Below are 57,671 nucleotides of genomic sequence, written 5' to 3'. Positions count from 1 at the left end.
TACCGGAGACGCGCCCTGTCCGAGCACACGGACACGACCCCCCGCGCCCGCCCGTCCTGGTGGCGCCGATTGGCGGCCTGGTGCCTGCCCCTGCTGGGCGGGATGGCCGCGCTTTGTCCGACGGCGCACGCGCTGGACCCGTCCAAGTCGTTCCACCACTACGTCCGCAACCACTGGAGCCTGGAACAGGGCCTGCCCCAGCTCAGCGTGCTGGCGATCGCCCAGGACAAGCCGGGCTACCTGTGGTTCGGCACGCAGGCCGGCCTGAGCCGCTTCGACGGCGTGCGCTTCACCAATTTCGACCTGGACACCACGCCCGAACTGCCCAGCACCTGGATCCAGGCCCTGCATACCGACCGCGCCGGTCGCCTGTGGATCGGTACGCCCCAGGGCCTGGCGGTGCGCGAGGGCCACCGGGTGCGCACGGTACCGGTGGCACCGGGCGAAGGCGACGTGGTCGAAGTGCTGGCCCTGACCGCGGATACCGCGGGCCGGCTGCTGGTGGCGACGCGCCGCGGCGTGATGACGGTCGCCAACGATCGGCTGGAGATGCTGCACGCCCTCCCGGAGGGCGGCGCCCTGGCGCTGCACGTGGATCGGGACGGCACGCTCTGGGTGGGCGGCCGGGGGCGCGTGCACGCCTTCGATGCCAGCGGCGAACGCGTGCTGATGTTGCCTGCGGGCGCCACGACGGCCCATGTGGTGGCGCTGGCGCATCACCACGGACGGGTGTGGGCGGGCACCGAGGCGGGACTGTTCGTGCTGTCGGGGCGCCAGTGGCAGCGCCATGGCGAGGTGGCGCCGGCCAGCGGGGGAATTCTCGCGCTGCGCCAGGATCGCGATGGCGTCCTCTGGGCCAGCACGCGCGATGCGGTCTACCGCCTCCGCGCGGGGCGTCTGCTCGAGCGGATCCGCGGCGAGGGTCCGCTGGCCGAGATCCGCGCATTCTACGAAGACCGCGAATCCAACCTGTGGCTGGGCAGCAACAACGAAGGCGTCAGCCGCGCCTGGAACGGCTGGACGCGGCGCTACAGCCGCGCGGAGGGACTGCTGCAGCCACTGCTCTGGTCCACCGCGCAGGGCCCCGACGGCCGCGTGTGGGTGGGCAGCGACGACGGCGTCAGCGTGCTGGAGAACGGCCGCTTCCGCCTGGTCGTGCCCGGTCCCGCGTTGCCGCATCCGGCCGCCTACAGCCTGCTGCCGGAGAACGGGCAAACGTGGATCGGCACGCGCGATGGGGCCGCGCTCTATCGCGGTGGCCGCGTGCAGCACCCACGCATGCTGGCGGCGTTGAACGCCGCGCAGGTGAACGGCATGGTGCGCGACCGCGGCGGCCGGCTGTGGTTCGCCACCAGCACGGGGCTGTACCGCTGGGACGGTGGCGAGCGGCTACGCCGCTATGGCACCGAGGCCGGCCTGCGCGACGTGCGCGTGCGCGTACTGATGGAGACCCGCGACGGCCGCCTGCTGGTGGGCACGCAGAGCGGCCTTTACGAATTCGTCGACGAACGCCTGGTCGCCATCCCGCTGGCCGGCACCGGACTGGACGCGCCCCACATCGTGGCCCTGCACGAACTGGCCGGCGGCCAATGGCTGGTGGGTGCGCTGTCCGAGGAACTGATGCTGGTGTTCGATGGGGAGCGCTGGACACGGTTGGACAAGACGCGCGGCATCCCGGCCAACGCCCCGTTCTTCTTCGCCGAGGACGGCAACGACTTCCTCTGGGTCGGCGGGCTGCGGGGCATCTACCGGGTCAGGATCACCGACCTCCTGGCCGCCACCGGGGACCCTGCCGCACGCGTACCGGCACGCACGCTGCTGAACGAGCGCGGCGACCGCCATGGCGGGCAGAAGGGCGACTGCTGCAACGGCGCCGGCAACAGCCGCGGCTTCATGGCCGACCACGCACTGTGGCTGCCGACGCGCGACGGCCTGGTGGTGATGGCGACGGACCAGCCCCTGACCAACGACTACGTGCCCGAATCGGTGATCGAACGGGTGCAGGTACGTGGGCACTGGCGGGCCGCCGACCCGGTCGCGGCCTGGTCGCTGCCGCGTGACGCGCGCGACCTGCGTTTCGAATTCACCACGCTCAGCTTCCAGGCCTCGGACCATATCGACATCCGTTACCGCCTGAAGGGCTACGACGAGGACTGGAAGCTGCTCGACGACCCGCACCAGCGCAGCGCCACCTACACCAACCTGCCGGCCGGGCATTACGTGTTCGAAGTGCTCGGCACCAACAACAGCGGCGTCTCCGGCCGCACCGCGGCGACGCAGGCATTCACCATCGCGCCGTACTTCTACGAAAGCGCCTGGTTCTACCTGCTGCTGGCGATGGCGCTGGGCGTGCTGGTGCTGCTGTCCAACCGCTGGGTGCTGCGCCGCCACCACAACCGTCGGGTGGCGCTGGAGCGTTTGGTGCAGCAGCGCACGCGGGACCTGCAGCAGGCCAACCGACAGCTGGAAGCGATCAGCCTGACCGATCCGCTGACCAGCCTGCACAACCGTCGCTACCTCGCGCGGCAGCTGCCGGCGGACATCGCCTACTACCAGCGCATGCCCAAGTTCGCCACCGGCGTGGATGTGCTGGCCTTCGTGCTGCTGGACATCGACCACTTCAAGTCGATCAACGACGGCCATGGCCACCAGGCCGGCGACCACGTCCTGCAGACCGTCGCACACCGCTTGCGCACTCTGTCGCGCGAAGGCGACTACGTGGTCCGCTGGGGCGGCGAGGAATTCCTGATGGTGTTCCGGCCCATGCCCCGGCACGAGCTGCACGCCCTCGGCCGCCGCATCTGTACCGCCATCGCCAGCGAGCCGGTGGAGGTGGCCCACACGCGTCTGCACGTGACGGCGTCGCTGGGCGTGATCGGTTATCCGCCCTATCCCGAAGCCCCTGAGCTACTGGGGTGGGAGCAGCTGGTTTCGCTGGCGGACCGCGCGCTGTACCAGGTCAAGGCGCAGGGACGGAATGGTTGGGCGGTCTACGAAGCCTCGCCGTCGCGCTCGCCGTTGCCCGATGCCGATCATGTGCGACGCGACCCCGGCGAACTCGTCCGCGGTGGCCACCTCGTGCTGCGCGGCCCGCACCATCCCACCGCCGCGGCACCATCGCCGTTCGACTGAGGGCAGCATCGCCGTTTCTCAGCCGGCGTCATCCGTGCGCCACGAAGCGCCGGCACGCGCCAACGCCACTTCGTTGTCCGCGCACGATCAGCGCGCCGTCGCGATCGCCAGCACGTCGTCCAGCAGCGCGGCGGCAGTGATGCCGGCGCCGGCGCCAGGCCCCTGCACGACCAGCGGCTGCTCGTCGTAGCGGTCGCTGTAGATCGCCACGCGGTTGTCGGTGCCGCTGCCGCCGCAAAGGGGATGGTCTTCGGGCAGCACCTGCAGGCCCACGCTGGCGCGCTCACGGTCGAAACGGCCGACGAAGCGCAGGCGGCCGCCGTTGCGGTAGGCCTCCTTGAAGCGCGCCGCCACTGGCGCATCCAGCTGCGCGAGTGCGCCGTCGACGCTGTCCAGCGGCAGCGCCGCCAGTTCCGCGGGCACCAGCGATTCCACGCGCACGTCGGCCTGCTCCAGCGGCAGGCCCGCGGCGCGCGCGAGGATCAGCAGCTTGCGGCGCACGTCCTCGCCGGACAGGTCGATGCGCGGATCGGGTTCGGTGTAGCCCGCCTGGCGCGCCTGGCGGACGAAGCCGGAGAACGGGCGCATGCCGTCGTAATGGTTAAACAGCCATGCCAGCGATCCCGACAGCACACCCTCGACGCGATGGATACGGTCCCCGCCGGCCACCAGCGCACGCAGGCTGCGCAGCAGCGGCAGGCCGGCGCCCACGGTGGCCGCATCGCCGTAACGCGCGCCGGACGCCGCGCAGGCCTGCGCGATGGCCTGCGCGCGCGACCATCCGCTGCCCGCACCCAGCTTGTTGGCCGTCACCACGTGCACGCCACGCGACAGCCATTCGGCATGCCAACCGGCGACCGCGTCGCTGGCGGTGGCGTCGATCACGATGTCGCCGGCATGCAGGGCTTCGGCTTCCGCCCAGGGCGGGAGATCATCGCGGCGTGCGGCCGCTCCGTTGGCTTCCTCCAGCGCGCGTTGCGGTGCGCCGGCGCAGTCGTGCAGCGCGCGCGAGTTCGCCAGCCACGCCAGCGGCGGCAGCGCCAGTCCGGCCGATTGCAGACGCTGGTAGCGCGCCACCAGTGCGCTGCCCACCACGCCCGTGCCGAGCAGCGCGAGCCTCGGTGCGCGGTGCGCGGCGGTGCGCGGCGGTGCGCAGCGGAACGACCGTGCTCATGCGTCGGCGAGCCTGCGTTTGGACTCGGCCACCACCGCCTCGGCCCGCGACAGCGCCGCAGCGAGGTCGGCCAGCAGATCGTCGGTCGCTTCGATGCCGACCGACAGCCGCAGCAGGCCGTCGGAAATGCCGGCCTTGGCGCGTGCTTCCGGCGTCATCGCCGCGTGCGTCATCGTGGCCGGGTGCGCGACCAGGCTTTCCACACCGCCCAGCGATTCGGCCAAGGTGAAGTAGCGCAGGCCTTCGACGAAGGCGCGCACGGCTTCCTCGCCACCTTCCAGCTCGACACTCAGCATCGCGCCGAAGCCTTTCTGCTGGCGCGCGGCGACGGCGTGGCCGGGATGGGTCGACAGCCCGGGGAAGTAGATCTTCGACACCGCCGGATGCGCCTCGAGCAACGCGGCGATGGCGCTCGCATTCTCCTGGTGCGCACGCAGGCGCGCGTCCAGCGTGCGCAGGCCGCGCAGGGTCAGGAAGCTGTCGAACGGCGAGCCGGTCAGGCCCAGCGCGTTGGCCCACCACACCAGCTGCTGGTGAGTTTCGGCATCGCGCGCGACCACCGCACCGCCGACCACGTCGCTGTGGCCGTTGATGTACTTGGTGGTGGAATGCAGCACGACATCGGCGCCGAAGTCGATCGGCGTCTGCAGCGCCGGCGACAGGAAGGTGTTGTCCACCACCGTGCGCGCGCCGGCCTTGTGCGCGGCCTCGATGACGAAGCGCAGATCGGTGATGCGCAGCAGCGGGTTGGACGGGGTTTCGATCAGCACCAGCTTCGGCGACTGCGCCAGTGCGTCGGCCAGCGAGCGCGGATCGGTCAGGTCGGCGGTGATGAGATCGAAGTGACCCTTCTTCGCCAGCGCGTTGAACAGGCGCCAGCTGCCGCCGTAGGCGTCGTGCGGCACCACCAGCCGATCGCCCGGCTCCAGCAGCGCGTTCAGCACCAGCGTGATCGCGCCCATGCCGGTGGCGGTCACGACGGCGCCGGCACCGCCTTCCAGTTCGGCCAGCGCCTCGGCCAGCAGGTCGCGCGTCGGGTTGCCGCTGCGGGTGTAGTCGTACTCGCGCTTCTGCGCGAAGCCGGCGAAGCTGAAGTTCGACGACAGCACGATCGGCGGCGTCACCGCGCCGTAGGCGGTGTCGCGGTCGATGCCGGCGCGCACGGCGGCGGTGGCGGGACGACAGGGCGCGTCGGTATCGGTGGGGGTGTAGCTGCTCATGCGGGGTCTCCGGCGGCGCGCAGGGCCGAGGTCAGGATGGAATCGATGCGGTCGGTTTCTTTCAGGAAGGCGTCGTGGCCATAGGGCGAGCGCAGCACGCGCAACTGGCCCAGCGTGCCCAGGCCTTCGACCAGCGCCACGGAATCGGACAGCGGCACCAGGCGGTCGCCTTCCACCGCAACCACCAGCGTGGGCACGCGCACGTCGGCGGGATCGATGCGGTGCAGGTCGATGGATTCGGACAGGCGCACGTAGGCGGTGACCGGCGTGCGCGCAACGTACTGCGCACCGGCGGCGTCCAGGTAGTCTTCGGCGGCCACGCGCACGCGCCCGTTGACGATCTCGGGCGCAGTATCGAAGCGCTCGCCGAATTCCTCCGGCGTGCGATAGCTCAGCATGGCGAACTGGCGTGCCAGCGAGAGGCCCTGCGCGTCGGCGCACTGCAGCTGGCCCAGGGTCACCGCACGGCGCTGCAGCGCACGCCAGGCGGCGGCGTACGGATGGGCGCGATGCGCGCCACTGACGGCGATCAGCGTCTCCACGCGCGCGGGGTGGCGGATGGCCAACTGAAGGCCCACCAGCGCCCCGTACGAGTAACCCACGAACGCCTGCAGGCGGACGATCTTCAAGGCGGACAACAACTGGGCGATGGCGTCGGCCTGGTCGGCCGTATCGATGGGGACATCGAGGCGACCATCGGCCCCGACGAAATCGAATGCGAGCAATTGGCGGCGCGCCGGATCCAGCGCACGGCCAGCGCCGACCAAGTCGTTCAGCCAGCCGTTCTCGGGGAAGACACCGCTCGCCGCCAGATGGCGGTGCGCGGAAATGCCGCCGGCCACGAACACCACCGGCGCACCGGCCGGCCCTTGCAGTTCGTAGCGCAGCGTCAGCGCGCGCGTGCCCGCATGGCGCATCGACAGCTCGACCACGACCTCACCCCGCACGGCACACGGCGCGGCATCGGGGAGCGAGGGAATCGCGATGCCGTCGAGGCTCGACGGTTCGGCGAGGCGGTTCAGCGCGGGACTGGCGTAACTCATGGCGGCATCCGGTGGGCGTGGTCCCTTGCGGGACGGGACTGCACCACCGAGCTTCGCGGAGCTCGCGTTCGCCGTGCGAAGGCACGGTACGAACCATCTTTCGGCGGACACTGGGTCCCCGCAGGATTTGGCACCTACACGACGCTTGCGCGTCGCTGGCTGCCCCGGCTTCTTCGGGCCTGTCCCTCTGCCGGTCTCGATGGTGAGGCTACTCTGCCCCGCGCCTTGCCGGATGTCAATCGCTTTATTCGGATGAAGCGATGAAATTTGACGCCCGTCCCGCTGCCGGCCGGCTTAGCGATAACGCATAATTCACATCATGATCCGTAACAGCCTCCTCGGCGGTCTGTGCGTGGCCCTGCTGGCCGCATGCTCCACCGCCCCTCTGCACACCTCCACACCCCCCGCCCCGGCGCCGAAAACCGCTGCGGACGCCATCGTGCAGGAGACCTGGGTTTCCGAACCTGTCCCCGGCGACGAACTGGACTCCCTGGTCGCGTGGCCGACGGAAGACGGCCGCGTCTGGCTGATCGCCACCGCCAAGGCCACCCACCACCTGGCCCTGTACGACGCCGACACCGGGCAACGCCTGCGCACCGTCGGCGGTCCGGGCACGGCCGTGGGCCAGTTCAACCGCCCCAACGGCATTGCGGTGTTCGGCGACCTGCTGTTCGTGGCCGAGCGCGACAACCACCGCGTGCAGGCCTTCCGCCTGCCGGAATTCGCGCCGCTGGGCGCGTTCGGCGCCGACGTGCTGCGCTCACCCTACGGGCTGTGGGTGCACGAGCCTGCGCCCGGGGAACTGGAACTGTTCGTCACCGACAGCTTCATGGCCGATTTCCGCACCATGACCCTCCCGCCGATGGCGGAGCTGGCAGGCCGCGTGAAGCGCTTCCAGGTTCGCATCGAAGACGGCGGCAAACTGGAAACACGGCTGCTGGGCCAGTTCGGCGACACCGGCGCGGCCGGCGCGCTGCGCGTGGTCGAATCCATCGCCGGCGACCCGGCGCACGGGCGCCTGCTGATCGCCGAGGAAGACCGCCGTGTGGGCTCCACGCTGCGCGACTACACCCTGGCCGGCCACTACAACGGGCGCAGCCTGGCCACGTTCGACGCCGACGCCGAAGGCATCGCGCTGTGGGCCTGCAGCGCCGAGGACGGGTACTGGGTGGCGGTGGACCAGCTGACGCCCACCCGCTTCCGCGTGTTCGACCGCGCCACGCTGGCCCCGGCCGGCGTGTTCTCCGGCAAGGTCACGTCCAACACCGATGGCGAGACCGTGTACGCGATGCCCACCCCGCGTTTCCCGGCCGGGGCCCTGTTCGCCCTGCACAACGACGTGTCGCTGGCCGCGTTCGACCTGCGCGACATCGCCCGCGCACTCGACCTGAAGGGCGATTGCCCGCGGTGAACGCGCGCGCGCTGGCCCTGGCCTGCGGCGTCGCCGTGCTGCTCGGCAGCCTGGGCGAGGCGGCCGCGGCGCGGCTGTATCGCTGGAAGGACAAGCAGGGCTACACCCAGTACGGCGACCAGCCGCCTCCGCCCGACCAGCTGGCCGGCAGCAGCCTGGACGTCCTGCGCTTCCGCAATCCGCCCAGCGCGCTGGTGCGGCTGCGCCTGGAGAAGCAGGGCCTGCAGTACCAGGCCTGGGCCGACAACCTGATGCACGGGCCGGTGGAAGTGCAGCTGGGCTTCCGCCGCCAGCGCGACGTGCGCAGCGCCCCCGCGCTGCCGGCCCGCGCGGTGGTGCCGGCGCGCAGCAGCGTGCGGGTGGCCGACATCAGCGTGACCGACCCGCTGCGCGGGGGCGACTTCGAACTGACCCTGGACGGCATGCCGGGCGATCCCGCCAGCCGCCCGCAGGACTACGAGTACCGGCTGCCGTTCGACTACGGGCGCGTGCGCGTGGACCAGGGCCCCGGCGGCCGCTTCAGCCATGGCGACGCGCAGAACCTGCACGCGGTGGATTTCGCGGTGCCCGAGGGCACCCGCATCGTGGCCGCGCGCGAGGGGCTGGTGATGCAGGTCGAATCCGACTTCGACAAGGCCGGCCTGAACCGCGAGAAGTACGGCGGCCGCGCCAATTTCATCCGCATCCTGCACAGCGACGGCAGCATGGCGCTGTACGCACACCTGAAGGCCGAGGGCGTGCAGGTGCGCGTGGGCCAGTACGTGCGCAAGGGCCAGTACATCGGCCTGTCGGGCAACACCGGGTTCTCCACCGCGCCCCACCTGCATTTCGTGGTGCAGGCCAACCGTGGCATGCGGCTGGAGTCGGTGCCGTTCCGGATGTTCGGCCCGCTGGGCCAGCTGCAGTTCCCCTCGGCACGGTGACCGGCACCGTCTCCGGCAGCCGGTATAATCGCGCCCTTCCCGCTTCTTCCGCGCCCGTCCGGGCGCCCGCCCCATGTCCGATCCGAACAGCGCCGTGGCCCACGAGGCCAGCCGCCGCCGCACCTTCGCCATCATCTCCCACCCCGACGCCGGCAAGACCACGCTGACGGAAAAGCTGCTGCTGTTCGGCGGCGCCATCCAGATGGCCGGCTCGGTGAAGGGCCGCAAGGCCGCGCGCCACGCGACCTCGGACTGGATGGCGCTGGAGAAGGAGCGCGGCATCTCGGTGACGTCGTCGGTGATGCAGTTCCCCTACGAGGGCAAGATCGTCAACCTGCTGGACACGCCGGGCCACGCCGACTTCGGCGAGGACACCTACCGCGTGCTGACCGCGGTGGACAGCGCGCTGATGGTCATCGACGTGGCCAAGGGCGTGGAAGAACGCACCATCAAGCTGATGGAAGTCTGCCGCCTGCGCGACACGCCCATCATGACCTTCATCAACAAGCTGGACCGCGAGGGCAAGGACCCGATCGAGCTGCTGGACGAAGTCGAAAGCGTGCTGGGCATCCAGTGCGCGCCGGTCACCTGGCCGATCGGCATGGGCCAGCGCCTGAAGGGCGTGGTGCACCTGATCACCGGCGAAGTGCACCTGTACGAACCAGGCCGCAACTTCACCCGCCAGGATTCCACCATCTTCCCCTCGCTGGACGCGCCGGGGCTGGAGGAGAAGATCGGCACGGAGATGCTGTCCGCACTGCGCGACGAACTGGAACTGGTGCAGGGCGCCAGCCATCCCTTCGACAAGCAGGCCTACCTGGACGGCAGGCAGACGCCGGTGTTCTTCGGCTCGGGCGTCAACAACTTCGGCGTGCAGCCGCTGCTGGATTTCTTCGTCGAGCACGCGCCTTCGCCGCAGGCGCGCGAGACCACCGGCCGCAAGGTGCAGCCGGACGAGGGCAAGCTGACGGGCTTCGTCTTCAAGATCCAGGCCAACATGGACCCGCAGCACCGCGACCGCGTGGCCTTCATGCGCGTGTGCTCGGGCCGTTTCGAGGCCGGCATGAAGACCTTCCACGTGCGCAGCGGCAAGGAGATGAAGCTGGCCAACGCCCTGACGTTCATGGCCAGCGACCGCGAAATCGCCGCCGAGGCCTATCCGGGCGATGTCATCGGCATCCACAACCACGGCACCATTTCCATCGGCGACACCTTCACCGAGGGCGAGGCGCTGTCGTTCACCGGCATCCCCAACTTCGCGCCGGAACTGTTCCGCCGCGCGCGCCTGCGCGACCCGCTCAAGCTCAAGCAGCTGCAGAAGGGTCTGGCGCAGCTGTCCGAGGAAGGCGCCACGCAGTTCTTCCGCCCGCTGATGAGCAACGACCTGATCCTCGGCGCGGTGGGCGTGCTGCAGTTCGACGTGGTGGCCTACCGGCTGAAGGACGAATACGGCGTGGACGCGTCGTTCGAGAATGTCGGCGTCGCTACTGCGCGGTGGATCCGCTGCGACAACGCGAAGAAGCTGGAAGAGTTCCGCGACAAGAACGCCATGAACCTGGCGCTGGACGCCGCCGGCCAGCTGGTCTATCTGGCGCCGACGCGCGTGAACCTGCAGCTGGCCCAGGAGCGCGCCCCGGACGTGCAGTTCCTGGCCACCCGCGAGCATGCGCACAGCGTCGACCTGGGCTGACCGCGCTGCCAGGGAACAGACCCGCAGGCCGCGTCTTGCGGGTTACGTTCCGCCCGTCCATCCCCTCGCGACATTCCGCCCGCCAGGGTGATCCGATAGGCTTCTCGAGCCGCCATCCGGCGGCGTCAAGGGGAGATGTCCATGTATTTTCTGGGGGCGTTACTGCTGTTGGCGGGTGCGATCTGGATGACGGTAAACGCGGCGAAGAAGGATGGTGCGCTGGCGGCTGTCTTCTGTTTCATCTGCGGTTTCTACACGATCTATTACGGCATCAAGAACTTCGCCGAGAACAAGATCCCGCTGATCATGTTCCTGGCCGGCCTGGTGCTCTGCCTGGTGTTCCGCCCCGACATGGCGGCGCTGAGCGGCGGCGTCGCGATCTGATTGCGGCGGGCGGGCAGCGGACTGCCGGGACATCCGGCAGCCCGCTGCCGGCTGACCGGCCGCCGCAGGGCCGATGCACGGCGTGCTGCGTTGCGGTAACGTGACGGCATGAGTGAACAGACCTCTTTCCACGCCCTGCGCGCCCGCAAACGGGCCGACCACCTGATCGACCTGCGCGACGAGATCGCCAGCGCGCTGACGCACGGCCTGGGCGCCGTCGCCGCACTGGCCGGCGGCGCCGTCCTGATCACCCTCGCCGCGATCTACGGCGACGGTTGGCAGTTGGGCGCTTCCATCGTCTTCGGCGTGACCCTGCTGCTGCTGTACACCGCCTCCACGCTGTATCACGCCATCCAGCATCCGGTGGCGAAGGGGCGGCTGAAGGTCTTCGACCACTGCGCCATCTACCTGCTCATTGCCGGCACCTATACGCCGTTCACCCTGATCGGGCTGCGCGGACCCTGGGGCTGGGGCCTGTTCACCGCCATCTGGACGCTGGCCATCGCCGGCGTGATCTTCAAGCTGTTCTACACCGGCCGCTTCAAGGTGCTTTCCACCGCCATCTACATCGCGATGGGCTGGCTGGTGATCGTGGCAGTCAAGCCGCTGCTGAACGCCGTCGATCCGGTGACGCTGGGCTGGATGTTGGCCGGCGGCCTGTTCTACACGCTGGGCACGTTCTTCTATCACCGCGAATCGATCCGCTATTCGCACGCGATCTGGCACCTGTTCGTGCTCGGCGGCAGCGTCTGCCATTTCGTGGCGGTGACCCAGCAGATCCTCATGCCGCGGCTGGCGTCGTAGACGCCCCCTGCACGTTCGTGTCCCTCGCGTGAACCGCTGAGGCCGCGTTTCGCGGGGCCTGAACACCGCGCGTCCAACCATGCACGCCATGGACGACGCGTACCGCTCCCGCCGCCGCTCTGTCTTGCAGTCCCTGACGCTGACGCGCGCGATCGTCTTTGGCGCGCTGGCCGCGTTGCTGGTGGTGCTGGCCGTGCTGTTCCAGTGGAACTGGTTGCGTGGCCCCGTCGAGCGCCTCGTGGCATGGCAGACGGGACGCAGTTTCGACATCGCCGGCGATCTGGATGTCGACCTTGGGCGCGTGACGACGATCCGCGCGGATGCGCTGCGCTTCGGCAACGCGGACTGGTCTCCGTCGCGCACGATGGCCTCCGCCGACCGTGCGGAGCTGGATGTGCGTCTGTGGCCCTTGCTCAGCGGCGAGATCCGGCTCGAGGCGATACGCCTGACACGACCGCGGCTGCGGCTGGAGATCGGTCCCGACGGACGCGGCAACTGGATCTTCGGCGAACGCGAGGGCAAAAGCCGGTTCAGCTACACCGGCCTGTGGGTCGATGAAGGACGCCTGGTGTTCCTCGATCCGCGCCGGCGTACGAACTTCGACATCACCCTGGACAGCGTCAGCACAGGCGACGGCTCGGCCTCGCCCGTCGACCTCAAGGGCAAGGGCCGGTGGGCGGGCAACGCCCTCACCGTCGCGGGCCGGGTGGAATCACCGCTGGCGCTGCGGCAGACGGACAAGCCGTACCGCATCGACTTGCGCGCCACCGCGGGCCCGACCCGCGCGCACGCGCGCGGCACGCTGCTCGACCCGTTCCGCCTGCGCGACTTCGACCTGCGCCTGCGGCTCGCCGGACAGGATATGGAAGACCTGTTTCCGCTGATCGGCGTCGCAATGCCGTCCACGCCCCCCTACCGCCTGGATGGCCGCTTCAGCCGGGACAGTGATACGTGGCGCTACGACGATTTCACCGGCCTCGTCGGCGACAGCGATCTCGGCGGCTCGGCCGCGGTCACCGTGGGCCGAAAGCGCCCCCTGCTGGAGGCCAATCTCGTGTCCAAGCGGCTGGATTTCGACGATCTTGCCGGCTTCGTGGGCGCGCCGCCACAGACGGGCGGCGAGGAAGCGGCCAATGCACAACAGCGCGCGAAAGCAGCCGCGCTTGCGGCGGATGCGCGCGTGCTGCCCGACACGCCGTACGACCTGGCCAAGCTGCGTGCGATGGATGCCGACGTGCGCTGGAAGGCGCACCGCATCAACGCGCCCACGCTGCCCATCGAGGACATGGACGCGCACCTGCTTCTGGAAGCCGGGCTACTGCGGCTGGAGCCACTGAACTTCGGCGTCGCAGAAGGCGACATCCGCTCGACGGTCCGCATGGATGCGCGCAGCGACGTGATCCGTACGAAGGCCGACATCGCGGTGCGCGGCCTGGACCTGGGCGAGCTGTTTCCCACCGCGCAACTGACGCAGAGCGCGATCGGGCGCGTCGGCGGCAACGCGTCACTGGCCGGGACCGGCAATTCGGTCGCCGGCATCCTGGGAACCGCCGATGGCGAGGTGATGCTGGGAATGGGGCGTGGCCAGGTCAGCAACCTGCTGATGGAACTGGCCGGGCTGGATATCGCCGAAGCACTCAAGTTCATGCTGACCCAGGACCGCACCGTGGCCGTGCGCTGCGCGTTCGGGGATTTCGCGGTCGAGAACGGCGTGATGCAGGCACGTACCCTCGCCTTCGACACCGCCGACACGATCATCGTCGGCAAGGGCAAGGTCAGCCTGAAGGACGAGACGCTGGACCTGGAACTGAGGCCGCGACCGAAGGATCGCAGCATCCTGGCCCTGCGCTCGCCGCTGGTGGTGGACGGCACCTTCAAGGATCCCTCGTTTCGCCCCGATTTCAAGCGGCTCGGCCTGCGGGGCGCCACGGCGCTGGCACTGGGCAGCATCGCGCCGCCGGCCGCGTTGCTGGCCACGATCGAGCCGGGACCCGGCCAGGACAGCGCGTGCGGTGGCCAGTACGCGAAATGACGGACGGCGTCAGCTGGCGATGTAGCGCTGCAGCTGGTCCAGTTCGACCTTCTGGTCTTCGATGACCGCCTTCACCAGGTCGCCGATGGAGATGACGCCGATGACGGTGTCGCCTTCCGCCACGGGCAGGTGGCGGATGCGGTGTTCGGTGACGACCTGCATGCAGTGGTCCACGCTGTCGTCCGGACCGACGGTAACGACCTTCGCGGTCATGATGTCGCGCACCGGCGTATTGGACGACGAGCGGCCCTGGAGCACGACTTTCCGCGCGTAGTCGCGCTCGGACACGATGCCGCACAGGCGTGAGCCCTGCATGGCCAGGACGGCGCCCACGCCCTTTTCGGCCATCAGCCTGATGGCGTCGAGGACGGAGGCGTCGGGGGAAACGGCGAAGATCTCAGGAGTCTTGGACCCCAGCAACTGACGAACCGTGCGCATGGCGATCTCCGGAATGGGGAACGGGTCGATCTGGCGAAGGCAAGGATACTCCTGCCGTCGCGGGATGCCACGTATCCACCAGGTACAGGGGCCGCTGCTTGGATTCTTCGTACAGCCGCCCCAGGTACTCGCCGATCAGGCCCAGCGCCACCAGTTGCACGCCGCCCAGGAACAGGATGACGGTCATCATGGTCGGCCAGCCCGCCACCGGATCGCCGAACAGCAGCGCCTTGGCGACCACGTAAAGCGCGAAGGCGAACGCCAGCAGCGCGGTGATCACGCCCAGATAGGTCGCCACGCGCAAGGGCGCCGTGGTGAAACTGGTGATGCCTTCCAGCGCGAAGTTCCACAGCTTCCAGAAGCCGAAGCTGCTGTTGCCCGCCACGCGGGCCTGGCGATGGTAGGGCAGCGCCTTCTGGTTGAACCCCACCCAGCCGAACAGTCCCTTCATGAAGCGATGCCGCTCGCGCAGTTCGCGCAGCGCCGCCAGCGCCCGCGGCGACAGCAAGCGGAAGTCGCCGGTATCGGCCGGGATGGGCGTCTTCGACAGGCGGCCGATCACCCGGTAGAACGCGTGCGCGGTGGCCCGCTTCAGCCATCCTTCGCCATCGCGGGCGATACGCGTGCCATGCACATTGTCGTAGCCGGCCTGCCATTGGCGCACGAACTCGCCGATCAGTTCCGGCGGATCCTGCCCATCGGCGTCCAGAATGATGGCCGCGCCTGCATCCACCCGGTCCAGGCCCGCGGTCAGCGCCGCCTCCTTGCCGAAGTTGCGCGACAACCGCAGCACCGACACGCGCGGGTCGTTCGCGGCCAGCGTGCGCAATACGGCCCAGGTGGCATCGCGGCTGCCGTCGTCCACATACAGCACGCGACCCTGCACGTCGTCCAGCGCGTCCAGCGCAGCGATGATGCGCGGATGGAGCATCGGCAGCGCCTGCGCTTCGTTGTAGGCGGCCACCACCACGGTGACCTGCCACGGAACGGGGCCGCTCACCGCAACGCCTCCAGGTAGGCGGTGCCGCCGATCTGCGCCACCTGACGCTGGATGCGCTTGGCCCGCCGCTGCACGTAAGGGCCGGGATTGGCCGCACTATAGCGGCGCGGCGATGGAAGCACCGCCGCCAGGCGCGCGCTCTCGGCCGCCGTCAGGCGCGCGGCATCCTTGCCCCAGTAGCGGCGCGCGGCCGCCTGTCCGCCATACACACCGTCGCCGAACTCGGCGATGTTCGCGTACACCTCCAGGATGCGCGACTTCGGCCATAGTGCTTCGATCAGCACCGTGTACCAGGCCTCCAGGCCCTTGCGCGCCCAGCGCGTGACCCGATGACTGCCCTGCCACAGGAGCAGATTCTTGGCGACCTGCTGGCTGATCGTGCTGGCGCCGCGCAGGCGCGTGACCGGGCGGCCCCGCTTTTCGGCCCGCTCGACCATCTTCCGGTTGTGGATGCGCGCCTTCTCGATCGCGTCCAGGTCGAAGCCATGATGGGTAGCGAAGTTCTGGTCTTCCGCCGCCACCATCGACAGCGGCAGGCTGGGCGCCATTTTGTCCAGGTCGCGCCAGTCGTAGGCCACCCGGAACCCGAAATCGCCGCTCCCCCATGCCTCCAGCGTACGGGCCGCCATGAAGGCACTGAACGGCGGGTCGACGAAGCGGAGCACCGCGACCTGCAGGATGCTCGCAGCCGCGAACAGGAACGGCAGGGCGAGCAGCCAGCGGAACCAGCGGGGTGCGCGGCGAGGCTTCTTTGACGGCTCGATCTCGTAATTCAAGTTACCGACACCAAGTGTTCACTTCTCGTTATTCTGGGACCAGTTCCCCCTTCTTGTCTCGCCAGCATGACGACCCCGCAGCCCGCGGCTCTCTCCGATGCCCTGAAAGCGCTGCTGGAACAGGCGAGCACGTGGTCCAGACAGAACCAGCCTGAGCGCGCAGCCGATTGCTGGCGCCGCGTGCTGGAGCAGTCCCCGGACGTCGCGCCGGCACTCAATGGACTGGGCAGCTATTACCTAAGCCGTGGCGAATTGGGCGAGGCGCAGCGGCTATTGCAGCGCGCCGCCACGGTCTCGGACCAACCCGCCATGGCCTACGCCAACCTCTCACGCGTGCATTCGGCGCGTGGCGACCTGCCGCAGGCATTGGAGGCGATCAAGCAGGCCATCCAGGCGGAGCCTGCCGCATGGGGTGCGCACGCCGAGAAGGCGCGCCTGCTCCAGCAACTGGGGCGCGAGCGCGAAGCCGCAACGGCGTGGTCAGCCGCGATGGCCTACATGCCGCCCGCCTTCGCCCAGGCGCCCCACATGCAGGCGCTGGTCAGCGAGGCGAAGGCCTCCATTGCCGCCAACCAGGCGCAGTTGCGGGAGTTCATGCTGGACCATCTGCATGGCGCGCTGGAAGGCGGTTCACGGCGCGAACTGGAGCGGTTCGATCATTGTCTGGACATTCTTACCGGGCGGCGCACCTTCGTTACCGCGCGGCCGTTGATGCTGCCGTTCCCGCGCCTGCCCGCGATTCCGTTCTTCCATCGCGAGGACTACGACTGGGTGCCGCGCCTGGAGGCCGCCTTCCCGGACATCCTGGTCGAACTGGAAACCCTACTGGCGCAGCAGCGCGCCTTCGAGCCTTACGTGCAAACACCCGCCGGCGAGCCGATGGGGCAGTTCGCCGCCCTCGACCGCAAGCTGGACTGGGGCGCCTACTTCCTGTGGCGGAACGGCCAGCGCATCGATCATCAGGCGGACCTGTGCCTGCGCACCGAGGCGGCCCTGTTCGCGCATGCCCCCCTCAACCGTGTGCCCAACCGCGCACCGGTGGCGTTCTTCTCGGCGCTCAAACCAGGTACACACATCCCTCCACACAATGGCGCCACCAATACCCGACTGACAGTTCATCTGCCGCTGATCATCCCCCCGGACTGCGGGCTGCGCGTAGGGGGCGAGACGCATGCGTGGAAGCCTGGCGAACTCGTCCTGTTCGACGACACGATCCAGCACGAAGCCTGGAACTTCAGCGACCAGCTCCGCGTCGTCCTGATCTTCGACATCTGGCACCCGATGCTCACCGACTTGGAAAAGCGCCTGGTGGCCCATACGGTGGAGGGCATCATGGCTTTTTACGGCGAAGGCGCCGACCTTGGAGAACTGTGAGCAGTGATGCCCCCGACACCCTGACCCGATTCCTGCTGCCCGCCGCCGGCGTGCGCGGGGTAGCCGTGCGGCTGGACGCGACGTGGGACGCCGTCGGCGGGCGCGCCGACTACCCCCCGGCGGCACGCGAACTGCTCGGAGAGGCGGCCGCGGCGGCCGTCCTGTTCACCGGCCACACCAAGGTGGACGGGCGGCTATCCATCCAGATCCGGAGCGAACAGGGCCTGCGCACCCTGTTCGCCGAATGCACCGCCGCCGGCACCGTGCGCGGCATCGTCCAGTTGACCGAAGGGCAGGATGCCCCGCGCGACCTGCGCGACCTCGGCCGCGAGGCGCTGCTGGCCATCACCATCGAGAACCCGGGGCTGGACCCACGCGAACCGCAGCGCTACCAGAGCCTGGTGGGGCTGGACGCCAGCCGGCTGGCCGAGGCCTTCGAGGACTACTTCCGCCAGTCCGAGCAATTGCCGACCCGCCTGCTGCTGGCGGCCGACGGGGACCGGGCCGGCGGCCTGATGCTGCAGAAGCTGCCCGGCGACGAGGGGGACGACGATGGCTGGAACCGGGTCGGCGCCCTGTTCGACACCCTGGGCGAGGCGGAGTTGCTGTCGGCATCCGTCCCCGTCCTCCTGCACCGTCTGTTCCACGAGGAGTCGCCGCAGGTATTGACCGAGCGCCCCGTTCGCTTCGGCTGCTCTTGTTCCCGGGAGCGGGTTGCGAGCATGCTGCAGTCGTTGGGACAGGAGGAGGCGGCGGCCGCCCTGGCCGACGGCGTGGCCGAAGTCCGTTGCGAGTTTTGTGGGCAGCAGTACCGGTTCAACCCGGCCCAGATCGCGGAACTATTCGACCATCCGGCGGTCGACATGGAGGCACCCGCCCGCCTGCAGTAATCCGGCGGTCGGAAAGTCGCCCCGGGGACTTGTTAAAGAATCATAAACGGCATAGCATCGGTTCCCCTTCGGGAGGGGAACTCCAGGGTGTCCCAGGAGTCTGAAGCCAGCCATGAACCTGCGTAGCCTTTCACTGTCGCTTGCCCTGCTGCTCGCCACTGGCGTGGTGGCGGACGCGCACGCCCAGAAAAGTGCGCGCAAGCCGGCCGCGGAACCGCACGCCACGGCCCTGCCCATCTGGAACAACGACGGCAAGGTCGAGGCGGTTCTGCTGCTGGAACCTACGGGCCAGGCCGAGGCCGGCGCCCGCTGGCGGCTGGGGCGCAATTCGCTGACCACCGCATTCGGACTGGAAAGTGGCGACGCCCTCGGACTGGTCTGCAACCGCAAGGCCGGTGTGGTCGGCAATATCGGCAATCTGGCCAGCCACTGCATGCTGGCGACCCTCGGCGACGACGATGACGACACCTCCAGCCAGCGGGTGAGCGCTTCGGCCGTGCTGAGCCGCCCGGGCGGCAAGCTCGGCCTCTCAGCCGGAACCGGTCGGGACACCCTGCCAGCCTGGCTGTCCTCCAGCCGCGGCACGGGGCGCGTCGAGCAGAACGATCTGGCGGTGTTCGGCCAGAAGAACATCGGCCGCGAAGGTTTCGTGTCGATCGGCGGCGCCGTGGCCAAGGCCACCCTGGTGCCCGCCTCCGACCTGCCCGCCCTGGCCGACCGGTGGAACAGCCGCAGCCTGAGCGTCGGTGGCGGCTACGGCCCCTTCAGCGCCAACATCGTGGGGCGTGTCGTCGATGTGCCCGGCCAGCCCGGCAAGTTCGAGGGCCTGGGCGTGGGCCTGACCTGGCGCACGCCCTGGAGCGGACAGCTCACCGTCGGCGCGGAGAACGTCATCACCCGCGGCAAGAATCCCTTCTCGCTGACCAACGAGAACGCCGACGAAGGCACCGTGCCTTACGTGCGGTACGAGCAGGACCTCTGATCCACTGCAACCAGGCTGCGGTCATCCAGCCGGGAATCCCTGTGGATCCATTCGCGCACTCACGGCGCCGCCATTTGGCGATAATGGCTCTCTCCGTCCTCACCGATACTCCATGGCAGTGATTGCGCCGGCTGTTGATGCGCTGGACAAGGCGAACGCGCACGAGCGTGCCGGGGATCCCGCCGGCGCGCTGCATTGGATCCAGGTTGCCGCCAAGCAGGAGCATCAGGACGCCTCCATACATTCGCGGGTGGCGCAAGCAGCCATGCGCATCGGCCAACCCGCACTGGCGCTTGCGTCGATGGACAGGGCCGTACGGGTGGCGCCCAACGACAAACCACTGCGCTTCCAGTACGCCTGTCTGCTGGCGCACGAGGGCATGCACGCCGTGGCCCTGGAGCATTTCTACGCCACCGTCCCGTCCCAGCCCTACAATCCTCAAGCCTGGCGCCTGCTGGGCGTCACCCTGCAGCGCCTGGGACGACACTCGGAAGCGCTCTTGCCGCTCCGTCGTGCGCGGGAGCTGGCGCCCGACAACGAACGCGTCCTGGAAACCCTCGCGGAATCCGAGTTCCATGCCGGCTATCCGGATGATGCGCTGCCACTACTGGAGGCATTGCGTGAACTCAGGCCACGCGACCCCCTGATCGCACTCCGTCTCGCCGAAACATTCAATCGACTCGGCCGGCACCAGCAAGCATTCGATCTCCTCACCTCGATGGCACGCACAGTCGAGCAGCCCGGAGATCTGCTGGTTGCGCTTGCGCAGACCGCCGAGGACCGAGGCGACCGGGATGCAGCGAGAGAGGCTTATCTGGCGGCCCTGCAGGCTCGTCCGGGCTGGGCGTTCCCCCTCAGCGGGCTGCTGGGTCTTGATCGCGCGAAAGCCGATGACGCCATCGTCGATCTGGCCATCGTGATGCTGGGCGATACGACATTGCCCGACCCGGACCGCGCCCTGCTGGGTTACGAACTGGGCAAGGTGTTCGACGGACGGAAGCGTTACACGGAGGCAATGCAGGCCTGGCATGAAGCCAACACGGCCAGAAGACGGATGATCGGGCCAGCCAATCTGGAAGGCACTCGTCGCCAGATAGACCTGATGATCCGGACGATGACGCGCGAGCGCGTCGACCAACGACGTCAACGATGGCGCGGCAATCCGGATTCGCGACCGCTGTTCATTGTGGGCATGCCACGCAGTGGAACCACGCTGACGGAGCAGATCCTCGCCGCACATCCCTCCGGCTTCGGTTGTGGCGAGCTGCCGGATATCGGCCTTATCGTACGCAACCTTCCCTTGAGCGTCGGCCCCGGCGCCACTTGGCCGGCGAACATCGACCAGATCCCCGACGATGCACTGGACGACGCGGCTGATCGCTACCTCAGGGCGGCGACCCGAGGCGCCCCCCCGGATGCACTGCGCCTGATCGACAAGGCGCCGCTCAATTTCAACGAACTGGGACTGATCTCACTGCTGTTTCCCCAGGCCCGCGTCATCTGGTGCCGCCGTGATCCCCGTGACATCGCCGTGTCGGTCTACGGCGAGAACTTCGCGTTGGACGAACGTCTTGCCAACGACCTGGGCGACATAGGCCACTACATCAACTTCCAGACGCGGCTCATGCGTCATTGGCAGGCCACACTGTCGCTGCCGATACTCGAGCTGGTGTACGAGGATCTCGCGACCTGTCCAGAGCCGCAGGCGCGCCGGATCGTCGACTTCGCGGGCCTCCCCTGGCATTCAGCCTGCCTGGAGTTCCACAAGAACGAGCGCGGCGTGCAGACACCGAGCCGGTGGCAGGTGAAACAGCCCATCTACACCCGCTCGATCGGACGCTGGAAGCACTATCAGGAGCATCTGGCGCCGCTGCTGCAAGTGCTGGAGCCGGACACCTATCCCGTCTGGTCGGCATCGGACGCAGCACAGGCCACCCAGGACCAGGCAACGACGCCTTCGGCCTGACGCAGTTCGGCAGTCGCGATGCGCATGCCCGGCCTGAGTCGTTCACATGCTTCGGTCAGGCTACCGAGCTCGGACACCGTCAGCGCGTGGCTGACCATCTCGCTGGTCCTCAGGCGGCTTCCCTCCAAGTCCTGGATATAACGTCCAATCGCCGCGATGGCCAACGATGCGTCCTGACCCATCGCCGCGATGATCTGATGCACGTGCTGACGTGCCTCCAGCAGCAGATCGGGTGCCTTCGAAACAGATGCCCGTCGGGCGAGTTCGTCCATGGCGCGGTTGTACCGCTCCCTCGCCGCGAGTGCGGCTGACGAGGGTGTACTCCCCGCCCTGATCGCCGCGAGACAGGGTGCGATGGCCTGCGCCGCCGGCAGCAGACCTTCCTCTGAGATCAACCACGCGTGATGTCCTAGCTCTTCGCGGCCGACATCGACCAGCACCGACTCCGCATGGTGCATCACGAAAGCAAGCCGCGCTCCCGGCACGGCGACCCGCAACGCTTCCGACAGGGCTCGCGGACGGTCCGCATATTCGAACCCGAACTGGCTGACGACTTCGTCGAACATGGCATCTTCGAAAGGAAGTTCCTCCATCCCAATGCCTGCGTGAAACCGGATTTCCGTGTGCCTGGCCGGCTCGTACCAGGCGGGCGACAGGGCGGCCAGATCGATGGCATCTACACGGGCGCGACCCTCGAGGGTGCGATGCACCCGCAACGGCAGCGCCCCGTTGCCGGTCGCCAAATCGAGGACGCGCGCACCGCTGCGCGTGGCCGCGAAGAAGCCACCCCAGAAATCGCCGATTGCACCCTCGTAATTGCGATCGGGCGTATTCGTGCAGGAATGCAGACGCCCGCTGGCCCAGTACGCTCCCCATACCTGCCGGCGCACCGCTTGATTTTCGCTGACCATTGACGACTCCCTGCATCCGCATGGCACGACGTGGACGCTATCGCGAGCGCAGACCTTAACCCGACCGGGCCCCAAAAAGGAAAGGCCCCGTTTCCGGGGCCTTCCTCATCACATCATGCCGCTATCAGAACGTCTGCGTGTAACGGAAGTACACGGTACGACCATAAGCGTCGTACAGGTAGAAGTTCCACGGACGGCCGTCGAACGGCACCAGTTCCGGATAACGATCGCCGATGTTGGTCGCGCCAAGAGCGATCTTCGCGTTCCACGGAGCGTTCCAGGTGAACTGGAGGTCGTTGGTCGCGTAACCGCCCACCTGCAGGGCAGGCGCGATGGTCACACCGCCCACCACCGTGGCCGCCGTGCTCTGGTCACCGATGTAGTTGATGCCCCAGTTGACACCGAAGTCACCGAACGTCCACTCGTTGCTCAGGTTGGCACGCAGGTCCGGGTAACCGTGCTCACCGGCGTACTCCGTGGTGTAGTTGCCGTTGATCACATCGTACTTGTTAATGTACGACACGGTCAGCCTGTTGCGCAGGCGACCGGCGTTACCCAGATCGAAATCGGTGTTGGCACGGAAATCCAGGCCATCCGTTTCCAGGGTGCCGATGTTGCGGTAGCCGGCAGTGACCTCCAGAACGCGACCATTGGTCGCGTTACGCACCACGCCCAGGCCATCCGGCACCGGACCGTAGGTCTCAGGTGCCAGCTCCCGGTTGATGATCGCCTGGGCGCCCAGCACCGTGATGCTGTTTTCGATCTCGATGTTGTAGTAATCCAGGCTCAGGTCCAGCCAGTCGACCGGGTCGTACACGATACCGGCGGACCACTGGGTCGACTGCTCCGACTCCAGATTCGGATTGGCGATGAAGTAGGTATCGACCTGCTGCTGAACCTGACGGCCAGCCGAGTTCAGGCAGAACTCGTTCAGACCGGCGGCCAAGCAGGTTTGACGGTCCACCACCGGCTCGGCGGAGAACGAATCGGCCTGGTTCAGGATGTCCAGACCCGGGGCGCGGAAGCCCTGGCCATAGGACGCGCGGAGGGTCAGGTTGTCCAGCGGCTGCCAGCGGGCGGCGATCTTCGGCGAGAAGTCGTTGCCATAGTCGCTGTAGCTGTCGTAACGGCCAGCGAGGGTGATGTCGAAGCTGCTGCTGAACGGCAGCAGCCACTCGAAGTAGGCCGAGTAGACGTCACGCGTACCGGCCGAAGCGCCACCCGACGAGCCCAGCACCACACCCGCCTGCGACAGCGAGTCGTAGACGTCGGCGAACTGGTCTTCACGGTACTCGGCACCGACCACCGCATTGGAGATGCCACCGCCCATTTCGAACAGGTCGAACGAGACGTTGCCGTAGAATTCCTTGGTCTTGAAGTAGGAATTGCGGCCGATCGTCGCGGTGAAGCTGTTCAGGGTGTCCTGACTGGCACCGAAGGGATCGGTCAGCACGTAGTCGCCACTCGCGATCGCCTGGTTGGCGAGGCTCTGGATGATGTAGCCATAGCCGTTCTCGTCGTACTGGTAGTTGGTACGGCGCGCACCGAAGTCCACCGAGATGGAGTCGGTCAGCTGGCCCTGGAAGCCCACCAGGAAGTCCGAGTTGTTGGTCGTGGTGTAGTTGTCGCGGTTACCGGCCGCGGCGAAGCGGTGGTAGTAATAGGTCCGCAGACCGTCGCCCACGAACAAGTCCTGGGCATCGCCTTCTTCAGCCCACACCAGACCCGGGACCGGAGCGTAACGACCGAAGGTCTCGACCTTGGTCGTGGTGGCCGTCATGTAGACGTTCCACTTGTCGTTGATCTGGTAGTCGCCGCGCACGAACACCGAGGTGTTGTCCACCGAGGCCTCGTTGGCCGCCACCGAGTTGAAGTCGAACGAGCAGCGACCGTTGGACTGCAGCCAGAACGAGCCGGTGCAATCGAAGCCCGGGACGGCTTCCGCCAGACCGGTTTCCGGGTTGTAGATGTTGTTGCCGTAGAGCGACACACCCAGGGCCTGGCCGCCGATCTGGTCACGCGTGAACACCATGCCACGGCTGGACTTGGAAGCGCCACCGATCAGCTGGCCGCGGTCCGAGGAGATGCCGAAGACCGCCGACGCGTCTTCCAGATCGCCGCCCTTGACCTTGGTCTGGCCGACGCCGTAACGCAGCTCGGCGCCGTTGAAATCCTTGCGCAGGATGACGTTGACCACGCCGCCGATCGCGTCGGAACCGTACACGGCCGAGGCGCCGTCGGACAGGATCTCGATGCGCTCAACCGCTGCCAGCGGAATGGCGTTGAGGTCGGAACCGGACGAAGCCGACATCGGGTTGGTCGGCGCACGACGACCGTCGATCAGCACCAGCGTACGACCCGAACCCAGGCCACGCAGGTCGACCGAAGCCAGCGACTGGGCGGAGCTGCCCGACTGCGGCTTGAAGTTACCGAAGGACGCGAAGGTGCTGTCACGCAGCACGTCGGCGACGGACACGTCACCGGTAGCGTCGATCGAGGCGCGGTCGATCACGATGACCGGCACGGCACCTTCGATGTCGGCGCGCTTCAGGCGGGAGCCGGTGACCTCGATGCGATCCAGGGTCTTGGCTTCGGTATCGCTGCTGGCGGCTTCCTGGGCGAAGGCATTGCCGGTGGCCAGCGAGGCGGCGCTGGCGAACAACGCAAACTTGATCGCGTTGGGCAGCTTCTTGAGGTTAGTCATTAGAGGCTCTCTCTCCAAATGTTCACAGAAAAGCCTAAGCCTCGCGGCCTGGGCCAATGGTTCAGACGCATGAATGCTGCGCGACTGGTGCCCAGAGCATAACGTAAATTTTACGGCGATGAAAAGAACCCGATGATTTATTGGAAGAATTCCGTTTTTTCCAGCCCAATCAGTTACTTGCGAAACCTTTTTCCGTCAGGCGTTCGACCATCCGTCGGATTCAGGCCTAAACAGGAAGGGCGCCGACGGGCGCCCTCCCTGTTCATGTTTCAGGCCGACGCAGGCCTTCCGTGACGTCACGCGTGCGGATGACCTCCTACTCGACGCGTACCTCCGCGCTGCCCGAGAACGTCTCCACCGTGACGCGACCGCTGCCGCTGCCATAGCGCGTGGAGAAGCTGCTGCCGGGACCGCGGCGCTTCTCGATGGTCACACCCGTGGCTTTAAGACGGCCACTGAAACTCTCACCGCTCACCTGCGCCGACACGTCCGCCGGCAGGTGCAGCACCAGGTCGCCGCTGACGGACTCCATGCTGATTTCGCCACCCGGCGCCAGCGCCGTGCTGACCTCCACACGGCCGCTGACGGTGCTGGCGCTGAGGTCGCGCACCTTCTCACCGTTGACGGCCACCTGGATGCGTCCGGATACGGTTTCCGCATCTATCTCACCGGCCAGGCGGCCGCGCAGCTGGATGGCGCCGCTGACGGTGGCGACACCCACGTCGTCGCTGTTGAGGGTGAGGGTGGCATTGCCGCTGACGGTCTCCACATCCGCCTTCCGCGGTGCGGCGGCGGCCACCACGCTTCCGCTGACCGTATTGACGGAAAGCTCGCCCGACGCCACGCCGGTGACATGCACGTCGGCGGCGACCGTTTCGATCTCCAGGTCGGCGCGCAGGGGCACCATCACCACCAGGTCGGTGGGCCCGGCCCGATCGCCTCCCCAGCCGCCCTTGGGATAGCGCACCTCGATGCTCAGCTGGGGTCCCGACCCGTCGATGTCCAGTTTCTCCACGCCCTTGCCCAGCGTGCCGGTGACCTGGACTTCGTTGCGTTCCCAGCCGCGCACCTCGACGCGACCCTTGAGGTTGCTGATGTCCACGCGCCCGCGGGCATCCAGCGGGCGCGTCTCGTTGACGGCCGTCTGCGCCAGCGCAGCCGGCGCAAACAGGACGGTGATCAGGAGCAAGGGAAGGATGGAGGTACGCATGGGGAACTCCTCAGGTCATGGCCGCGCGTTGGGTCAATTCCAGACGACGGGCGTAGGTACGGCGCAACTGGTCCAGCAGGAAGTGCGCATTGGGTTCGGTGGCGATGGCGCGGCGGATCTGCGCGGCGCTTTCGTCCAGCGTATGCAGGGCCGGCACGATCTCCGGCGGGGCGGCCCCCCGGCGGTCGAGCTGCGCCAGCGCGCCAGCGTAGTCACGCGTCAGCGCGGCGGCTTCGCGCTGGATGAGCGCATCTCCGGTCGGCGCCTGTTGCAACTGCCAGGTGACGGTGATGGCCAGCAGTACCGAAGCGGCCAGTGCGAATGGCGTCCAGGGCCGGCGCGGGCGCACGGGCGCCTGATGCCGGGGCGATGTCGCCAGCCGCGCGGCGATGCCGGGCCACAGGTCGCGCGTCGGCGGCATGTCCTGTCGCAGCGCGCGCAGCTGCCAGCGCAGGGCCTCGTCGGTCGGGGGAATGGGATCGGGAGAGGTCATGCAGGTACTCCTAGGCGCTCGCGCAGCAGGTGCCGCGCGCGGTGCAACTGGGCTTTCGAACTGCCTACCGCCATGCCCAGTTCGGCGGCGATTTCTTCGTGCTTCCAGCCCTCGACGTCGTACAGCACCAGCACGGCACGGGCGCGCGGTGGCAGGGTGGCGACCGCGCGCTCAAGGTCCATCGACAAGGCGGTGGCCTGCCCGGCGCTGTCGGCCAGGCCGATCCCGTCCAGCACGTCCTCGTCTTCGTCGAAGCGGGGGCCGTTGCGTCGGCTGCGCAGCTCCATCAGCGCGGTGTTCACCGCCAGCCGATGCAGCCAGGTGCCGAAGGCGCTCTCGAACCGGAAGGCCGGCAGCGCCTGCCAGGCCCGTACGAACGCCTCCTGGGTGAGGTCTTCGGCACGCGCGCCATGGAAGCCCACCAGGCGCTGGATGACGCCATGCACGCGACCGGCGTGGCGACGGTAGAGCGCCTCGAAGGCCTGCATGTCACCCGAGGCGGCGGATCGCGCCAACGCGCTGTCCACGGCGGCGGCCGCATCCGGGGAGGTGCTGTCGGCGATCGGTTCCATGACGGTGGCATTCAGCATACTGACTACGATGCTGCCGCGGGAGGAAAGGTTTAGAGGGCCTTTCCCGAAATGCAGAAAGCCGCCCGGGGGCGGCTTTCCACACGGCCGATGAAGGCTGGCCTTACTTCTTCAGACGTGCCGCGATGGCCGCGCCCAGGTCGCCCGGCGAACGGACGGTGGTGACGCCCGCGGCTTCCATCGCCGCGAACTTGCCTTCGGCCGTGCCCTTGCCGCCCGAGGCGATCGCACCGGCGTGGCCCATGCGCTTGCCGGCCGGGGCCGAGGCGCCGGCGATGAAGCCGACGACCGGCTTCTTCACGTACTGCTTGATGTACTCAGCGCCGGCTTCCTCGGCGTCGCCACCGATCTCGCCGACCATGATGATGCCTTCGGTCTGCGGGTCTTCGTTGAACAGCTTCAGGCAGTCGACGAAATTCAGGCCGTTGATCGGGTCGCCGCCGATGCCGATGCAGGTCGACTGGCCCAGGCCCACTTCAGTGGTCTGCTTGACCGCTTCGTAGGTCAGCGTGCCGGAGCGCGAGACGATGCCGATCTTGCCCGGCATGTGGATGTGGCCCGGCATGATGCCGATCTTGCATTCGCCCGGGGTGATCACGCCGGGGCAGTTCGGCCCGACCAGCACGGTGTCCGGATGGGTGCGGGTCAGCACGTTCTTCACGCGCAGCATGTCCAGCACCGGGATGCCCTCGGTGATGCAGACGATGACCTTGATGCCGGCCGCGGCCGCTTCGAGGATGGCGTCGGCCGCGAACGGCGGCGGCACGTAGATGACGGACGCATCGGCGCCGGTGCTCTTGACGGCATCGGCGACGGTGTCGAACACCGGCAGGTCGATGTGGGTCGTGCCGCCCTTGCCCGGGGTGACGCCGCCGACCACCTGGGTGCCGTACTCGATCATCTGGGTGGCATGGAAGGTGCCCTGCTGGCCGGTGAAGCCCTGCACGATCACCTTCGTATTCTTGTTAATCAGAACAGACATTGGGATTTCCTTGGGTGTCGTGGATTAGGCGGCGGCCTTGACCGCTTCAACGACCTTCTTGGCGCCGTCGTTGATGTTGTCGGCCGGGATGATGGCCATGCCGCTGTCGCGCAGCAGCTGCTTGCCTTCCTCCACGTTGGTGCCTTCCAGGCGCACGACCACGGGCACCTTGACCCCGACTTCCTTCACCGCGGCGATGATGCCCTCGGCGATCATGTCGCAGCGGACGATGCCGCCGAAGATGTTGACGAAGATGCCCTCCACCTTGTCCGAGGACAGGATCAGCTTGAAGGCTTCGATCACGCGCTGCTTGTTGGCGCCGCCGCCCACGTCCAGGAAGTTCGCCGGCTCGCCGCCGTTGAGCTTGATGACGTCCATGGTGGCCATCGCCAGGCCGGCGCCGTTGACCATGCAGCCGATGTTGCCGTCCATGGTCACGTAGTTGATGTCCATCTCCGAGGCCAGCACTTCGGTCTCGTCTTCCTGGCTCTTGTCGCGCATGGCGACCAGGTCCTTGTGGCGGAAGCTGGCGTTGTCGTCGCTGTTGAACTTGCCGTCCAGCGCGTACAGATTACCGTCGTCCAGGATCGCCAGCGGGTTGATCTCGACCAGCGCCAGGTCCTTCTCGTTGAAGATGCGGTACAGGTTGACCATGATGCTGGCGAACTGGCCCGCCTGCTTGGCGGTCAGGCCCATCTTGAAGCCGAACTCGCGGCCCTGGTACGGCTGCACGCCTTCGACGAAATCGACGTTGAGCGTGTGGATCTTGTCCGGCGTCTCGGCCGCGACCTGCTCGATCTCCACGCCACCTTCGGACGAGGCGATGTAGGTGATGGTGCGGGTGCCACGGTCGACCAGCACCGACAGGTACAGCTCCTTGACGATCTCGCCGGCGGTGGTCACCAGCACCAGGTTGACCGGCAGCTCGACGCCGGCGGTCTGGTAGGTGGCCATCTTGGTGCCCAGCATCTTGCCGGCGGCCGCCTTCACGTCATCGACGGTCTTGCAGAACTTGACGCCGCCGGCCTTGCCGCGGCCGCCCGCATGGATCTGGGCCTTGACCATCCAGGGGCCGTTGCCGAGGGACTGCGCGGCCGCGACCGCTTCGTCCGCCGTGGCGGCGACTTTGCCGGCCGGGACCGGGATGCCGTACTCGGCCAGCAGCTGCTTGGCCTGATATTCGTGGAAATTCATGCGTCACCGTGGGTAGGGAACAGAAGACACCGCCCGGGCCGGGGCCAGGGAGGCGGCGGCTGGGCGAGCCCCCTATTGTCGCCGACCCGGCCGGGGGGCGCAAAACCCGGAGCCTAAGTCTTTGGTGGAAAAGGCCGGGCGGGGTCCGGCGGAGCGTGACATGCCTATACTGTCGGCCTCGCTTAAGGGGAAGTAAGCGTTTGCGCCAAGCCCAGTCGCTCCTGTCCCGCATCGAATCGGTGCCGCGCCGCGAACTGTATTTCTTCGCGCTGTACCGCCTGCTGGAAGCCGGCATCCTGGCGGCGCTGATGTTCAGCCCGCTTGGGGAGGTGCTGGGCCAGCCCCGGCACCCCGAGCTGGGGACCGCGGTCACCCTCGGCTACCTGAGCCTGGCCCTGGTGCTGTTCTTCATCGGCCGCAGCGTCCGCTGGCTCACCTGGATCGTCTTCGCCAGCGTGTGCATCGACGTGGCCGCCGCCACCCTGGCCACCCATGCCCTGCCCGGCGCCACGGCCGGCATCGCCATGATGCTGCTGTTCAACGTGTCCGCCGCGGCGCTGCTGCTGCCGTCCACGCGGATGGCGCTGACGGTGGCGGCCTTGGCCATCGTGGCGCTGTTCGGCGAGTACTTCTTCACGACGTTCCACGACAACAGCAACGGCCGTTCGGTGGCCGAAGTCATCATGTTCGCGGTCAGCTACCTGGCGCTGGCCTATCTGGCGCACCAGGCGGGACTGAAGGCGCGGGCGAGCCAGGCACTGGCGGACAAGCGCGGCGAGGAAGTCGCCAACCTGTTCGAGGTCAACGAACTGATCATCCGCCGCATGCGCACCGGGGTGCTGGTGGTGGATGCCGACAACCACATCAAGCTGGCCAACGAGGCCGCCAGCCTGCTGCTGGGCGAAGGTGCGGATGGCCCGGGGGCCGATGGCAGGGGCGCGTCGCTGCTGCACGCGGCGCCCGAACTGGCCCGCCGCCTGCAACGCTGGCGCAACGGCTGGCAGACCGACGAGACGCCCCTGCAGCTGTCGCCGGAGCAGCCCGAAGTGCAGCCGCGCTTCGCCCGCCTGCTGGCCGACAGCGAGACCTCGCTGATCTTCCTGGACGACGCCACCGTGGTGTCGCGGCGCGCGGAGTCGCTGACCCTGGCCGCCCTGGGCCGGTTTTCGGCCAGCCTGGCGCACGAGATCCGCAACCCGCTGGCGGCGATCAACTATGCCGTGCAGCTGCTGGAGGAATCCCAGCAGATCACCGATGGCGACCGCCGGCTGCTGCAGATCATCCACCAGCAGTGCCAGCGCACCAACGGCATCGTCGAGAGCGTACTGGGGCTGGCCCGGCGCGAACGCGCCACGCCCGAGCACGTGGACCTAAACACTTTCGCGCGCCGCTTCGTCGACGAATACCAGCAGACGCTGTCCATCGAGACCGATACGCTGGAACCCATCATCGGCGCCAAACCGGTACCGGCCCTGGTGGATCCGCGACACCTGCAGCAGATCGTGACGGTGCTGGTGCAGAACGCGCTGAACTACGGCCGCCTGCCGGGCGAATCCGCGCGCATCCGCGTGCGCGTGTTCAATGCCGAGGGGCGGCCCACCCTCGACGTGATGGACCGGGGCCCCGGCATTCCCGAGGCAGTGGCCGCGCAGCTGTTCCGGCCGTTCTTCACTACCTCCGAACACGGCACCGGACTGGGCCTGTACATCGCTCGCGAGCTGTGTCGCGCCAATCAGGCCACGCTGGAGTACGTGCCGGTCCCCGGCGGGGGCAGCTGCTTCCGCGTCACCCTGCCCGGACCAAGCGCCCTGCTGCCGGCATAGTCATGCAGAAGCCGCTTTTGTAGGAGCGCCCCATGGGCGCGATGCTTTTGCCGGGAGGCCATCCGGGAAAAGCATCGCGGGCATGGCCCGCTCCTGCAAACCTCTCGGGTCGCGGGCATCCTGTCGGGGCCTCGCCTACCATGTTTCACATTCCCTCGGTACACTGCCGGCACAGGGGCATGAGGGGGAATGCATGAATCAAAGCCGTAGCGCCCTGATCGTCGACGACGAACGCGACATCCGAGAATTGCTGACACTGACGCTGGGCCGCATGGGCCTGCGCATCGACACCGCCGCCAACGTGGGCGAAGCCCGCGAACTGCTGGCCCGCAACACCTACGACCTGTGCTTCACCGACATGCGCCTGCCCGACGGCAACGGCATCGACCTGGTCGGCGAGATCGCGCGCAACTATCCGAATACGCCGGTGGCGATGATCACCGCCTTCGGCAACATCGAGCTGGCCGTGGAGGCGCTGAAGGCCGGCGCCTTCGATTTCGTCAGCAAGCCAGTGGACCTGGCCGTGCTGCGTGGCCTGGTGAAGCATGCGCTGGAACTGAACAACACCGACCGCGCACCGCCGCCCCCACCGCCGCCGGAACAGGCCAGCCGCCTGCTGGGCGGCTCGGCGGCAATGGAGGCGCTGCGCGACACCATCGCCAAGGTGGCGCGCAGCCAGGCACCGGTCTACATCATGGGCGAGTCCGGCACCGGCAAGGAGCTGGTGGCCCGCACCATCCACGAGCAGGGCGCACGTGCGTCCGGCCCCTTCGTGCCGGTCAACTGCGGCGCCATTCCGGCCGAGCTGATGGAAAGCGAGTTCTTCGGCCACAAGAAGGGCAGCTTCACCGGCGCGCATGCCGACAAGCAGGGCCTGTTCCAGGCGGCCAACGGCGGCACGCTGTTCCTGGACGAGGTGGCCGAGTTGCCGCTGCCCATGCAGGTGAAGCTGCTGCGCGCCATCCAGGAGAAGGCGGTGCGTCCGGTCGGCGCCTCCGGCGAGGTGCAGGTGGACGTGCGCATCCTGTCGGCCACGCACAAGGACCTGGGCGAGCTGGCGGCCGATGGCCGCTTCCGCCACGACCTGTACTACCGCATCAACGTCATCGAGCTGCGCGTGCCGCCGCTGCGCGAGCGCACCGGCGATCTGGCGCAGCTGACAAGCGCCATCCTGGATCGCCTGGCGGCCCAGCATGGGCGCATGGCGCCGTCGGTGTCGCCGGAAGCGATGGAGGCGCTGGGCCGCTATCCGTTCCCGGGCAATGTGCGCGAGCTGGAGAACATCCTGGAACGCGCGCTGGCCATGTCCGAGGGCCACAGCATCGAGATCGACGACCTGTACCTGCCGCAGGCCCCGGCCGGCAGGAAGTTCGGCGGCGATTTCAACCCCGGCGAAGTGGTGCGCGACGCGCCCGGCGCCGTCGACGTGGACCCGGCCGCGGGTGCCCTGCCCGACTACATCGAGCAGTTGGAGCGCGCGGCCATCCAGAAGGCCCTGGAAGAGAACCGCTGGAACAAGACCAAGGCGGCGGCCCAGCTGGGCATCACCTTCCGCGCCTTGCGCTACAAGCTGAAGAAGCTGGGGATGGAGTAGGCCAGCTGTCGCGGGCTCAACGCTCGCGCAGGTAAAGAACCTGCAGTTCATGGTGGGGGAACCAGTCCCCCAGGCGGCGCCAGTCGAACGGAAAATACCGCGCATGCGCCAGACGGAAGCCGCTGGCCTCCGCTGCGCATGCCCGCAACATCGGCAGGTCCACGAACGTCACGTGGGTGGCATCGATCCGGTAGCCCGCTGCGCCCGGCACGATCACCAGCACGCGCTCCACACCCAGGCGCGCCGCCGCCGTCAGCAGGCGCGCCAGCACGTCGGCGGGCTGCTCCAGGTGTTCCAGAACATGGCTGATCACCATCGAGGTGAACCGACGCTGGGCAGGCAGCGTCGACAGCGCCCAGTCATCGGCAAACCCGTCGTAAGCCACCACATCCAGCCCCTGCGCCCGGCAAAACGACACGCTCGCCGGGTTGTATTCGACCCCCAGCGACCCTGACGGCAGCCGCGCCAGCAGTTCGCCGACGCCACAGCCGAAATCGAGCGTGGGCCCGCGTAGTCTGCGAGCCGCCGACGCCAGGTAAGCACGCCGTACCTGGCGCCGCAGCCAGCTACGGCGCAGCTGATACTCGGTGTACTGTGCATCGAAACCGCCGCTCATGGCGTCGTGTCGTCGCCGGGTTTCAACGCCACCAGCAGTCGGTGCAAGGGCCTTCGCGGCACGGCCGCGATGTCGTACGCCAGAAAGCCCAGCATCATCTGCATGCCCACGATGATCTGCAGCGCCACCAGCATCACGCCACCGGCCGTGGTGGGGACACCGGTGTAGTGCGACCGTCCCCAGAACAAGGCGCCGAGCAGCGTACCGGCCAGCATCAGGCCCATGCCGACCAGCAGCTCCACCGATGCCAGCGACAGGTCACGCAGGAAATAGTTGTAGAACACCCGCTTGAAGGTATTGCGGAGGTGCTTGAACGAGAAGTCGAAGACCACCTTGGAGATGCGCAGGTTGCTGGTTTCCGCGCCATAACGCGCGTCCATCGGCACGTCCACCACCACCGCCCGGGCGATGTTGAGGCGGAACAGCATGTCGGTCTCGAAGAAGTAGCGCCGGCTGATCTTCGCCAGCGGCAACTTCTCCGCCACGCGCGCATGCAGCGCCGTGTAGCCGTTGGTCGGATCGAAGATGTCCCAATAGCCGGACGAGATCTTGGTCATGAAGCTCAACACGGCATTGCCCACGATACGCGCACGCGGCATGCGGCTGATCTGGTCGAGGTCGTAGAAGCGGTTGCCCTTGGTGTAGTCCGCCTCGCCACGCAGTATGGGCGCCACCAGCTTCGGCAATGCGCCCGCATCCATCTGACCGTCGCCATCCATCTTGACCAGGATGTCGGCGCCGTCGGCGATCGCCTGCCGGTAGCCGGCCATCACGGCGCCGCCCACGCCCAGATTGGTGGAATTGCGGATCACGGTCACCCGGGGATCGCGACAGTGCGCCTGTACCTGTTCGCCCGTATCTTCCGGGCAGGCATCGTCCACTACGTACACGCGCGCCACCTCGGATGGCAGGCTCGCCAGCACCCCCATGATGTGGTCCCGCACACGATAACTTGGGATCACCACGGCAATGCGTGCCGGCGCCGGGGTGATGGCTCCAGATGCGACGGGCGCACGCCCGGTCATGCGCGCAGCGTCGGGCGGCACCGATACCGTGTGCTGTGTGGTCATGGCTCCCCCACTTCGTAGCTGACAGCGTAGAGGCGCGCCAGCACACGGGCAATCGGTGCCGGCCACACCCGCTGGAACATGGCCAGATCTTCGCGCGCACGCACGCCAGCACGGACACCGTCGCTGGTCTCACTGCCGGCGTGGATGCGATGAAGCATGCACAGGCGTCGCACCCTGGCGAAGGTTCCGTGTCCATCGGCCAGCCGCAGCCAGGCATCCCAGTCCAGGTCGACTTTCAGATCCTCGCGGAACAGGCCCAGCGCACGCTCGCGCCGCAGCGTGACGGCAGGGCACGGAATCGCGCAGCCGAACGCCAGCAGGCGCCGTTTGGCTCTCCGGCGGCCCAGCGTGGCGCGTCCCAGGAATGCCTGTTCGGCGAGCAGGCGCTTGATCGCCAGCATCGGCGTCCAGCTGCGGGCGGCGGCGCCGGCCAGTTCGCCGTAGTCGGTCATCACCAGCACGGCATCGGGATGGCGGTCGACGCGTCGCAGCGTTTCCTCCGCGAAATGCGGCAGGTACAGGTCGTCCTGGTGGGCCAGCGTCACCCATTCGGCCAGCGTGGCGGCCATGGCCTGGTTCCAGTCATGGCCGATGCCCCGGTTCGGGCCGTGCTCGACCAGGGTGGCGCCGAACTCGGCGGCCTGGTCCGCCAGCCAGCGCGAGGGGGTGGAGGTGCTGATGACGATCGGCGACGGGCGCGTCTGCGCCCTTAGCGACGCCAGACAGTCGCGCAGATAGGGCGACTGGCCGTACGCCGGCACGACAAAGGCATGCCGAAGGCCTTGCGTCACGCGGGCTGCCCCAGCAGGGACACCATCAGCACGCCGGTGGAAATCAGGGCAATGCCGGCCCATTGCCAGAGGGTGAGCCGTTCGCCATAGAGCAACCAGGTGACGGCGGCCATCAGCAGGTAGAAAAAAGCGCCGGAAATGGCGAAGGCCACGCCCAGCTTGACCCGGCTGACCACCACCACCCAGACCACGAACCCCACGGCCTGCACCGCGATGGCCAGCATGACGGTAGGCGAGGTCAGGGCCGCCACCAGCCACTCGACCCCTCGGGGTGCCGGATTGCGCGCGGCCAGCGCCGTGACCGCATGCTTGATCAGCAACTGGCTCCCCAGCGTGGAGCAGGTGACGAACAGGATCATCAGCACTTCGCGCAGCATGCAGTCCCCGGAGCGTGCGTCCCGACAGGGCACGTGGGCGGATTCTAGGGCCTGCGCGCCGCGTCAACGCATTGGCACAGACAAGGTGACGCGCAGCGTCACATTGTGACGAAATTTTCCCGTGACGCTGTACGCACTTGGACGCGGTTGTGCAGTCCGCGGGTTCCGGGCGGTTTTCTATTCTGTGATCGGACGCAGGGTTGGCCGGCACGCCGGATACACATCGGGTCCAAATGATGCGATAGTCCGCCCCGACTTCGGCGTCTGGGTTCCATACCGGGGAAGGTTGGGGGGAACCGTCGGGGGCACTGAAAGTTGGCACACATCCTGCTCCATCTTCCTAGCCACGTGCAGCCGTTCGCGCGGCGCCCACGGTCCATGCTAGGGACACGGGGCATGTGTGTCCCTACCATCCAAGCCAATCCTGAAAGGGGAATTGTTATGAAGAAGAACATGCAGGGCTTCACCCTGATCGAACTGATGATCGTCATCGCCATCCTGGGCATCCTGCTGGCCATCGCGATTCCGGCCTATCAGGACTACACCATCCGCGCCAAGGTGTCGGAAGGTCTGAACCTGGCTGCCGCCCCGAAGCTGGCCGTCGCTGAGTACCAGCAGTCGAATGGTGAGTTCCCCGGCTCGGCTGTTTCGGCCGGCTATGAAACGGTCTCCACCACCATCGTCGATAACATCGACATCGGCGCTGATGGCGTGATCACGATCACCTATGCGGACCCGCCTGAAATTGCCAACGCCACGATCACCCTGACCCCGGCCACCGCCACGGGTGGCGCGGTCACTTGGCGCTGTGAAGCTGGCACGCTGGAACCCAAGTACACCCCGTCCAGCTGCCGCAACTAAGCGACTCTCTGGTCAGGGCCGTGCCCTGGTCCTGATGGGTCTGGAAAGGTCCCGCCTCGGCGGGACCTTTTTTTTGAGGTGCACATGACACTGCTTCGCTCTCCTCTCTTCACCGTCCTCGCGGCACTCGCCGCAGCCTTCGCAGTCTATTGGACCGGCCTGCACGGCGGCTGGCTGCTCGACGACGCCACCAACCTGGACATCTTCCCGCGCTGGCTGAAGGGCGAAGCGGTCTGGCAGGAGGTCGTGGGATACCATGCGGAGGGTTTCGTCGGCCGGCCGGTTGCGATGGCCAGCTTCATGTTGAGTGCCGCGCTGGGTGGCTATTCCCCTTTCAGCTTCAAGCTGGGCAACCTGATCCTGCATGCTTTGAATGGCGTGCTGGTCTATCTGCTCTATCGACGCGTTTCGCGCGTGGCGGGGCTTACAGCCAGTCCCTGGCCGGCCGTCATCCTGATGGCGGTGTGGCTGCTGCATCCGTTGTTCGTGAGCACCACGCTCTACGCTGTGCAGCGCATGACCATCCTGGCGACGGGGTTTGTACTGCTGGCGTTGATGGCCTATCTGGCGGGACGACAGGCGCTACAGGAGGGCCATACCATCAAGGGGCGCGGCCTGTTGTTCGTTGCCCTGCCCCTGCTGGTGCTCCTGGGCACGCTGTGCAAACAGAATGCGGCGATCACACCCCTGCTTTGCGGCATCATCGAGATTGCTTTCCTGCGGAGCCGCCTGCCGTCGGGGCGCCGCGACGCCCTCGCGTTCTACGCGCTCTTTATCGCGCTGCCCATGCTGCTGGCATGTGGGCTGTACCTCGCAAAACCTGAATCGTTCGTCATTTCGTACAGCGAGTACGACTTCACCATGGCGCAGCGCCTGCTGAGCCAACCCCGCGTGCTGATGGATTACCTGGGCCAGCTCCTGATTCCACGCGGCCCGCGCATGGGCATCTTTACGGATGACTATCCTTTTTCGACGAGCCTGATGGCGCCGCCAACCACGCTGCTGTCGATCATTGCGCTGGCGGCCATCAGCGCGTTCGCCATCGCGGTAAGGAAGACGGCGCCCCTGGTGTTCGCGGGCTGGTTCTTTTTCCTGGCTGCGCACGCGATCGAAGCCAGCTTCCTGCCCCTGGACCTGTACTTCGAACACCGCAACTATCTGCCGGCCATCGGTCTGTTCCCGGCGGTCGCCGGCCTTTTCCAATGGGCACTCGCGCGCATCCCGTCGCACGGGCAACTCGCCCGCACCGCGCCGCTGTTGGCAGGCCTTGTTGTCCTGCTCCTGGCCGGCGCCACCTGGGCGCGTGCCAGCGTCTGGCGGGACACCGAGGTCATGATGGCGCAGGCAGCGCCGCGCCATCCGCACTCGCGATTTCTGCAGATGACGCTTGCCCAGCTGGCGATGAACCGTCAGCCGCCGGACGTGGAAGCCGCTCGGGGCTACCTGCACCTGCTGGCCCAGAGTCCCAATCCTTCGAATCGCGCCTCCAGCTACATCAACCTGGCGGCCATCGACTGCCTGCAGCAGCGACCCCTCGACCCGAGCGTCGTGACAGGCCTGGCCTCGCAAGACAAGGTCACCCCAGGCCCGGGCACCGTGACCTCCGTCAACAACCTGGCCAAGCTGGTCATGTCGCGCGGATGCAATGGCATCACCAGTCGCACTTTCGCCGATGGGCTGGTGAAGTGGCTGAACAAGGATGCACACTCCGAAAGCGTCCGCGCCAAATCCCGTCTGCGCGTGACGGCGTACTCGCTTTACTTACATGCAGGCGACTTGACTTCAGCCTGGGATCAACTAGATATCGCCTGGAAGAACGGTCGTCAGGAGCCGGGCACCGCGTTCGCACGGCTCGACCTGATGGTGCGCTCGGGCAAAGCGGAGCAAGCGAAACAGTTTGCTATGGAACTAGCCCAAGAGGCGGATATGCGGCGTGGCAGGAACCAAGACATCCTGCAGGCGTATATGGAATTGCTCGAGCGCGGCTCGAATCCCAGCCATAATCAAGCGCGATGAGGGACTCTGCTCGGCAACTGGAGATTGCATCCGGGTCCGTGTGGGCCGATAGTCAGAACGTCCCGACATCCCATTTACTATGGCCCGGGAATTGCTTGTTTTTCCCAGGTCCACGCCACGGTACGCCTATGAACGCTGTCGCCACTCCCGCCGCCAATCTCGTCGGCATCACCGGCATCGCCCGCCGCCTGGTCCAGGACGGCGCGATGGATGAAGCCACCGCGCGCAGCGCGATGGCCAACGCCTCCGAGGCCAAGGTGCCATTGGCGCAGTGGGTGGCGGAGAAGCGGCTGGTGGCCCCGGCCCACTTGGCCGCCGCCAACGCCATCGAATTCGGCATGCCGCTGATCGATGTCACCGCGTTCGACCCCGCCCACCACGCCGTCAAGCTGGTCAGCGAGGAACTGATCCAGAAGCACCAGGTGCTGCCGCTGTTCAAGCGCGGCGGCAAGCTGTTCGTCGGCACCAGCAATCCCACCCAGACCGCGGCCCTGACCGAAATCCAGTTCCACACCAACCTGGTGGTGGAGCCCGTGCTGGTCGATGATGACCAGCTGCGTCGCACCCTGGACCAGTGGCTCAACGCTGCCAGCAACCTGTCCGGCACCTTCGGTGGCGACGACGACGAGGGCCTGGACAACCTGGAGGTGGGCACCGACGACGACATGGGTGCCGGCAGCGACAGCGCCGTCGACGCCAAGGGCGACGACACGCCGGTGGTCAAGTTCGTCAACAAGGTGCTGGTGGACGCCATCAAGCGCGGCGCCTCGGATATCCACTTCGAGCCCTACGAAACCGACTACCGCGTGCGCCTGCGCATCGACGGCATCCTCAAGCAGGTCGCCAAGGCACCGGTGAAGCTGAGCTCGCGCATCGCCGCCCGCCTGAAGGTGATGTCGCAGCTGGACATCGCCGAGAAACGCGTCCCGCAGGACGGCCGCATCAAGCTGAACCTGTCCAAGACCAAGCAGATCGACTTCCGCGTCAGCACCCTGCCCACGCTGTTCGGCGAGAAGATCGTGCTGCGCATCCTGGACGGCAGCGCCGCCAAGCTGGGCATCGACAAGCTGGGTTACGAGCCGGACCAGCAGAAGCTGTTCGAAGACGCCATCCAGAAGCCCTACGGCATGGTGCTGGTCACCGGCCCCACCGGGTCGGGCAAGACCGTGTCGCTGTACACGGCGCTGGGCATCCTGAACGACGAGGTCCGCAACATTTCCACCGTCGAGGATCCGGTGGAAATCCGCCTGCCCGGCGTGAACCAGGTGCAGCAGAACACCAAGCGCGGCATGACCTTCGCCGCCGCCCTGCGCAGCTTCCTGCGCCAGGACCCGGACATCATCATGGTCGGCGAAATCCGCGACCTGGAAACCGCCGAGATCGCCATCAAGGCCGCCCAGACCGGTCACATGGTGCTGTCCACCCTGCACACCAACGACGCCCCGCAGACCATCGCGCGCCTGATGAACATGGGCATCGCCCCGTACAACATCACCAGCTCGGTGACCCTGGTGATCGCCCAGCGCCTGGCGCGCCGGCTATGCCCCAAGTGCAAGAAGCCGGTCGAACTGCCCAAGCCCGCCCTGCTGGCCGAAGGCTTCACCGAGGCCGAGATCGACCGCGGCTTCACCCTGTACGACGCGGTCGGCTGCGACGAGTGCACCGAGGGCTACAAGGGCCGGACCGGCATCTACCAGGTCATGCCGATGTCCGACGACATCCAGGCCATCGTGCTGGAAGGCGGCAACGCCATGCAGATCGCCGCCGTCGCCCAGAAGGCCGGCATCCGCGACCTGCGCCAGTCCGCACTCATGAAGGTCCGCAATGGCGTCACCAGCCTGGCCGAGATCAACCGCGTCACCAAGGACTGAGGCCGCCGCCCTCCGGACGGTCGCGCCGCCATGGGGGCGCCCACGCCATGCGTGGTATCGGGCGCCTCGATCCGTCCAGGGTGGTGCGGCCGGCGCGCTTCCGCCCTGTGTATATCGCCGAAACCCGGCCCCCGTCACAGGCGGGGTGCTTCCCTCCACGCCATAACCGGCTACCATGGGTGGAGACAGTCCGGGTGGGGAAAGCCGGACAGGGGAAAACCGAATGGCCGTCACTCGTTCCGCCGTCAAGAAAGCGCCCGCGCCCGTCCGCGAGAACCCGCTGAACCTGTTCGTCTGGGAAGGCACCGACAAACGCGGCGTCAAGATGAAGGGCGAGCAAACGTCCAAGAACGCCAACAGTCTGCGGGCTGAGCTACGCAAGCAGGGCATCACGCCCACCGTGGTCAAGACTAAGCCCAAGCCGTTGTTTGGTTCGGCCGGCAAGCCCGTGACCCCGAAAGAGATCGCTTTCTTGAGCCGTCAGCTGGCGACGATGATGAAGTCCGGCGTGCCCATCGTGACCTCACTGGAGATCATCGAGGGGGGGCAGAAGAACGTCCGCATGAAGAAGATGGTCGAGCAGATCCGCTTCGACATCGAGGGTGGCGCTTCACTGTCCGAGGCCATCAGCAAGTTCCCCGTGCAGTTCGACGAGCTGTACCGCAACCTGGTCCGCGCGGGCGAGAGCGCGGGCGTACTGGAGACGGTGCTGGACACCATCGCCAGCTACAAGGAAAACATCGAGACCCTCAAAGGCAAGATCAAAAAGGCGCTGTTCTATCCTGCGACCGTCATTGCGGTCGCCCTCCTGGTCAGCGCGGTACTCCTTATTTTCGTGGTTCCCCAGTTTGAGAACGTATTCAGACAGTTTGGCGCCGATCTCCCGGCGTTCACCAAGCTCATCGTGAATGCGTCTAGGTTCATGATCTCTTACTGGTGGCTGGTCTTTGGCGGCATTGCTGCCGCGATCTTTGCCTTCATCTTCTTCAAAAAACGCTCACTTGCGTTTGAGCACTTTCTGGATCGGATGACGCTGAAGATCCCGGTGATCGGGCAGATCATGCACAACTCGTCCATCGCCCGCTTCGCGCGTACGCTGGCCGTCACCTTCAAGGCCGGCGTGCCGCTGGTGGAGGCGCTGGACACGGTCGCCGGCGCCACCGGCAACACGGTGTACGAAAAGGCCGTGCATCGCGTACGCGATGACGTGTCGGTGGGCTATCCGCTGAACATGTCGATGAAGCAGGTGAACCTGTTCCCGCACATGGTCATCCAGATGACGGCCATCGGCGAGGAGGCCGGCGCGCTGGACGCCATGCTGTTCAAGGTGGCCGAGTACTACGAGCAGGAGGTGAACAACGCGGTGGATGCGCTGTCCAGCCTGATCGAACCCTTCATCATGATCTTCATCGGTGCCGTGGTGGGCGCCATGGTGATCGGCATGTACCTGCCCATCTTCAAGCTTGCCGCGACGATGTAAGCTGGCCCGATGGCATTCCTGGATCAACACCCCGAGCTGGGGTACCCGGTGGTGGCAGGCTTGGGCCTGCTGGTGGGCAGCTTCCTCAACGTGGTCATCCTGCGGCTGCCGCGGCGGCTGGAGTGGGAGTGGAAGCGCGACGCGCGCGAGGTGCTGGAGGAGCCGGAGATCTACGATCCCCCGCCGCCCGGCATCGTGGTGGAGCGCTCGCACTGCCCCCACTGCAAGACGCCGCTGTCGTGGTACGAGAACATCCCGCTGTTCAGCTGGCTGGTGCTGCGCGGCAAGTGCCGCCACTGCAAGGCCCCCATCTCGCCGCAGTATCCGCTGGTCGAACTGCTGACCGCGCTGCTGGCGATGGCCTCGGTGTGGCGCTTCGGCTTCGGCTGGCAGGGGTTCGGTGCGGCGCTCTTCAGCTGCTACCTGGTGGCACTGAGCGGCATCGACCTGCGCACGCGCCTGCTGCCCGACCAGCTGACGCTGCCGTTGATGTGGCTGGGCCTGATCGGCAGCCTGGACAACCTGTACATGCCGGCCAAGCCGGCGCTGCTGGGCGCGATCGCCGGCTACGTCTCGCTGTGGCTGGTGTGGTGGCTGTTCAAACAGGTCACCGGCAAGGAAGGCATGGGCCGGGGCGATTTCAAGCTGCTGGCGGCCATCGGCGCCTGGGTGGGGCTCAACGGCGTACTGCCGACGCTGCTGCTGTCCTCGGTGGTCGGTGCAGTGATCGGTTCGGTATGGCTGGCCACGCAGGGCCGCGACCGCGCCACGCCGATTCCGTTCGGCCCGTACCTGGCCATCGCCGGCTGGATCGTGTTCTTCTGGGGCCCGCAGATCATCGACGCCTACCTGCGTTTCGCCGGGCCGAAATAGACCGCAGGCTCTCCGGCCCAGCATGATCGGCGCATGAGCGACTACTTCATCGGACTCACTGGCGGCATCGCCTCGGGCAAGAGCGCGCTGGAAAAGGCGTTCGCCAAGCAGGGCGTCGTGGTGGCGGATGCCGACCTGATCGCGCGCGAGGTCGTCGCCGCGGGTGAACCGGCACTGGCCGCGGTGGTGGAACGTTTCGGGCGCGACGTGCTGCAGGCCGACGGACAGCTCGACCGCGCGGCGCTGCGGGTGCGCGTATTCGGCGACCCGGACCAGCGGCGCGCACTGGAGGCCATCCTGCACCCGGCCATCCGCGCACGGCTGGAGGCGATCTGCCGGGCCGCACCTGGGCCCTATGCCATCGCCACGGTCCCGCTGCTCACCGAGGGCGGCGGCCGCGCAGCGTATCCGTGGCTGCACCGCATCCTGGTGGTGGACACTCCCGCTGCCGTGCAGAAGGCGCGGCTGATGCAGCGCGACGGGATCGACGCGGTCCTGGCCGACCGGATGATGGACGCGCAGGCGTCTCGCGCGGAGCGGCTGGCACTGGCCGACGACATCGTCGTCAACGACGGCGACCTCGCCCATCTGCAACGCGCGGCCGATCAGCTGCACGCCCGCTACGTGGCACTGGCCTCCAGCACGCCGTAGGCGCGGGCCATGCCCGCGATGCTCTTTCGAGCACGGACGGGAAAGCATCGCGCCCGAGGGCGCTCCTACAAACCCATCGCAACACCTTGTAGGAGCGGGCCATGCCCGCGATGCTCTTCGAGCACGGACAGGAAAGCATCGCGCCCGAGGGCGCTCCTACAGAGCCCACCACGCCACCCCGCAGGAGCGGGCCATGCACGCGATGCTCTTCGAGCACCGACGGGAAAGCATCGCGCCCTAGGGCACTCCTACAGCGCCTTCGCTCCGATTCCCCATCCACACCGCATCCCAGAACGGTAGTCGCCCACGCGCTTCACCAGCCCTGTCCTGACGGGATTGGCGACCAGATAACGCGCAGCTCCCCTCACGTCATCGTCACCGCGTAACAAGCGCTCGTGATAAGCCCGTGCCCAGAGCGCGCCGGTACGCCTCGCCTCTTCGTTGTAGGCACGCGCTGTGGCGGACTTGATCCGATTCATGATCGAGGCAAGATGATCGCCGTCGCCAACCTGGACCAGCCAATGCCCGTGGTCCGGCATCAACACCCACGCCAGCAGTCGCGAATCGCGGCAGACATCGGGGGCGAGATGGCGGCGCGCGGCCACGCAGGTGGGTGCGAATTCACCGAAGAAGGGTTGCCGTGCCAGGGTGGTCGCGGTCACCAGGTACACATGGCCTGGCAGATCGACACGATGACGCCGGAGCGCTGCATGACCGGCATGCGGGAAGACGAGAGGCGGCATGCGAGCCAGCTTCTTGGCTGGCATGCGACACGAACATCAGGGATTGCCGCGCTGAAGCGTCAGATATAGGAACGGGCCATGCCCGCGACGCTCTTCCACCGAGGATAGAGAAGCATCGCGCCCGAGAGCGATCCTACACACCCATCGCATACCCTTGTAGGAGCGGGCCACGCCCGCGATGCTCTTCGAGCGCCGACGAGAAAGCATCGCGCCCGAGGGCGCTCCTACAGAGCGCGCCGCACCACCCTGCAGGAGCGGGCCATGCCCACGATGCTCTTCGGGCGCGGACAGGAAAGCATCGCGCCCCAGGGCGCTCCTACAGACCGCGCCATACCGCCTTTGTAGGAGCGGGCCATGCCCGCGATGCTCTTTCGAGCACGGACAGGAAAGCATCGCGCCCCAGGGCGCTCCTGCAGAGCCCACCAAGTCCGCGATGCGCTACAGCGCCGGCCACAACCCCCGAATGGCCGCGATGCCCTGCGCGCCATGCCGACGCGCATCGGCGATGTCGGCAGCCGTCATGCCACCGATGGCGTAGATCGGCAGGGAGGCCCCTTCGCGCAGGCGGGCGAAACCGTGCCATCCGAGCGCCTCGCCGCCCGGATGGCTGAGCGTGGGATGCACGCTGCCCACCACCGCGAAATCGCAGCCCAGCGCCTCCGCTTGCCGCAGGTCCTCGGGCGTGTGGCAGGAGGCCGCCACGGGCACGCCCTGCTCCAGCGGTCGCGCCACCAGACCGGCCAACTGGTTCGCACGCAGGTGGACGCCCACCTGCAGGTCGCGCGCCAGGTCGATGTCGCCGTTGAGCAGCACCTCGACGCCCGCCTGCCGGCATCGCGCGACCGCCTGCGTCGCCAACGCGCTCCAGGCGTCGCCCGACAGCGCGCGCGCGCGTACCTGCACGCGACGCAGCCCCGTCGAGAGGGCCTGCTCGAGCGCGGCCAGCCATCGGCCCGGATCCTCCGGTTCCGGCGTGACCAGGTAACGGTCCGGCTGCAGCAGCGCCGCCACCACCGGCCGATCCGCGGGCGGCATGTCGTAGCGCGTCAGCTTGTCCGCCGGCACCCACGCCAGCGCCTGTCCTTCGTGCCCTCGCGGCGTGCCGCTCCAGCCCGTCAGCTGCCGCACCTCCAGGCACAGCCGCTTGTCGGGGTACTGCTGCGGGACGCTGATGAGGTGCGCGCCCACGCGTGCCTCGATGCCCAGTTCCTCGCGCAACTCCCGCACCAGCGCATCCTCGGGGAGCTCCCCGGGTTCCTGCTTGCCGCCGGGAAACTCCCAGCGCCCGGCCAGGTCACGGCCTTCGGTACGGCGGGCCAGCAGGATGCGGCCACGCGCGTCGGTGATGACGGCGGCCATGACATGGATCGAACGCAACGGAGTCGGCATGAGGGAAGCTTGCCGGGAACACGCGGGTAGACGCAAATAGCATCGCCTCCGCCTACCGCAAAGAAAAAGCCGCGCAATGCGCGGCTTTTTCTTTTGGACGATGCCGCCAGGCCTCAGGCCAGCTGGCCGTGGCAGTGCTTGTACTTCTTGCCGCTGCCGCACGGACAGGGGTCGTTGCGGCCGACCTTGGGTGCATCCCGGTGCGCCGGCATGGGGCCGGACTGCACGTAGCCGCCCTGGGCCGCCGCCAGCCGCTGCGCTTCCTCGGCCTCTTCGTCGGCGCCGTAGCCGCCGGCATCCTGGTGCTGGAACTGCATCTGCCGCGCCTGCGCCTCGGCCATGGCACGCTCCTGCGCCTCCAGCGCCGCGACTTCCTCCTCGCTGCGGATGCGGACGCGCGAAAGCAGGGTCACCACTTCGCTCTTCACCCGCTCCAGCATGCTGGAGAACAGTTCGAAGGCCTCCTTCTTGTACTCCTGCTTGGGCTGCTTCTGCGCGTAGCCACGCAGGTGGATGCCCTGGCGCAGGTAGTCCATGCGGGCCAGGTGCTCCTTCCAGTTCTTGTCGAGCACGGTCAGCATGATGTGCTTTTCCAGCGCGCGCATGGTCTCCTCGCCGATCACCGCTTCCTTGTCGGCGAAGTGCTTGTCCATGGCCTCCTGCACGCGGCGCTCGATGGTTTCGGCATCCAGTTCCTCGGCTTCCTCGCGCCAGCGGCTGACGGGAAGGTCCACGCCCATTTCCTCGGCCAGCTCGCGTTCCAGGCCCTGCAGGTCCCACTGTTCGTCCACCGAATTCGCCGGCACGAAGCGGGCCACGGTCTCGGCGACCACGTCGCCGCGGATGCCATCGATGTTCTCCTTCACCGATTCGGCTTCGAGCAGCTCGTCGCGCTGGGCATAGATCACCTTGCGCTGGTCGTTGTTGACGTCGTCGAAGTCCAGCAGGTTCTTGCGGATGTCGAAGTTGTGCGCTTCCACCTTGCGCTGCGCCTTCTCGATCTGCCGGCTGACCAGCCGGTCCTCGATGACGTCGTCTTCCTTCATGCCGATCAGCTTCATCGCCTTCTGGACCCAGTCCGAGGCGAAGATGCGCATCAGGTTGTCTTCCAGCGACAGGTAGAAGCGGGACGAACCCGGATCGCCCTGGCGGCCCGAACGGCCGCGCAGCTGGTTGTCGATGCGGCGCGATTCGTGGCGTTCGGTGCCGACGATGTGCAGGCCGCCGGCCGCCTTCACCGCGTCGTGGCGCTTCTGCCATTCGGCCTTCACCGCGGCGCGCGCGGCCTCATCGGCGTCTTCGCCCAGCGCTTCGTATTCGGCTTCCAGCGAGCCGCCCAGCACGATGTCGGTGCCGCGGCCGGCCATGTTGGTGGCGATGGTGATCGCGCCCGGGCGACCGGCCTGCGCGACGATGTGCGCTTCGCGCTCGTGCTGCTTGGCGTTCAGCACTTCGTGCGGCACGCCGGCCTTGTTGAGGAAGTCGGACAGCATTTCCGACGTTTCGATCGACGTCGTGCCCACCAGCACCGGCTGGCCGCGCTGGTAGCAGTCCTGGATGTCGGCCAGCACCGCCTTGAACTTGCCCTGACGGTTGAGGAACACCTGGTCCGGCGAATCCTTGCGCACGGTGGGGCGGTTGGTCGGGATGACGATCACTTCCAGGCCGTAGATGCTCTGGAACTCGAACGCTTCCGTGTCGGCCGTGCCGGTCATGCCGGACAGCTTGCTGTACATGCGGAACAGGTTCTGGAACGTCACGCTGGCCAGCGTCTGGTTCTCGCGCTGCACCGGTACGCCTTCCTTCGCCTCGACCGCCTGGTGCAGGCCGTCGGACCAGCGACGGCCCGGCAGCGTACGGCCGGTGAACTCGTCGACGATGACCACTTCGCCATCGCGCACGATGTAGTCCACATCGCGCTGGTAGATGGCATGCGCGCGCAGCGCGGCATTGAGGTGGTGCACGACGGACAGGTTGTTGGCGCCGTACAGCGGCTCATCCTCGCTGATGATGCCGGCCTGCAGCAGCAGTTCCTCGGCGTGCTCCATGCCCGCTTCGGACAGGTGCACCTGCTTGCCCTTCTCGTCGACCCAGTAGTCGCCTTCGGCCTCCTCGTTCTCCTGCTTGACCAGCTGGGGGACGATGCGGTTGACGCGGATGTAAAGCTCCGGGGATTCGTCGGCCGGACCGGAGATGATCAGCGGGGTGCGCGCCTCGTCGATCAGGATGGAGTCGACCTCGTCGACGATGGCGTAGTGCAGGCCGCGCTGGAAGCGGTCTGCCTTCGACATCGCCATGTTGTCGCGCAGGTAGTCGAAGCCGAACTCGTTGTTGGTGCCGTAGGTGATGTCGGCGGCATACGCGGCGTGTTTGTCGCCGTGCGGCATGCCCGGGTAGACCACGCCTACGCTCAGGCCCAGCCAGTTGTACAGGCGGCCCATCCAGGCCGAGTCGCGGCGGGCCAGGTAGTCGTTCACGGTGACGACGTGCACGCCCTTGCCTTCCAGCGCGTTGAGGTAGGTGGGCAGGGTGGCGACCAGCGTCTTGCCTTCGCCGGTGCGCATTTCGGCGATCTTGCCCAGGTGCAGCACCATGCCGCCGATCAGCTGCACGTCGTAGTGGCGCATGCCCAGCACGCGGCGGCTGGCCTCGCGGCAGACGGCGAAGGCTTCGGGCAGGATCTTGTCGAGGGCTTCCCCGCCGGCGATACGCTGCTGGAACTCCGGCGTCTTCGCCTTCAGCGCCTCGTCGGACAGCTTCTGCAGCTCCGGCTCCAGCGCGTTGATCTTGTCGACGATGCGTTGCAGCTGCTTGAGCAGGCGCTCGTTGCGACTGCCGAAGACACGGGTAAGCAGTTTGTTGATCATGTAGGGAACCGGATGGGAAAGGAACGCCGCGGCCCCGCGGTGTCGCGGGCCCAAAACGAAACAGGGCGCAAGGCGCCCTGTCTGGCAACACCGTATTGTAGCTTGGGGCGCCGCCCGGGGAATCAAGGCGGACCGTCAGACCGACTGCACGTGGGATGGTTCCCGGACGCCGGCACTGGCGTCGAGCCTGCTCGACGCCGCATCGCAGCCGGCACCGGTCCCGGGCCAGGCAGCGGAGCAGGCTCCGCGCGGCGCCAGATCGCGGTCAGCCGCGCTTGACGGGCTGGCCGACCGGTGTGGGGCCTTCGCCCAGGAACTTGCGCGGATTGACCACGCGCCCGTTCTCCCACACCTCGAAGTGCACGTGCGCACCCGTAGAGCGACCCGTCGAGCCGGCCTTGGCGACTTCCTGGCCCACGCGGACCAGATCGCCCGCGCGCACGGTCAGGCGCGAGTTGTGCGCATAGCGGGTGACATAGCCATTGCCGTGGTCGACATCCACCACGTTGCCGTAGCCGCCCTTCACGCCGGCGAAGCTGACCACACCGTCGGCGACCGCCAGCACGGGATCGCCGACGCTGGCCTTGAAGTCGATGCCCTTGTGGTACTGGCCACCGCCACCGAACGGATCGGCGCGACCGCCGAAGCCGGAGGTGATGTAGCTGTTGGCGATCGGCATGCGGCCCGGCGTGGCGTTCCGGTCCAGTTCGCGGTTGAACAGCAGCGCTTCCAGCACGGACAGCTGGCGACCCGAGGCGGCGAACTGCTGCTCGAGCTTGTCCACGCCAGCGACCAGTTCGGCGGGCTTCATGTCGTAGGACACATCGTTGCCGCCCACGCCCACCGGCTCGTTGAAGTCAAATTCCCCGTCCTGCAGCTGGCCCACGCGGGTCAGGCGTTCGCCCAGGGCGTTCAGGCGGTTGGCCTGCGCCTGCAGTTCGCCAAGGCGCGCGGCCATGGCGTTGATTTCCTGCTGCGCGCCGCGGCGCACCTGCTCCAGTTCCGCGTCGCGCTGCTCGGCCTTGGCCTGCAGCAGCGAAACCTGCGCCATGCCGGCGACGCTGCGCCCGGCCACGCCGATCAGCAGGCCCGCGGCGACCAGCACCGAGGCACTGGCCAGCGGACGCGCATGGAAGGCAAGACGGATGCGGTAGGCACCATGGGCGGACGCATGGGCCCACCAGGTACGCGAATTGTTTACGATGGTCTTAAAGCTCATAGATACCGATGTCTGATTCGAAGTCCAAGCCGCGCCGTACCGGCATCGCACAGCCTGCCCTGCAGGCTGCCCTGACCGATGCCGCCACCGACCCGGTGCGTCGCGCCATGTGGCTGGACGCCTTGGAACAGCAGCTTCGCCCCTGCCTTCCCCCTGCCCTGGCGCCGCATTGCCGGTTGGCGAACGTGGCGGGCAAGCGGCTCGTTTTTATCGTCGACTCCCCGGTGTGGAACGCCCGGCTACGCCTGGCGGCACCCGAATTGATCAACGTGGCCCAATCCATCGGACTGACGGTCACCGAAGTCACCGCCAAGACGCGCCTCGCGCCGGTCGTGAAGTCCGCGCAGGCAGCGGTCGTACCCGTATCGGAGGCCTCCCGCAGAGGGCTGCAAGCGGCCCTCGACCTCCTGTCGGCCCCGGACTCCGCCGGTACCCCCACCCCGCAGGGCGGTCATCGCGGGCGCCGGAAAAATTGACCCGGCCATCACGAAGGACGGGGCATGGTACCGGCCACCGTTGGTCGGGACGTTAGCCAAACGTTAGAAAAAGGTTATTTTCGGACCTGAAATCCGACGTGGTTCACAGTTTCGCCAAGGCGTAACCATTTCCGCACCACCGCGTGACGGGGGTGGGGAACCGGGCGACAGCAGGGTCACCGTCCGGAGGGGACGCGCGTCTCAGACCGCCAGCGCAGGCGTCGCATAGGTGACCGGGGACGGCGTGGCGCGGTCCTCGAAGGTCACCTCTTCCCAGGCCGAGGTCTCGGCCAGCAGGGCCCGGACCAGCTTGTTGTTCAGCGCATGGCCCGACTTGAAACCCTCGTAGGCACCCAGGATCGGGCGGCCGGCGAGGTAGAGGTCGCCGATGGCGTCCAGGATCTTGTGGCGGACGAACTCGTCCGTGTAGCGCAGGCCGTCCTCGTTCAGCACGCGGAACTCGTCCAGCACGATGGCGTTGTCCATCGAACCGCCCAGGCCCAGGTTGCGCTCGCGCATGTATTCCAGGTCGCGCATGAAGCCGAACGTGCGCGCGCGCGCGACTTCCTTGATGTAGGCGCCGGTGGAGAAGTCCACCTCGGCGCGCGACTGCGAGGCCGGGATCATCGGGTGGTCGAACTTCACCGTGAAACCCAGCTTGAAACCGTCGTACGGCTCGAAGCGCGCCACCTTGTCGCCTTCGGTCACTTCCACCGGGCGGGTGATGCGGATGAAGCGCTTGGGTGCGTCCTGCTCGGCAACGCCGGCGGACTGGATGAGGAACACGAACGGGCCGGCGGAGCCGTCCATGATCGGCAGCTCGGCCGAGGACAGTTCCACGTAGGCATTGTCGACGCCCAGGCCGGCCATCGCCGACATCAGGTGCTCGACCGTCTGCACCTTGGCGCCTTCGCAGGTCAGGCCGGTGCACAGCGTCGTCTCGGTGACCAGCTCGGCGCTCGCGGGGATCTCGACCACGGGATCCAGGTCGATGCGCCGGAACACGATGCCGGTATCGACCGGCGCCGGACGCAGCGTCATGTAGACCTTTTCGCCGCTGTGCAGCCCCACGCCCGTCGCGCGGATCACGTTCTTGAGGGTGCGTTGCTGGGCCATCGGCAGGAATCGCAGGTGGGGGGAACCTGAGCGGGCAGCGAGAATATCACGCAATTCGCTGAATCTTAACGAAAGAACCGGTCTATCCCACGCCTGCAACAACGACCTGTTAGGGGCGCCGGAAAGGGCTGCCGGGCCGGCGAAGGCCCGGCAGCAAAGGGACATGGCGGTGTCGTTCGGTCTTGCTCCCTCCCCTCGCGGGGAGGGCACGCGGGTGGATCAGTCCGCCTGGCGACGCAGGAACGCCGGGATGTCCAGGTAGTCCGAGGGCAGTTCCGCCGCCACCGGCGCGGAGGCCGGGGCCGACGGCGCGGGCGAAGCCGAACCCCGGCGCAGGCCCAGGCCGCTGGTGGCGGCACCGATCGGGTCCATCGAGAAGCCGTCGTCGATCGGCATGCCGGTGGTGGCGTCGCGGACCAGCTTGATCGGCGCGCGCATCGGCTCGCGCAGGTCGCCGCCGCGGCCGACCGGCTGGCGGGCGGCGTTGCGGTTCAGGCCGGTGGCCACCACGGTCACGCGCACTTCGTCCTGCATGTCCGGGTCCAGCACGGTGCCGACCACGACGGTCGCGTCTTCCGAGGCGAAGCCTTCGATGGTGCGGCCCACTTCGTCGAACTCGGCCATGGTGAAGTCCGGACCGGCGGTGATGTTGACCAGGATGCCGTTGGCGCCGTTGAGGTTGACGTCGTCCAGCAGCGGGTTCTGGATGGCGGCCTCGGCGGCGGCCTGTGCGCGGTCGTCGCCGCGGGCCGAGCCGGTGCCCATCATCGCCAGGCCCATCTCGCTCATGACGGTCCGCACGTCGGCGAAGTCGACGTTGATCAGGCCCGGGCGGACGATCAGGTCGGCGATGCCCTGCACGGCGCCCAGCAGCACGTCGTTGGCGGCGCGGAAGGCCTGGATCATCGTCGCGTTGCGGCCCAGCACGGTGATCAGCTTCTCGTTGGGAATGGTGATCAGCGAATCGCAGTGGTGGCTCAGTTCCTCGATGCCCTTCAGCGCGACCTGCATGCGGCGGCGGCCTTCGAACGGGAACGGCTTGGTGACCACGGCCACCGTCAGGATGCCCATCTCCTTGGCCAGCTGCGCCACGACCGGCGCCGCCCCGGTGCCGGTGCCGCCGCCCATGCCCGCGGTGATGAACACCATGTCGGCGCCGTCCAGTGCGTCGATGATGCGCTCGCGGTCTTCCAGCGCCGCCTGGCGGCCGACTTCCGGATTCGCGCCTGCACCCAGGCCCTTGGTAACGTTGCTGCCCAACTGCAGCTGCAGCTTGGCGCCGCAGTTCTTGATCGCCTGCGAGTCGGTGTTGGCGGTGATGAATTCCACGCCGTCCACGCTGCCGTTGACCATGTGCGCCACGGCGTTGCCGCCGCCGCCGCCCACGCCCACGACCTTGATCACCGCATTCGGGGCCATCTTTTCAACCAGTTCGAAATGTGCCATGTCCTTGTCCTCGTTTATTTAGTTATGTGGTGCTGGGTGGAACGGGTGTTTCGGTACTGCCTCTTGCTGCAAGGAGTGAGTGGAGAGAAGTGAGGAGTGAGTAGAACACCCTCTCTCCACGTCGCCGTCTTGCTCTCCTCACTCCTCACTCCTCTCACTTCAGAACTCGCCGCGATACCAGTTCTGCAGTTTCTTGAACCAGCTGCCCGCCTTGCCCGTGGGCAGCGACGGACGCCGGGGGTGTTCGATCTGGCTGCCCATCAGCAGCAGGCCGACGCCGGTGGCGTGCACCGGGTTGCCGACCACTTCGCCCAGGCCGGTGACGTGCTGCGGGATGCCGACGCGCACGGGCATCTGCAGCATCTCTTCGGCCAGTTCGACCACGCCTTCCATCTTCGCGGCGCCACCGGTCAGCACCATGCCGGCGCGCACGCGCTCCTCGAAGCCGGAGCGGCGCAGTTCGGCCTGCACCATCTCGAAGATTTCCTCGTAGCGCTGCTGCACGGCCTGCGCCAGCGCGTGGCGCGGCAAGCGGCGCGGCGGACGGTCGCCGACGCTGGGCACCTGGATGCTTTCCTCGGCCGTCGCCAGCTGGGCCAGCGCGCAGGCATAGCGCACCTTGATCTGTTCGGCTTCGGGCGTGGGCGTGCGCAGCATGTGCGCGATGTCGTTGGTCACCTGGTCGCCGGCGATCGGCAGCGAGGCGGTGTGGCAGATGGCGCCCTGCACGAACACCGCCAGGTCGGTGGTGCCCGCGCCCATGTCGACCAGCACCACGCCGAGCTCGCGCTCGTCGCTGGTCAGCACGGCGACGCTGGAGGCCAGCGAGGAGAAGATCAGGTCGTCGATCTGCAGGCCGCAGCGCTGCACGCACTTGCTGATGTTGGCGGCCGCCGACTGCGCGCAAAACACCAGGTGCGCATCCACTTCCAGGCGCACGCCGGTCATGCCGACCGGATTGCGGATGCCTTCCTGCGAGTTGTCCAGCTTGTACTCGCGCGGGATGGCGTGGAGGATCTTCTGGTCGGCCGGGATGGCGACGGCCTTCGCCGCTTCCAGCACGCGGTCCAGGTCGCCCCACGTGACCTCACCGTCGCGGATCGGCACGATGCCGGGCGAGTTGCGGCACTGCACGTGGTTGCCGGAGATCGAGGCGTAGACCGAGCGGATCTCGCAGCCGGCCATCAGCTCGGCCTCCTCGATCGCACGCTGGATCGACTGCACCGTGGATTCGATGTCCACCACGACGCCGCGCTTGAGACCGCGCGACTCGTGCGAGCCGATGCCGATCACTTCGATCGGATTGCCGGGGGCGTATTCGCCGACCAGCGCCGTCACCTTGGAGGTGCCGATATCCAGCCCGACGATCAGCGATTTGTCACCCTTGCGATTCATGTAATGCCCTGCAGAAGACGACCTGCGGCCGCGATCGGCGCAGGCAATGGAGTCGGTATGGCGGCCGGCGGCGGCGCCTTGGGCGCTTCGCCCCAGCTGAGCGCGAAGCCGTTGGTGTAGCGCAGGTCCGCGCGCACCAGCGGCTGCGCCTGCGCGGCCAGCAGCTGCGGCAGCATCCGCGCGAACCGGCCCAGGCGCGGGCGCGCGTCGGTGCGGCCCACCACCACCTGGGTGCCGTTGCCCAGCAGCAGCGACCAGCTGCCGCGGGCATCCATCACCAGCGTGGTGACGTCCAGGCCCATCGGCGCGAACAGCTGGCGCGACTCGTTGTAGAGCGCGGTCACTTCCTGCACCTGGGATTCGGGCCCACCGAGCTGCGGCAGGTCCAGGCCGGACAGCTCCTTCGGCATCGGGAACAGGCGGCCGTGCTCGGACAGGAGTTTGTCCTCGCCCCAGCGCGCGAACGGCTTGTGTTCGGTGATGCGGACCTCCAGCACGTCGGGCCAGCGCTTGCGCACTTCGGCGCGCTCCACCCAGGGCAGCTTCTCGACCGCCTGCTTGGCGTCCTCCAGCCGCACCGCGAAGAAACCGCGACGCGCATGCGGCAGCACCGCGGCCTGGAGCTGCGCCGGCTGCACGCGCGCCAGTTCCCCCTGCACGCGCAGCTTGCTCAGCGGCCAGCGCTCGGCGCCGATCCAGCCGTTGACCACGGCCACGACCGGCAGCGCGACCAGCGCCAGCGCGAGCAGCCAGGTCAGGATGCGCAGGGCGGCGTTCATGGGCCCGCCACCTCCGGCACCGTCTGCTCCAGGATGCGCCAGCACAGCGCTTCGAAGCCGATGCCAACCTGTGCGGCGGCCTTCGGCACCAGCGAATGGCTGGTCATGCCGGGCGCGGTGTTGACTTCCATCAGCAGGAAGCGGCCATCGGCATGACGCATCACGTCGACGCGGCCCCAGCCACTGCAGCCGGCGGCGCGGAAGCCTTCCAGCGCCAGCGTGCGGATCCGGGCCTCGTCGTCGGCATTGTCCAGGCCGGGGCACAGGTACTGCGTATCGTCGGCGATGTACTTGGCGTGATAGTCGTACCAGCCCTGCGCCGGCACGATGCGCACCGAAGGCAGCGCCACGTCGCCCAGGATACCGACGGTGAACTCGCCGCCGGTCAGCATCTGCTCGGCCAGCAGTTCGCCGGCGTAGGAGGAGGCGAACGTGACGGCGGGCGCCAGGTCCTCCTCGCGCTCGATCTTGAACACGCCGACGCTGGAGCCCTCGGTCGAGGGCTTCACAAATACCGGAAAGCCCAGTGCACGCACGGCCGCGGCCAGGTCGCCGCCGGGCGCGATGCGCACGAAGCCCGCCGTCGGCAGACCCGACGCCTGCCACACCTGCTTGGTGCGGATCTTGTCCATCGTCAGCGCCGAACCCAGCACGCCCGGACCGGTATAGGGCACGCCGAGCGACTGCAGCAGCCCCTGCAGCACACCGTTCTCGCCGTCACCGCCGTGCAGGATGTTGAAGACACGGTCCACCCGGCCACCCCGGATGGCCTCCACCAGGGCCGGCACGCCGTCCACCGCGAAGGCCTGCACGCCCCGCGACAGCAGCGCCTCCAGGACGTTCTGGCCGGAGTTCAGCGACACTTCGCGCTCGCTGGACGTGCCGCCCATCAGCACGGCAACGCGGCCGAAGCGGGCGGGATCGTCGAAGCGTGGCGGCGCGAGGTTCACGGCGCTCATGCGGATGCCTTCCCGCTGAAGCCGTGCGCGGCGATGTGCTGCGACATGTGGCCGATGTCGCCTGCGCCCATCATCAGCAGCAGGTCGCCGTCCTGCAGCACGTCGGGCAGCACGTCGACCAGGTCGGCGACCTGGCTGACGACCACCGGCTCGTTGCGGCCGCGCGCACGGATCGCGCGCGCCAGCGACTTGGCATCGGCGCCCGCGATCGGCTGTTCGCCGGCCGGGTACACCTCGCTCAGCACCAGCGCGTCGGCTTCCGACAGCACCGCGGCGAACGCATCGAACTGGTCGCGCGTGCGGCTGTAGCGATGCGGCTGGAACGCGACCACCAGGCGCTTGTGCGGCCAGCCGCCGCGCGCGGCGGCGAACACCGCCGCCAGTTCCTTCGGATGATGGCCGTAGTCGTCGACCAGCTGCACGTGCGCACCCTGCGGCGTGGTGATCTCGCCCAGATCGTTGAAGCGGCGACCGATGCCGGCGAACTTCTCCAGCGCGGCGGCGATGTTCTGCGGCGACACGCCCAGCTGCCAGCCCACCGCAGCGGCGGCCAGCGCGTTCTGCACGTTGTGGCGCCCCGGCAATGCGAGGCTGACGCGGATGCTGGCGTCTTCTGGCAGACGCAGGGTGAAATGCATGCGCCCGCCTTCCTGCTCCACGTCTTCGGCACGCACGTCGGCATGCTCGGCGAAGCCGTAGCTCATCACGTGGCGTGGCGTATCGGCGGCGATGGCGGCGACTTCCGGGTCGTCGATGCACAGCACGGCCAGGCCGTAGAACGGCAGGCGCTGCAGGAACTCGGCGAACGCCGCCTTCACGCGTTCGAAGTCGTTGCCGTAGTTCTCCAGGTGATCCGCATCGATGTTGGTGACGATGGAGATCAGCGGATTCAACCGCAGGAAGCTGCCATCGCTCTCGTCGGCCTCGGCCACCAGCCACTGGCCGTCGCCGAGCTTGGCGTTCGCGCCCGCGGCCAGCAGCTGGCCGCCGATCACGAAGGTCGGGTCCAGCCCGCCCTCGCTCAGCACCGCCGCCGTCAGGCTGGTGGTGGTGGTCTTGCCGTGGGTGCCGGCCACGGCGATGCCGCGGCGGAAGCGCATCAGCTCGGCGAGCATCGCCGCACGCGGCACGATGGGGATGCGCTGGCTGCGCGCTTCCATCAGCTCGGGGTTGTCGTGCTTGATCGCGCTGGAGACCACCACGCAGTCGGTGCCCAGCACGTTGGAGGCATTGTGGCCGCGCATCACGCGCGCACCCAGCGACGCCAGCCGGCGGGTCGCGGCGTTGTCGGCATTGTCCGAGCCGGACACTTCGTAGCCCAGCGTGCACAGCACCTCGGCGATGCCGCTCATGCCCGAACCGCCGATGCCGACGAAGTGCACCCGGCGGAATTCCTTCGCCAGGTTGCCGGTGTGCTGCAGGCGGCGCTCGCGTGCGGCGGCCATCATCATGCCTGCGTCCTCATTTCGATAGCTTCCTCAAGAATGATGTCGGCGATGCGGTCGGCCGCATCGGGTTTGGCCAGCGTGCGCGCGGCCTCGGCCATCGCCATGCGCGCAGCGGTGTCGCCGGACAGCCGGCGCAGCGTGGCTGCCAGCGCATCGGCCAGGGCGTCGTCCTGCTTCAACAGCACGGCGGCGCCGCGCTCGACCAGGTACTCGGCATTGCGGGTCTGGTGGTCGTCGACGGCCTGTGCGAACGGCACCAGCACGCTGCCCACGCCCACCGCGCACAGTTCGGCCAGCGTGGAGGCACCGGAGCGGCAGACGACAAGATCGGCCCAGGCGTAGGCTTCGGCCATATCGGTGATGAACGCCTCCACGCGCGCAGGCACGCCGGCGTCCGCATAGGCCCTGGCCGCTTCGTCGCGCAGCTTCTCGCCGCACTGGTGGCGCACATCGACGCTGCCTGACGGCAGCGTGGCGAGTGCACGCGG

47 protein-coding genes, 1 pseudogene and 1 riboswitch (1 of these 49 cut by a window edge) are annotated in these 57,671 nt (G+C 67.6%); of the genes and pseudogenes, 20 read left to right on the top strand and 28 right to left on the bottom strand.

Annotated elements, in window-relative coordinates; all coding sequences use genetic code 11:
* Window positions 1-102: 102 nt before the first annotated feature.
* Window positions 103-3,132 carry a two-component regulator propeller domain-containing protein gene (locus V8246_RS08940; protein WP_336188820.1) on the top strand — a complete coding sequence of 1,010 codons (3,030 nt, stop codon included), beginning with the start codon at window positions 103-105 and terminating at the stop codon, window positions 3,130-3,132.
* A gap of 87 nt (window positions 3,133-3,219) precedes the next feature.
* On the opposite strand, the gene V8246_RS08935 is transcribed toward V8246_RS08940, so the two are convergent.
* From V8246_RS08935 to V8246_RS08925, 3 genes are all read right to left on the bottom strand, one after another.
* Window positions 3,220-4,227 (bottom strand): homoserine dehydrogenase, encoded by a 1,008-nt coding sequence (locus V8246_RS08935; protein WP_336188819.1) that lies wholly within the window; start codon window positions 4,225-4,227, stop codon window positions 3,220-3,222.
* A 75-nt stretch (window positions 4,228-4,302) separates the two neighbouring features.
* Window positions 4,303-5,526 (bottom strand): O-succinylhomoserine (thiol)-lyase, encoded by a 1,224-nt coding sequence (locus V8246_RS08930; protein WP_185896900.1) that lies wholly within the window; start codon window positions 5,524-5,526, stop codon window positions 4,303-4,305.
* Complete coding sequence (locus tag V8246_RS08925) at window positions 5,523-6,569, bottom strand: homoserine O-succinyltransferase (RefSeq protein WP_336188818.1); 1,047 nt, start codon at window positions 6,567-6,569, stop codon at window positions 5,523-5,525. Before V8246_RS08925 ends, V8246_RS08930 begins: the two co-directional genes overlap by 4 nt.
* Before the next feature lie 90 nt (window positions 6,570-6,659).
* A riboswitch (SAM riboswitch) is annotated at window positions 6,660-6,775 on the bottom strand.
* Window positions 6,776-6,888: 113 nt separating this feature from the next.
* Between V8246_RS08925 and V8246_RS08920 the strand changes: the two genes are divergently transcribed.
* The 6 genes from V8246_RS08920 (at window position 6,889) to V8246_RS08895 (ending at window position 13,813) form a co-directional block, all read left to right on the top strand.
* A complete protein-coding gene (locus V8246_RS08920) occupies window positions 6,889-7,980 on the top strand; it encodes a phytase (RefSeq protein ID WP_185896902.1) in 1,092 nt (363 codons plus the stop codon).
* Window positions 7,977-8,903 (top strand): M23 family metallopeptidase, encoded by a 927-nt coding sequence (locus tag V8246_RS08915; protein WP_185897063.1) that lies wholly within the window; start codon window positions 7,977-7,979, stop codon window positions 8,901-8,903. The genes V8246_RS08920 and V8246_RS08915 overlap by 4 nt, the downstream gene beginning before the upstream one ends.
* Window positions 8,904-8,976: 73 nt before the next feature.
* On the top strand, window positions 8,977-10,593 hold the full coding sequence (locus V8246_RS08910; protein ID WP_185896903.1) for a peptide chain release factor 3: 1,617 nt from the start codon (window positions 8,977-8,979) through the stop codon (window positions 10,591-10,593).
* A gap of 141 nt (window positions 10,594-10,734) precedes the next feature.
* Window positions 10,735-10,977 (top strand): hypothetical protein, encoded by a 243-nt coding sequence (locus tag V8246_RS08905; protein WP_185896904.1) that lies wholly within the window; start codon window positions 10,735-10,737, stop codon window positions 10,975-10,977.
* A gap of 108 nt (window positions 10,978-11,085) precedes the next feature.
* Window positions 11,086-11,781 carry a hemolysin III family protein gene (locus V8246_RS08900; RefSeq protein WP_185896905.1) on the top strand — a complete coding sequence of 232 codons (696 nt, stop codon included), beginning with the start codon at window positions 11,086-11,088 and terminating at the stop codon, window positions 11,779-11,781.
* A gap of 88 nt (window positions 11,782-11,869) precedes the next feature.
* Window positions 11,870-13,813 carry an AsmA family protein gene (locus V8246_RS08895; RefSeq protein ID WP_336188817.1) on the top strand — a complete coding sequence of 648 codons (1,944 nt, stop codon included), beginning with the start codon at window positions 11,870-11,872 and terminating at the stop codon, window positions 13,811-13,813.
* 9 nt (window positions 13,814-13,822) lie between these two features.
* Here V8246_RS08895 and V8246_RS08890 read toward each other — a convergent pair whose 3' ends face one another.
* The 3 genes from V8246_RS08890 to mtgA are packed head-to-tail and all read right to left on the bottom strand — an operon-like array spanning window position 13,823 to window position 16,027.
* Window positions 13,823-14,251, bottom strand: coding sequence for a CBS domain-containing protein (locus tag V8246_RS08890; protein WP_336188816.1), 429 nt, complete (start codon window positions 14,249-14,251; stop codon window positions 13,823-13,825).
* A complete protein-coding gene (locus V8246_RS08885) occupies window positions 14,211-15,251 on the bottom strand; it encodes a glycosyltransferase family 2 protein (RefSeq protein WP_336188815.1) in 1,041 nt (346 codons plus the stop codon). Before V8246_RS08885 ends, V8246_RS08890 begins: the two co-directional genes overlap by 41 nt.
* The gene (gene mtgA, locus V8246_RS08880; RefSeq protein ID WP_336188814.1) at window positions 15,248-16,027 is read right to left on the bottom strand and encodes a monofunctional biosynthetic peptidoglycan transglycosylase; all 780 of its coding nucleotides are present in this window, start codon (window positions 16,025-16,027) and stop codon (window positions 15,248-15,250) included. Before mtgA ends, V8246_RS08885 begins: the two co-directional genes overlap by 4 nt.
* A gap of 66 nt (window positions 16,028-16,093) precedes the next feature.
* On the opposite strand from mtgA, the gene V8246_RS08875 reads away from it, so the two are divergent.
* The 4 genes and pseudogenes from V8246_RS08875 (at window position 16,094) to V8246_RS08860 (ending at window position 21,239) form a co-directional block, all read left to right on the top strand.
* A complete protein-coding gene (locus V8246_RS08875) occupies window positions 16,094-17,401 on the top strand; it encodes an aspartyl/asparaginyl beta-hydroxylase domain-containing protein (RefSeq protein WP_336188813.1) in 1,308 nt (435 codons plus the stop codon).
* A pseudogene (locus V8246_RS08870) lies at window positions 17,398-18,219 on the top strand (Hsp33 family molecular chaperone HslO); the annotation flags it as partial. The gene V8246_RS08875 and the pseudogene V8246_RS08870, both read left to right, overlap by 4 nt.
* A gap of 190 nt (window positions 18,220-18,409) precedes the next feature.
* Complete coding sequence (locus V8246_RS08865) at window positions 18,410-19,273, top strand: hypothetical protein (protein ID WP_260619042.1); 864 nt, start codon at window positions 18,410-18,412, stop codon at window positions 19,271-19,273.
* Between the two features lie 112 nt (window positions 19,274-19,385).
* Complete coding sequence (locus tag V8246_RS08860; protein WP_336188812.1) at window positions 19,386-21,239, top strand: sulfotransferase; 1,854 nt, start codon at window positions 19,386-19,388, stop codon at window positions 21,237-21,239.
* Here the strand turns inward: V8246_RS08860 and V8246_RS08855 are convergent.
* From V8246_RS08855 to sucC, 7 genes are all read right to left on the bottom strand, one after another.
* A complete protein-coding gene (locus V8246_RS08855; protein WP_336188811.1) occupies window positions 21,170-22,150 on the bottom strand; it encodes a class I SAM-dependent methyltransferase in 981 nt (326 codons plus the stop codon). The two genes, V8246_RS08860 and V8246_RS08855, sit on opposite strands and share 70 nt — an antisense overlap.
* Window positions 22,151-22,274: 124 nt before the next feature.
* Window positions 22,275-24,854 carry a TonB-dependent receptor gene (locus V8246_RS08850; protein ID WP_336188810.1) on the bottom strand — a complete coding sequence of 860 codons (2,580 nt, stop codon included), beginning with the start codon at window positions 24,852-24,854 and terminating at the stop codon, window positions 22,275-22,277.
* A 316-nt stretch (window positions 24,855-25,170) separates the two neighbouring features.
* Window positions 25,171-26,064 (bottom strand): DUF4097 family beta strand repeat-containing protein, encoded by an 894-nt coding sequence (locus V8246_RS08845; RefSeq protein ID WP_336188809.1) that lies wholly within the window; start codon window positions 26,062-26,064, stop codon window positions 25,171-25,173.
* A gap of 10 nt (window positions 26,065-26,074) precedes the next feature.
* Window positions 26,075-26,557 carry a hypothetical protein gene (locus V8246_RS08840; protein ID WP_336188808.1) on the bottom strand — a complete coding sequence of 161 codons (483 nt, stop codon included), beginning with the start codon at window positions 26,555-26,557 and terminating at the stop codon, window positions 26,075-26,077.
* Window positions 26,554-27,129 carry a sigma-70 family RNA polymerase sigma factor gene (locus V8246_RS08835; RefSeq protein WP_260619043.1) on the bottom strand — a complete coding sequence of 192 codons (576 nt, stop codon included), beginning with the start codon at window positions 27,127-27,129 and terminating at the stop codon, window positions 26,554-26,556. The genes V8246_RS08840 and V8246_RS08835 overlap by 4 nt, the downstream gene beginning before the upstream one ends.
* Window positions 27,130-27,250: 121 nt before the next feature.
* Window positions 27,251-28,129, bottom strand: coding sequence for a succinate--CoA ligase subunit alpha (gene sucD / locus V8246_RS08830; RefSeq protein WP_185896917.1), 879 nt, complete (start codon window positions 28,127-28,129; stop codon window positions 27,251-27,253).
* Between the two features lie 24 nt (window positions 28,130-28,153).
* Complete coding sequence (gene sucC / locus V8246_RS08825; protein WP_185896918.1) at window positions 28,154-29,323, bottom strand: ADP-forming succinate--CoA ligase subunit beta; 1,170 nt, start codon at window positions 29,321-29,323, stop codon at window positions 28,154-28,156.
* A gap of 200 nt (window positions 29,324-29,523) precedes the next feature.
* On the opposite strand from sucC, the gene V8246_RS08820 reads away from it, so the two are divergent.
* Both V8246_RS08820 and V8246_RS08815 read left to right on the top strand, forming a co-directional pair.
* Window positions 29,524-31,146 (top strand): ATP-binding protein, encoded by a 1,623-nt coding sequence (locus V8246_RS08820; RefSeq protein ID WP_336188807.1) that lies wholly within the window; start codon window positions 29,524-29,526, stop codon window positions 31,144-31,146.
* A gap of 193 nt (window positions 31,147-31,339) precedes the next feature.
* Entirely contained in the window at window positions 31,340-32,740 is a 1,401-nt protein-coding gene (locus V8246_RS08815) for a sigma-54 dependent transcriptional regulator (RefSeq protein WP_336188806.1), read from the top strand.
* A gap of 16 nt (window positions 32,741-32,756) precedes the next feature.
* Here the strand turns inward: V8246_RS08815 and V8246_RS08810 are convergent, their stop codons facing one another.
* From V8246_RS08810 to V8246_RS08795, 4 genes are read right to left on the bottom strand one after another with little or no spacing between them, the layout of a single operon-like run.
* Complete coding sequence (locus V8246_RS08810; RefSeq protein ID WP_336188805.1) at window positions 32,757-33,356, bottom strand: methyltransferase domain-containing protein; 600 nt, start codon at window positions 33,354-33,356, stop codon at window positions 32,757-32,759.
* The gene (locus V8246_RS08805) at window positions 33,353-34,381 is read right to left on the bottom strand and encodes a glycosyltransferase family 2 protein (RefSeq protein ID WP_336189080.1); all 1,029 of its coding nucleotides are present in this window, start codon (window positions 34,379-34,381) and stop codon (window positions 33,353-33,355) included. Before V8246_RS08805 ends, V8246_RS08810 begins: the two co-directional genes overlap by 4 nt.
* Window positions 34,382-34,422: 41 nt before the next feature.
* Window positions 34,423-35,217, bottom strand: coding sequence for a glycosyltransferase (locus V8246_RS08800; protein ID WP_336188804.1), 795 nt, complete (start codon window positions 35,215-35,217; stop codon window positions 34,423-34,425).
* The gene (locus V8246_RS08795) at window positions 35,214-35,594 is read right to left on the bottom strand and encodes a hypothetical protein (protein WP_336188803.1); all 381 of its coding nucleotides are present in this window, start codon (window positions 35,592-35,594) and stop codon (window positions 35,214-35,216) included. Before V8246_RS08795 ends, V8246_RS08800 begins: the two co-directional genes overlap by 4 nt.
* A gap of 441 nt (window positions 35,595-36,035) precedes the next feature.
* Here V8246_RS08795 and V8246_RS08790 point away from each other — a divergent pair, with 441 nt between their 5' ends.
* The 6 genes from V8246_RS08790 to coaE all read left to right on the top strand — a co-directional run bounded on the left by V8246_RS08790 (window position 36,036) and on the right by coaE (window position 43,346).
* Window positions 36,036-36,455 carry a pilin gene (locus V8246_RS08790; protein WP_336188802.1) on the top strand — a complete coding sequence of 140 codons (420 nt, stop codon included), beginning with the start codon at window positions 36,036-36,038 and terminating at the stop codon, window positions 36,453-36,455.
* 84 nt (window positions 36,456-36,539) lie between these two features.
* Window positions 36,540-38,471 (top strand): hypothetical protein, encoded by a 1,932-nt coding sequence (locus tag V8246_RS08785; protein WP_336188801.1) that lies wholly within the window; start codon window positions 36,540-36,542, stop codon window positions 38,469-38,471.
* A 128-nt stretch (window positions 38,472-38,599) separates the two neighbouring features.
* Complete coding sequence (pilB, locus tag V8246_RS08780) at window positions 38,600-40,342, top strand: type IV-A pilus assembly ATPase PilB (RefSeq protein ID WP_336188800.1); 1,743 nt, start codon at window positions 38,600-38,602, stop codon at window positions 40,340-40,342.
* A gap of 223 nt (window positions 40,343-40,565) precedes the next feature.
* Window positions 40,566-41,822 (top strand): type II secretion system F family protein, encoded by a 1,257-nt coding sequence (locus V8246_RS08775; RefSeq protein WP_336188799.1) that lies wholly within the window; start codon window positions 40,566-40,568, stop codon window positions 41,820-41,822.
* A gap of 9 nt (window positions 41,823-41,831) precedes the next feature.
* Window positions 41,832-42,695: an A24 family peptidase gene (locus V8246_RS08770; RefSeq protein WP_336188798.1), complete on the top strand. Its 864-nt coding sequence runs from the start codon at window positions 41,832-41,834 to the stop codon at window positions 42,693-42,695.
* 33 nt (window positions 42,696-42,728) lie between these two features.
* Entirely contained in the window at window positions 42,729-43,346 is a 618-nt protein-coding gene (gene coaE / locus V8246_RS08765) for a dephospho-CoA kinase (RefSeq protein WP_336188797.1), read from the top strand.
* Between the two features lie 248 nt (window positions 43,347-43,594).
* Here coaE and V8246_RS08760 read toward each other — a convergent pair whose 3' ends face one another.
* The 4 genes from V8246_RS08760 to V8246_RS08745 all read right to left on the bottom strand — a co-directional run bounded on the left by V8246_RS08760 (window position 43,595) and on the right by V8246_RS08745 (window position 49,564).
* Entirely contained in the window at window positions 43,595-44,113 is a 519-nt protein-coding gene (locus tag V8246_RS08760; protein WP_336188796.1) for a transposase, read from the bottom strand.
* 414 nt (window positions 44,114-44,527) lie between these two features.
* Window positions 44,528-45,478: a Nudix family hydrolase gene (locus V8246_RS08755; protein WP_336188795.1), complete on the bottom strand. Its 951-nt coding sequence runs from the start codon at window positions 45,476-45,478 to the stop codon at window positions 44,528-44,530.
* A gap of 113 nt (window positions 45,479-45,591) precedes the next feature.
* Window positions 45,592-48,345, bottom strand: a complete 2,754-nt coding sequence (secA, locus tag V8246_RS08750; RefSeq protein WP_185894079.1) for a preprotein translocase subunit SecA — start codon at window positions 48,343-48,345, stop codon at window positions 45,592-45,594.
* A 265-nt stretch (window positions 48,346-48,610) separates the two neighbouring features.
* A complete protein-coding gene (locus V8246_RS08745; protein WP_185894080.1) occupies window positions 48,611-49,564 on the bottom strand; it encodes a M23 family metallopeptidase in 954 nt (317 codons plus the stop codon).
* Between the two features lie 8 nt (window positions 49,565-49,572).
* Between V8246_RS08745 and V8246_RS08740 the strand changes: the two genes are divergently transcribed.
* Entirely contained in the window at window positions 49,573-50,040 is a 468-nt protein-coding gene (locus V8246_RS08740; protein WP_336188794.1) for a DUF721 domain-containing protein, read from the top strand.
* Window positions 50,041-50,241: 201 nt separating this feature from the next.
* Here the strand turns inward: V8246_RS08740 and lpxC are convergent, their stop codons facing one another.
* The 7 genes from lpxC to murG form a co-directional block, all read right to left on the bottom strand.
* Window positions 50,242-51,156: a UDP-3-O-acyl-N-acetylglucosamine deacetylase gene (gene lpxC, locus V8246_RS08735; protein WP_185894082.1), complete on the bottom strand. Its 915-nt coding sequence runs from the start codon at window positions 51,154-51,156 to the stop codon at window positions 50,242-50,244.
* Between the two features lie 219 nt (window positions 51,157-51,375).
* The gene (gene ftsZ / locus V8246_RS08730; protein WP_162108386.1) at window positions 51,376-52,602 is read right to left on the bottom strand and encodes a cell division protein FtsZ; all 1,227 of its coding nucleotides are present in this window, start codon (window positions 52,600-52,602) and stop codon (window positions 51,376-51,378) included.
* Window positions 52,603-52,761: 159 nt separating this feature from the next.
* On the bottom strand, window positions 52,762-53,997 hold the full coding sequence (gene ftsA / locus V8246_RS08725; RefSeq protein WP_055940270.1) for a cell division protein FtsA: 1,236 nt from the start codon (window positions 53,995-53,997) through the stop codon (window positions 52,762-52,764).
* Window positions 53,994-54,776: a cell division protein FtsQ/DivIB gene (locus V8246_RS08720; RefSeq protein WP_187573341.1), complete on the bottom strand. Its 783-nt coding sequence runs from the start codon at window positions 54,774-54,776 to the stop codon at window positions 53,994-53,996. Before V8246_RS08720 ends, ftsA begins: the two co-directional genes overlap by 4 nt.
* Window positions 54,773-55,735 (bottom strand): D-alanine--D-alanine ligase, encoded by a 963-nt coding sequence (locus tag V8246_RS08715; protein WP_336188793.1) that lies wholly within the window; start codon window positions 55,733-55,735, stop codon window positions 54,773-54,775. Before V8246_RS08715 ends, V8246_RS08720 begins: the two co-directional genes overlap by 4 nt.
* A complete protein-coding gene (murC, locus tag V8246_RS08710; protein WP_336189079.1) occupies window positions 55,732-57,183 on the bottom strand; it encodes a UDP-N-acetylmuramate--L-alanine ligase in 1,452 nt (483 codons plus the stop codon). Before murC ends, V8246_RS08715 begins: the two co-directional genes overlap by 4 nt.
* Window positions 57,183-57,671 carry the 3' portion of an undecaprenyldiphospho-muramoylpentapeptide beta-N-acetylglucosaminyltransferase gene (gene murG / locus V8246_RS08705; RefSeq protein ID WP_336188792.1) on the bottom strand. The gene runs 612 nt beyond the window's last position, so the window shows 489 of its 1,101 coding nt (coding positions 613-1,101); its start codon lies beyond the right edge, outside the window; it ends in the stop codon at window positions 57,183-57,185. The genes murC and murG overlap by 1 nt, the downstream gene beginning before the upstream one ends.

Source organism: Pseudoxanthomonas sp. F11 (assembly GCF_037046485.1).
Taxonomy (GTDB): Bacteria; Pseudomonadota; Gammaproteobacteria; order Xanthomonadales; family Xanthomonadaceae; genus Pseudoxanthomonas_A.
This window is presented reverse-complemented; position numbering and strand designations above follow the sequence as displayed.

Excerpts from the sequence above, each read along its gene's own strand:
- V8246_RS08940 (WP_336188820.1), top strand. The coding sequence starts at position 103 with ATGGCCGCGCTTTGTCCGACGGCGCACGCGCTGGACCCGTCCAAGTCG.
- V8246_RS08930 (WP_185896900.1), bottom strand. The coding sequence starts at position 5,526 with ATGAGCAGCTACACCCCCACCGATACCGACGCGCCCTGTCGTCCCGCC.
- V8246_RS08925 (WP_336188818.1), bottom strand. The coding sequence starts at position 6,569 with ATGAGTTACGCCAGTCCCGCGCTGAACCGCCTCGCCGAACCGTCGAGC.
- V8246_RS08920 (WP_185896902.1), top strand. The coding sequence starts at position 6,889 with ATGATCCGTAACAGCCTCCTCGGCGGTCTGTGCGTGGCCCTGCTGGCC.
- V8246_RS08910 (WP_185896903.1), top strand. The coding sequence starts at position 8,977 with ATGTCCGATCCGAACAGCGCCGTGGCCCACGAGGCCAGCCGCCGCCGC.
- V8246_RS08905 (WP_185896904.1), top strand. The coding sequence starts at position 10,735 with ATGTATTTTCTGGGGGCGTTACTGCTGTTGGCGGGTGCGATCTGGATG.
- V8246_RS08900 (WP_185896905.1), top strand. The coding sequence starts at position 11,086 with ATGAGTGAACAGACCTCTTTCCACGCCCTGCGCGCCCGCAAACGGGCC.
- V8246_RS08895 (WP_336188817.1), top strand. The coding sequence starts at position 11,870 with ATGGACGACGCGTACCGCTCCCGCCGCCGCTCTGTCTTGCAGTCCCTG.
- V8246_RS08890 (WP_336188816.1), bottom strand. The coding sequence starts at position 14,251 with ATGCGCACGGTTCGTCAGTTGCTGGGGTCCAAGACTCCTGAGATCTTC.
- V8246_RS08875 (WP_336188813.1), top strand. The coding sequence starts at position 16,094 with ATGACGACCCCGCAGCCCGCGGCTCTCTCCGATGCCCTGAAAGCGCTG.
- V8246_RS08860 (WP_336188812.1), top strand. The coding sequence starts at position 19,386 with ATGGCAGTGATTGCGCCGGCTGTTGATGCGCTGGACAAGGCGAACGCG.
- V8246_RS08855 (WP_336188811.1), bottom strand. The coding sequence starts at position 22,150 with ATGGTCAGCGAAAATCAAGCGGTGCGCCGGCAGGTATGGGGAGCGTAC.
- V8246_RS08850 (WP_336188810.1), bottom strand. The coding sequence starts at position 24,854 with ATGACTAACCTCAAGAAGCTGCCCAACGCGATCAAGTTTGCGTTGTTC.
- V8246_RS08845 (WP_336188809.1), bottom strand. The coding sequence starts at position 26,064 with ATGCGTACCTCCATCCTTCCCTTGCTCCTGATCACCGTCCTGTTTGCG.
- V8246_RS08840 (WP_336188808.1), bottom strand. The coding sequence starts at position 26,557 with ATGACCTCTCCCGATCCCATTCCCCCGACCGACGAGGCCCTGCGCTGG.
- V8246_RS08835 (WP_260619043.1), bottom strand. The coding sequence starts at position 27,129 with ATGGAACCGATCGCCGACAGCACCTCCCCGGATGCGGCCGCCGCCGTG.
- sucD (WP_185896917.1), bottom strand. The coding sequence starts at position 28,129 with ATGTCTGTTCTGATTAACAAGAATACGAAGGTGATCGTGCAGGGCTTC.
- sucC (WP_185896918.1), bottom strand. The coding sequence starts at position 29,323 with ATGAATTTCCACGAATATCAGGCCAAGCAGCTGCTGGCCGAGTACGGC.
- V8246_RS08815 (WP_336188806.1), top strand. The coding sequence starts at position 31,340 with ATGAATCAAAGCCGTAGCGCCCTGATCGTCGACGACGAACGCGACATC.
- V8246_RS08810 (WP_336188805.1), bottom strand. The coding sequence starts at position 33,356 with ATGAGCGGCGGTTTCGATGCACAGTACACCGAGTATCAGCTGCGCCGT.
- V8246_RS08805 (WP_336189080.1), bottom strand. The coding sequence starts at position 34,381 with ATGACCGGGCGTGCGCCCGTCGCATCTGGAGCCATCACCCCGGCGCCG.
- V8246_RS08795 (WP_336188803.1), bottom strand. The coding sequence starts at position 35,594 with ATGCTGCGCGAAGTGCTGATGATCCTGTTCGTCACCTGCTCCACGCTG.
- V8246_RS08790 (WP_336188802.1), top strand. The coding sequence starts at position 36,036 with ATGAAGAAGAACATGCAGGGCTTCACCCTGATCGAACTGATGATCGTC.
- V8246_RS08785 (WP_336188801.1), top strand. The coding sequence starts at position 36,540 with ATGACACTGCTTCGCTCTCCTCTCTTCACCGTCCTCGCGGCACTCGCC.
- pilB (WP_336188800.1), top strand. The coding sequence starts at position 38,600 with ATGAACGCTGTCGCCACTCCCGCCGCCAATCTCGTCGGCATCACCGGC.
- V8246_RS08775 (WP_336188799.1), top strand. The coding sequence starts at position 40,566 with ATGGCCGTCACTCGTTCCGCCGTCAAGAAAGCGCCCGCGCCCGTCCGC.
- V8246_RS08770 (WP_336188798.1), top strand. The coding sequence starts at position 41,832 with ATGGCATTCCTGGATCAACACCCCGAGCTGGGGTACCCGGTGGTGGCA.
- coaE (WP_336188797.1), top strand. The coding sequence starts at position 42,729 with ATGAGCGACTACTTCATCGGACTCACTGGCGGCATCGCCTCGGGCAAG.
- V8246_RS08760 (WP_336188796.1), bottom strand. The coding sequence starts at position 44,113 with ATGCCAGCCAAGAAGCTGGCTCGCATGCCGCCTCTCGTCTTCCCGCAT.
- V8246_RS08755 (WP_336188795.1), bottom strand. The coding sequence starts at position 45,478 with ATGCCGACTCCGTTGCGTTCGATCCATGTCATGGCCGCCGTCATCACC.
- secA (WP_185894079.1), bottom strand. The coding sequence starts at position 48,345 with ATGATCAACAAACTGCTTACCCGTGTCTTCGGCAGTCGCAACGAGCGC.
- V8246_RS08745 (WP_185894080.1), bottom strand. The coding sequence starts at position 49,564 with ATGAGCTTTAAGACCATCGTAAACAATTCGCGTACCTGGTGGGCCCAT.
- V8246_RS08740 (WP_336188794.1), top strand. The coding sequence starts at position 49,573 with ATGTCTGATTCGAAGTCCAAGCCGCGCCGTACCGGCATCGCACAGCCT.
- lpxC (WP_185894082.1), bottom strand. The coding sequence starts at position 51,156 with ATGGCCCAGCAACGCACCCTCAAGAACGTGATCCGCGCGACGGGCGTG.
- ftsZ (WP_162108386.1), bottom strand. The coding sequence starts at position 52,602 with ATGGCACATTTCGAACTGGTTGAAAAGATGGCCCCGAATGCGGTGATC.
- ftsA (WP_055940270.1), bottom strand. The coding sequence starts at position 53,997 with ATGAATCGCAAGGGTGACAAATCGCTGATCGTCGGGCTGGATATCGGC.
- V8246_RS08720 (WP_187573341.1), bottom strand. The coding sequence starts at position 54,776 with ATGAACGCCGCCCTGCGCATCCTGACCTGGCTGCTCGCGCTGGCGCTG.
- V8246_RS08715 (WP_336188793.1), bottom strand. The coding sequence starts at position 55,735 with ATGAGCGCCGTGAACCTCGCGCCGCCACGCTTCGACGATCCCGCCCGC.
- murC (WP_336189079.1), bottom strand. The coding sequence starts at position 57,183 with ATGATGGCCGCCGCACGCGAGCGCCGCCTGCAGCACACCGGCAACCTG.